Origin of the sequence: Shewanella sp. SM55, assembly GCF_025654025.1 — a bacterium.
Classification (GTDB): domain Bacteria; phylum Pseudomonadota; class Gammaproteobacteria; order Enterobacterales; family Shewanellaceae; genus Shewanella; species Shewanella oncorhynchi.
Genome location: NZ_JAKKRS010000005.1, coordinates 1 through 57,671 on the forward strand (window position 1 = coordinate 1; position 57,671 = coordinate 57,671).

Sequence of the window (57,671 nt, forward strand, 5' to 3'; positions counted from 1 at the left end):
CAAGCGGCCGTTGCTTGTGGAATTACAAGCAAAGGGCCGTGGCGAAGCTCGAAAACACCAGGGATACAGCAAGCGCTGAGTAATGAGTATCTCAAGAAAGCAGGTTTATGTTCACTGAGAGATGGATGGATTGCAGTTCATTATCCTAACCAGAAAGTGAGTTAGGCGTTCTAAATGAACCGCCCTGTGCGGAGCCGCATGCAGGGTGGTGTGGGGGCTGGAGGCTAGATACCTCCGGCTACCCGATTGTGTGGCAAATTTCATTTTTCATTCAAAGATTCACCCGGTTTGGTATTATGAATTTCAGGACATAAATGATCCGCTATTCCATGCAGTAGTACTCTAATTCTCGCTTGGTCGACACGTGCCATTGCCATGTTTATATCTCCATGACCATAGCCGGAACGATATTTATCTGCTTCTTCACGTAGATCAGAGGCGGTTCTTGAACGAATATCAAAAGTAGGGGCATCTTCCTTAGAAATATATGCATCAATATCAGTGAATAGTTTCTCATCTTGCAACTCAAGGATGAGATTTAAGCATGCCAAGCCGCAACAAGCTGTTTGTAAGGATGCCCAACCAGTCTGATATTTACCGACCTTACGTGTCCAGCTGAGAAGTAAGTCTCTAATTTCAATGGCCTCCCTATCACAACCCCGTTGATGTGCATCTACTGCGGACTCGAATATGTTATCTGCGATTCGGTACGTTTCAATGTATTTTATTGTTACTTCATCGTCAGGTATCCATGAAAACACATAAATCAACCAACGAGCCGATTTTCTTAGATTATCTCTATGATGATCATCGCAAACATCCGAACAAGAAACAGCGAGGAGTAATTTTGTGATATGTACTATCCAATGGACTAAATCGAATGTAAGTTGAGATCTTTTCTCAATAGCCAGCAATAATAATTCCTTTTCTGTTTGATACAACCCATCCGCCCACTCCTCTATATGGCCAACAACTCGCTGTGCTGCTTCATCACCAGAATCCGCATTTGATAAAGCATTTACTAATACCGTCAACCATGCCATTAATGTATCGTTGCTGGTTCCGGAATAGTAAGGCGCTAAGCTTGTGCTATGTACTCTCGTCAGCGGGGAATCAGGTATCTTGAGGTACATTTCTGCAATCAGTTTTATATCATCTCGCACCTCTTTGACCGCATAACGGACTTCCCATGACTTGCTTCGCAGTAATTCGAAAGTGAGAGTTGCAAGCTGTTTAACGGCTACTTGAGATACCGGCTGGTAGTTTTTATTAACAGCGCCAGTGCAAGCAATAAATGCGATTTTCTCCGAGATAGAAGCTATGCACTCAGGTTTGTCATGTGCAACGATAAGTCGAGCAGCATTTCCTAACAGTGATACGCCTTCAATTAACACGTCAGCCATATCATGCGGAATAACACTTTCCACTGCACTTATCAGATAGCTTGATACAAGATGCGCATGCGTCCGTGCAGCATGCTCTTCGCCATATTCAATGGAAAGGTAGAGCTGTGTGAGCTGAAGTAGGCTGTGTAGATTTTGCTCAATGAATTGCTCATCTTTTCGTGAAACGCCTACTTGCACATTCTGCCGCAAATGCTCAAGTGTATTTGTTAGAAATCTATCAGATGCGAGCGGATTTTCTAAAATATAGCTGTTTGAGAAGAACGTTTTTCCCTTTGTTTTAATATACAATGCATTGATTGCAACTATCCCATTAAGTGCAACTCGTGAAACCTCGTGGTCACCTTGTTCTGCGTAGCGCCTTGAAAAGGTTATGCAATAGGAAATTGCTTGCTCGGCTGGTGCTGTCCAATTTGGATGCAACTGAAAATAGGTAACACGATCCATATCGTATTTACCCCTGATTTTCTCATCTTCTTTTTCATCACTTGCATTAGCTCGAAATATCGGAGTCGTCCGCTTTACGGCTCTGTCCCATATATTAAAATTCCTTTTCGTATCAGCGACCACCAATTCCAATTGCGTCGTAGGACTAATCAAAGCAAGCGCTCTGCGATACGCAAGCACAAATAGCAATTGTATTTATCCGGCTTACTACGCTTAGAAGGTCAAGTGTTTTTTTGATTAGTAAGGGGGCCTTGCGAGACGCAGCAAACTCTAACTCTGATGACGAAAAAATCATGCTCAGCGACGAAAATCGCTAAGTATTAAGGCATGCACATAGAAGAAAACTTCCTCGACAAAAAAGCCAGACATACGGCCTTGGCTGCTACGACCACTGCACTTACAAATGAGAGCGATTGGAAGTGTTATTACTGCTGGCAGATTTAGCCTACTGGTTGCATTCATGTTAGGGCTGACAGCAGAAATGGCCTGATTGCAGTTCCAAGCAAACAGCATTAAACACTGGCGAGTTTTACCGTTCGACTAGTTGGGTATGAGGAATGTAAGCTCGCAAACTTAGAGCTTAGAACTAAGCAGATACAGGCTGAAATAAGGAAATGATGTTCTGGCCTTAAGTGTCAGACTGAGCAGTAATCAAAATAAAGAAGAGCTGATACTATGATTAAATTCGTGGTGATTACTCAGGTGTTTGATCAGGGCTAGCGCATGAGTGCCATTGCCTTAATTGCATTAGATTTACTTCTGTCTGTGAGCGTTCAGTGTACTGTTCAATCCATATTAGACAATTTTCATTGAGAATTTTTGAACTCTACAGTTAACAGTTCACCATTAGCAAAATGACGTCGCTCCAAGTTCTAATATTTCATTTAAGCAGTCACATCTAGCTTCAAAAACTCTCTTGTTGATTGAGCAATATTAAAAATCCAATCGTGTTTTAAGCTACCAAAGAAACGCTCAACGAAGGCATTATCCCAACACGCACCTACATCCCCCATACTGACTCGGATATCATAGCTCGATAGCAACCTACCGAATTACTTGCTGGTATACAGTTAGCATCGGTCACCCAGCCCTCACCTGTCTTTAAATAGGCCATGTCACCTGCCCAAATCTAATTAGCGAATTTTGGGTTAAAGTTAATATTTAACAAGTTATTAGCCACAGCATCAGCGTGTTTTCGCTATGTCGTCACCTTGTAATCTCGTCGCTAGGTTGCTTTGAGTCGAAGGTGGTACATAATTTTACGAACGAGATAGTAACCAACCTAGTAGCCTTCTTTACGCAATTTCTTCACCATTTCACGATTTCCTATGCCGCCACGACTTTGCTTTAATAGTTGTCGAACAAGGCGATATTGCTTCAGTGTTTCAAGACTTATCACGCTTGCTGGGCATTTATGCCCATAGTAATAGCCTGACCTACTCACACTCATTACTCGGCATAACACAGCTATAGGTAATAGGTTAGATTGCTGTTTGATGATGCGTAATTTTTTGTTTTATCTACACAATAACTTCAACTCATCACGCTCAGACTCTGCTAAGGTGATACCTTGTTGCAAGGCTTAATATGTTTCCTTCCAGTTGTAAAGCAGACTAGTGCTAACCCTTAGAGACATTGCCGCATCAATAACGTTATAACCTTGCTCTAGCACTATCTAAACGGCTTCACCTGCGGATAACTCTTATGTGATTTATTCAGTCTCATATAGACCTATTAATTTATTGACCATACTGTCTCAAAATTAAGTGCTGAAATAAAATTAGACCGGAGCAGGTGCAGTGGTATACAGAGTCTGACCATTATATTGGCGGTGATATTACATTTTTGGAAACAAATTCAATTACTCTGTCCTTAAATTATTTCCATTTATAACTCGTTTTGGTCGGATAAACAGCACCTCTGTTACTTAGGTGCTGCTCTCCTAAGAACCGTACATGCAACTTTCACTGCACACAGCTCAAGCCTCCACTAAGGTGCACTGTCAATTGGCGGTATTTTGCGACTTGCTGCTTCTATCTACACTGCAACAGGTTGACTCAGGTTTGGCCGGATATCCAATTTCCTCCAGAGCGTCGAGTATTTCGTCTTGCGATTGGCTGCTTTGTACATTGATACTACGGCTGGAGAGATCTGCTGTTACGACTGCATCGGCGTCCAGTTCCTTTATTGCACGATTGATCAAGCCAAAGCAGTGGTTGCAGGTCATATCGGTAATTTTTAACGTTAACATCGTAAATCTCCTTTGCTAAAGTGGGCAGCTAAAATTCTGCACCTTGCTACAGGGAGAAGGTCAAGGCTTATTTTCTGTGATGTTACCCATTACCTGTTGTGCCAAAATGGCATAATGTGAGCAGGGGTCGCCAGTGCTGCAATCTGATAGCAGCTGCAGTACTTGCTGCATTTGCTGTAGCTCACTGCTCTTCCCTTTAATGCTGCTCTACCAGCTGTTTGACTTTACGGCTTTCCCGCTCTAGATCGCACCAGAGCTGCTGTAAGGATAAATGTCATTTCATGAAAACCCTTATCTTCTAGCGCGAGCTATAAACTCCAACAGTTATAATTGCTGACAGTTATACAGTAGCTGGCTTCAGTTCGTGGAGCCTTATTTAACCTAAACTCGGGATAAGAAACTTTGAACTAATAGCCCTCCAAGTGATCGGAACTTTCGACCAAGAAAAACCTATCATACCGGAGGGTCTATAGTTATTTTGATCATGCTTTTTTACCTCAAAAGATTGTCTTCGTTTTAATTCCATACTTACACTTCTGATAAAAATAGAGTGATAAATTACTTAAAAACTATATTATTAAATATAAATAAAGTCATATTTCGGCAATCTTCAATCAAATGCAGATTGATTTATTAGCGCTTAAAATAATAAATTATGACAATTTGAAGCCTCCCAAAGAAAATCTTATTTTCTAACTCGTTGTTTCTACGTATTTCCCCAACTCATTTTGTATGAAAGCTACAGTTTTGTGTTCGTGGCCACTCAGAATGAGGTTTCGCGGCAGACTGAGATTTGCTTTTTTTCGCCGATATCTTCTGGCCATCTTACCTGCTCTTATTTGGGTATTGGTACGATTAACTAAGTTTGGTGCTTAGGGACTAGATGATGGTTTGTTGCTATTTGCTGGTAAATGGAAAATGCAGTTTTTGTGACGCCTCGCTACGTGAATTCTTTAGAGTGTTGGCTGGCCATAGCCCTCTATTATTCACGTAGCAACGCGTTCTTTTTGACTGGTATCAATACTGCCAATCTTCATAGGCCACAATGGCTGACTGTTGAGTAAATTACGATGCTCTCGCCAATTTCAGAGTACCTGTGCCTAATTGAACACGTTTAATATGTTTGGCAGCAAGTTCAGCTAAAAAAAATCAAATTAATACATAGGGAACTCATAGTGCACCTCAATTCGTTATTTTTTAATATTATACGCAGAGGTGCGACAGCTTATGTCGTAACTAAAAGGAAGTTTGTACTGCGGACTCTTATATTATCGCTAGGCAATGAACCTTCAATAACTTGCGGTACAGAAAGTGGTTTAAGTGGCTTGTTGGATGACGTAATTAATTTATCGCTCATCTACTACTAACATGTGAAGTGGTTCAATGCCACCGTCAAATACGACAAGCTGGTGATTGACATAGGGCGGAGGAATGAGAATAATACGCGGCAGGTTGCAGAGAAGCCTGTCCGCAAAAGATGATATCACTCTGATAAATTAACAGCGTTGCGAATCGATTTCATATCGAACCCACAGCAATCAAATAAGTTTGGCTAAGCGGAATGCCAATAAACTTAGGAGAATTGTTTGTGAAACATGCAACCGCTAACACTTTCAAACCCGCCGGTATCAATGTTGAACCTTCTGACATTGTACCCTTGGCAGCCACCGAAACGCCCTCCCACGGGAAATATCACTCAGGATCTCAGTCAACTGAGTCCTTAGGTACGTTAGCTATCCCTACTTTGTATTTGCGCTTTGCGTTACCCATGGCATTGGCCATGATGCTCAGCGGCAGCTACAACTTAGTCGACTCTTATTTTATTTTGAAATACATCGGTGCCGATGCATTGGCTGGGGTGACGATTGCCTTCCCGTTACAAATGATGATTTTTGCTTTGGCCTGCATGATAGGAAATGGTACTGCGACCTTAGTAAGCCGATTTTTAGGGGCAAACGAGTTTGATAAGGCGAGTCAAATCGCGAACACTGGTTTTGCGTTAGCCCTAGCTTACGGCCTGATAGTGACTATCGTGTCACTCGCCCAGCTTGATCATTTATTGGCGTTTATTGGGGTAAGCTCAACACTTGCCTTAGCTGCTACAAAGTATCTACAACCCATTCTCTGTTTTAGTCTATTCACTTTTTTGTTATCTCTTAGCGGCGATTTACTCAGAGCTCAAGGAAAAGTCGTGGTGATGCTGCTGGTTATCTTGTTGTCGGCGGTCATGAACATCTTGTTCGATACACTCTTTATTGCTGTTTTGGAGATGGGCGTGAGTGGTGCGGCGTGGGCAACGGTGGCGGGTCAATGTGTGAGTCTATTTATTGCAGCCGTCTATTTTGTCCCCAATAACCGTTTTGGCAGTAAACAGGCGCTTCATAAGCAAGCTGCCCAGCCTATTTGTTTTAGAATGGAGCAGATAAAGCTCAATCTCACTGAGATAAAAGCGATTCTTGGCCTGGGTAGCCCAATATTATTATCATATCTTGGGATTGCCTGTGTGATCTCATCAGTAAATCATATTTTAGTCAGTCATTTAGCCAATGTAGCGCCCAATACGCCAGCCGCGAATGAGGTCGCATACATGATCAGCGCTTATGGTTTGATCGGACGCTTTAATATCTTTATCGCCCTGCCGCTCATGGCTCTCACCAGTGCAGCGCAAACGATCAGTGCGTATAACTATGGGGCGATGGCATCTTCTCGGGTGTTAGCGTGTGCTAAATGGGGGATCGTCTTGACCTGCTGTTATCTGAGTATAGTGACAATCGTATTTATGGGTTTTCCTAACTCGGTATTTCGCGTGTTCACCGATGACCCCGCACTCATTGACGCTTGTATTAAGATTTCGAGTGTGACGTTTATCGCTTTACCTTTGGCGGGGATCACAGGTATTGCGATTGCTGTGTATCAAGGCACAAATCGCCCTAAGCTTGCTTTGCTATTATCTGGGATAAAAATCTATGGTTTGTTACTGCCCCTGCTGATCCTGTTGCCTCAACTATCCTTCGCAGATATTTCATTTATCACAGGTGCATTAAACATTTATATCATGCCAAACGCTTTGGCTGAGTTGTGGATGGCCTTTCCAATCGCGGACATCTTAGCTTGTCTCTTGAGTTTATTGATCATCAGTATTTGGCCTTTCATTCACGTGCCGCGAGCAAATCGAGTCAGTCATGGAGGTAATGCAAAATGAAGTTAGCCAAGATGAAAGACTCAAGCGCCATCGCATTAAATGAAACCAAAGTTCGCGCTAAAAAACTGCTCAAAGCTTGTCAGCAGGATGAGCCGTTAGCCAAGCAAAGAGTCGCGACCTTAATGGCGAAATTGGACATATCACACTCAGATCTACAGCTTAAGCATTGCCAACAAGTGATTGCTCGTGAGCTAGGCTTTATCGATTTTCATCATTGCCAGCGAGTCCTGTCGGGTCAAGCCACACTCGGGGATGATTGGGGAGGCTTATTCCATACTAAACAATGCGACACATTACTCAATCATTGGTTTACTGGCTATTTAGCCGCGCGTGATTTTAATGCGCAAGTTGAGGACACATTGCTACTCCCCTACAAGAAGCAGTTTTTTGTGGTGGAGCGGCGGGATTACTGCAATGCGCTGAATTTGCTGATAATTTTTCAACCAGTGGATAATGCTGGCGAACCGACTATCCTGCGAGATCTGGTGAGCAGCTATGCTAATGCAGATTGGCATTCCTTTGCTCTTGCCATGGTCCAACACAAACTCCCCAAAGTGTAATGATGGCTGAGATTGTCTGGCATCATGTTGAATGAGGAAATCTAGAGTTAAATAATACAAGCAAAGTCATCATTGCTGATGGCTTTGCTTGTGAAATATGGCTGAAACACTGCGTTTCGGATCAGAAACGCAAGGCTAAAATAGCTAAAATGCAAAAAGCCGCTAATTGCTTAGCGGCTTTTTGACTAAATATGGCGGAGGAGCAGGGATTTGAACCCTGGGTGGGCTATAAACCCACGCCGGTTTTCAAGACCGGTGCATTAAACCACTCTGCCACCCCTCCGAACGAGGCGCATAATATAAGTAAGTCTGTTGACTGTAAAGCACTAACTCTCAATTATGTGCCAATTGTTGCTATTACACTCAATCCGCTGGATTTTGCTTCACATCGGACATTATGCCTACCCGTGCGGGATCTGGCTTAGTGAAATGTTTGGCAAAGTCGCCCCACTCTTGTTGACTCTTAAGTATATAGCCGACCACAACTAAAATAGCGCAACATAGGATACCCCAACCAATCGCCACTTCACCAAGACTTGCCCACATAGCGACTAAGCTTGATGCACCAAAGGCAATGCTGATCTGTAAGAAGTTCTGTAATCCTGCGGCCTTAGCGGCATTCTGACTAAACTGCTGTAGCGCGCTGTTCACGACTATTGGATAAATTGCACCATTGGCCGCCGCTAAAATCGAGAACGAAATAAGCAGTGGGAAAATCGTGCTCGCGGGATAAATCAGCGTGAACATGATGATCGAAATAACGCAGGCTGCGAAAACTGACAACAAGATATTGAGTGTTTGATGTCCGCCAATGCGTTTTATCAGTAACTTACTCGCATAACCACCGACAATAAACATGATGGTTTGCGGGATAAAACTTAACCCAATTTCAGTCGCTTGATAACCGTGCATTTCCATCACAATCGGCCACACAGTTAAGTAGGCAAAGAAAGCACCGGAACAGGCACCGAAGATCACGACGTTGCCTAAATAGCGGGTGTTTTTCAAAATTTGCCCATAAGATACAGCAACATGTTCACTGTGTTTATGTTGACTCTTGCCTGGAACAAAGTACAAGGTCATCAATACCAGCAGAAAAGCGATAACACACAAGGAGATAAAGATTGCACGCCAGCCTAATTCGTTCAGAATATAAGCGCCAAGGATCGGTGCTAATGCAGGCGATAATGCGACCAATGGCATAATGTTGCTGAAAATACCTTGTGCTTTATCGGCATCATATTGTTCAACCACAATAGCTTGCCAAATAACCCCTGCACTACAGGCGCCAATGGCTTGGAAGAAGCGCGCGGTATTGAGCATTAATATAGAATCACTGTTGGCAATAAACACGCTAGCAATGGCAAATAAAACAAGGCCAAAGATCAGTGCCCAACGTTTGCCGATTTTATTGACTAACGGGCCGTAAAGCAGCTGACCTAAGGCAAGACCCGCAAGGAAACAGGTCAATGACATCGCCACCTGTGATGGTGTGCTGTCAAATGAGCCTTCAATTGCTTTGAAAGCAGGCAAATACATGTCAGTGGCAATAAAGCCAAGCATGCTCAACATGGCTAAATAGAATAGAAACATAAAGAACTTTATGTTTACAAAGGTGTTACTAGACGTTTTCATAAAATAATCGTGTCAGATTGACTAAAGTGTGCAGTCTAAAGACTTGTTAAATTTATTGGAAACGTTTATTTTTGACTTGTGCTATCAATTATTTTCATTGGAACGGACGTCAGCTATGCTCTCAGAACAAGCGCTAGAACTCATTGATATTGTGGCTCGTGTAGGTAGTTTCACCGCGGCGGCGAATCGGCTACATAAAGTGCCCTCTGCCGTGAGCTACGCGGTCAAGCAAATAGAAGAAGAACTCGGCGTCATTCTTTTTGAACGGCATCATCGCAGCGTAACGTTAACACCAGCGGGTGAACATTTTGTGAAGCAAGCCAGAACCTTGCTCACGCAGATGGACGAGATGAAACGTGGCACTCAGCGCGTGGCAAATGGTTGGCAACCCACCTTGTCCATAGCCCTTGATAATATCGTCCGTGCCGACAGGATCAGCGTATTAATTGCTGACTTTTATCGACACTTCCATGATATTGAATTAATTATTCGCATTGAGGTCTTTAACGGGGTTTGGGAAGCGCTCGCCACGGGTCGCAGTGATATTGCTATTGGTGCGACAACCGCAATTCCAGTCGGTGGTGTTTACCAATATAAAGACATGGGGGATATTGAGTGGGCGTTTCTTGTTAGTAAAAATCATCCCTTGGCCAGTATTGACCGCCCATTAAGTGACGATGAGCTGCGCCCTTTTCCCTCGATTTGTTTAGAAGATACTTCTCGGGAAATTCCAAAACGTATGACTTGGTTGCTAGAGAATCAACGCAGGTTAGTCGTACCTGATTGGATCCGTGCCATTAACTGTTTCCGCGAAGGTTTAGGCGTCGGTTATATGCCAGTGCATTTAGCGAGCGTGTTTATTAAGGCGGGTGCGCTTGTTGAAAAACAACTGGAAAATCCAAAGCAGACAAGCCCTTGTTGCTTGGCGTGGAATGCTGACAAGATGTCGCCTGCACTCGCTTGGGTGCTGGAATATCTTGGCGATACAGAAAAATTGCACAAAGAGTGGCTGGCTTAAGCTTGGTTTAAACTCAATATGCTGATCTAGTCATTGTTGAGATCAGTATTGATTGTGTACCGTTTATGTACAGACTAAGTCTTTACCTTCATAGTGGATGAAGACGCAGATACAAGAATCTTATTTTTTATGCTTTGCAATTAAAGTTGAAATAAATAATTGAGTAAAATTTTGAAGATTAACAATTTGTTATTCATGGTTCTATGACTTTTACCCGTATCTCATGTACGGTATCATTACACTAGTTAAGTTCATTTTAGGATTTTACGGGAACTTAGTGTGCTGTAAAAAATCAAAATGATCAGTTTGGAAATGTGTCAACGGAGATCAACATGACCCAAGAAACCTTATATTCGACGAGTGCGTCAACACTGGAAGTGAACAAACTTCTTAAAAACACTTATATGCTGTTATCGATGACATTAGCCTTCTCTGCCCTGTGTGCGGGTTTGGCAATGGCATTAAATATCAGTCCGTTAGTCTCCATTGGTTTATCGATTGGTGGCTTAGTACTGTTGTTTGTCACTTTACGTAAAGCCGAGTCTGCAGCGGGTATCTTCTGGGTGTTTGCCTTTACAGGTATGGAAGGTGCTTCACTGGGCTACATGCTCAATCACTACGCGGGTATGGCAAACGGTCCACAGCTGATCATGCAAGCACTGGGGTTAACATCAGTGATTTTCGTTGCGTTATCAGCCTATGCCGTGACCACTAAGAAAGATTTCTCTTTCCTACGTGGATTCTTATTTGCCGGCTTGATTGTGGTGATCGCCGCCGCTGTGATTAATATTTTTATGGGTAACACTGTTGCCTTTATGGCAATTAACGCAGGCTTGGCGTTACTGATGACAGGTTTTATCCTGTTTGATACTAGCCGTATCGTCAATGGCGGCGAAACTAACTACATTCGCGCGACTATCTCGTTATACTTAGACTTCTTAAACCTCTTCATCGCACTGTTGCACCTGATGGGCATAGGCAACGATGACTAATCCTAGTTAGCGATTTTTAGCTTAACTTGCGTTAGAATGGCCCTACTTTTAGGGCCATTTTTATTTTAAATGAGCAAATTTATTATCCAAGTGAACGGGCCCGCTTATGGCACGTCGGCGAGTGTTAATGCCTTACGCTTCTCCCAAGCTGCACTTTTAGCTGGGCATCAGATTATCTGTGTGTTTTTTTATCAAGATGGCGTGTATAACTCCACAGATTTAAGCTTACCCGCCTCCGATGAAAACGATGTGATCAGTGACTGGAAACAGCTGGCGCAATCCCATCAGGTCCCGTTAGTCAATTGCGTGTCTGCAGCGCTACGTCGCGGCATTGTGAGTCAGCAAGATGCCCGCGAGAATGGCCTTAGCCACTGGAATGTGGGCGAATCATTTATCATGGGCGGTTTAGGTGAGCTAATCACAGGTATTGAATCGGCCGATCGTTTGATCAGTTTTTAACTCTCAGGGCTACTATGAAAAAATTGTGTATTCTATTTCGCTGCTCGCCACATGGTACTGTTCGTGGCCGCGAAGGTTTAGATCTTGCCCTGCTTAGCGCTAGCTTCGAACAAGAAGTGAGTTTAGTGTTTGTGGATGAAGGTGTGTTGCATTTGATTAAAGATCAACAGCCTGAGCTTATCGGTGCTAAAGATTACATCTCCACCTTTAAAGCACTGCCGCTGTATGATATTGGCTCTGTGTTTGTCTGTAAGCAATCCTTAGCCGATTACGGCTTAAGCCATGGCTTACTGTCGATCCCAGTGACAGTGGTCAACGATGAAGCCATCGCAGCCCATTTAAACCAAGTGGATGAGGTCTTAGTATTCTAATGATTTTACATCATATTCAAACATCTCCCAGTCGAGATAGCGCGCTGAAACTTTGTTTACGTTACGCCTGTAAGGAAGATGCGATTTTATTATCGAGCGATGGCGTTAACGCGTTACTGCTGCGCCAGTGGGCAATGGCATTATCGCCCTTCAAGTTGATGGTCTTAAAAGATGATGTTATCGCACGCGGCCTATCCGAACGTTTAAAGAACGTCATGCTTATCGATTACAATGAGTTTGTGGCTCAATCATTACTCCATGACAAGGTGATAACGTGGTAAATCCATTGCAATTTAATGGCGCAGAAATCGCTCGTGACCATCAAGGTTATTTAAAAAATCTTAACGATTGGCAACCCGATATGGCCCTGTTGTTAGCGGCAGAAGAGCAAATTTCACTTACGCCTGCCCATTGGGAAGTGATTAACTTTGTTCGAGATTTCTATCTCGAATATAAAACGAGCCCTGCTATCCGAGTATTAGTTAAAGCCATTGGCCAAGCCTTAGGACCAGACAAAGGCAATTCTAAATACTTATATACCCTATTCCCGATTGGACCTGCGAAACAAGCAACGAAAATCGCGGGCCTGCCCAAACCAGCTAAGTGTATTTAATGGCAAAGGGTTAAGTCATCACGTAAACATGACACAAACAAAAAGGCATGTTCCCTTGGGAAACATGCCTTTCTTTTTACTTGAACAAAGTTGATAGGGTTATTTGACGTTTTCTAACACAACCCAGATGGCTTTGCCTACGGTGGCAAGCATTACAGCAAAAAATACTGCAATCACAGCGGTATAGGAAAGCCAACGGAGATAGCGCTGGCCTTTATCCATAGTATTATTTTGTGTTCCATTAGCCTATTTGAGTCAAACCGCCCATGTAAGGACGCAGAACTTCAGGGACTGTGATACTGCCATCAGCATTTTGATAGTTTTCTAAAATAGCCACTAAAGTACGACCTACAGCTAAACCTGAGCCGTTTAACGTATGCAATAGCGCAGGCTTATTATCTGCTTTCACGCGGTAACGTGCTTGCATACGACGGGCTTGGAAATCCTTCATGTTTGAGCAAGAAGAAATCTCACGATAGGTATTTTGTGCTGGTAACCAGACTTCGATATCGTAGGTTTTGCTTGAGCCAAAGCCCATATCGCCAGTACATAAAATCACAGTTCGATACGGTAAACCTAAACGCTGCAACACTGTTTCAGCATGACCAGTCAGCGCTTCAAGTGCCGCCATTGAATCTTCAGGCTTAACAATTTGCACCATTTCAACTTTATCGAATTGGTGCTGACGGATCAGACCACGGGTATCTTTGCCGTATGAGCCCGCTTCGCTGCGGAAACATGCAGTATGCGCAGTTAACTTTATTGGCAGCTCGTCTTCATCAACAATGCTATCGCGAACTAAGTTCGTTAATGGCACTTCTGCGGTTGGGATAAGGCTCAAGCCTTGGCCTTCTTCAGTCGCAGGTTTAGTGTGGAATAAGTCTTCACCAAACTTAGGTAGCTGGCCTGTGCCGAGTAAGCTTGCCTCGTTAACCAGTAATGGCACATAGGCTTCGGTATAACCGTGCTCTGTGGTATGTAAGTCCAACATGAACTGACCAATGGCGCGGTTTAAGCGGGCGACCTGGCCTTTCATCACGATAAAACGTGAGCCAGTAATTTTAACTGCATTTTTAAAATCTAAGCCGTTTAGGCCTTCGCCTAAATCGATATGATCTTTAATCGGAAAATCAAAAGTGCGTGGCGTACCCCAACGTCTCACTTCAACGTTCTCTGTTTCATCGGCACCCATTGGTACTGATTCATCAGGCAGGTTAGGCATAGACATGGCAATGGCATTGACTTCTTCAAGTACGGCGGCCAGTTCAATCTTTTTGGCATCCAACTGTGAACCTAAATCGCCCACTTGCGCCATAATCGCGTCAACATCTTCACCACGGGCTTTAGCTTGGCCAATGGATTTGGAAATGGCATTACGCGACGCTTGTAATTCTTCGGTAGCCACTTGCAGTGACTTACGCTTTTCTTCTAATTGAATGAGATGAGCTATGTCTAAAATAAAGCCACGGGTAGCCAGTCGCTCAGCGGTAACTTCTAATTCGTTGCGCAAAAATTTAGGATCTAACATGTGATATATTCTTAATAGTTAAATGCGAGAAAAAACCAGTTGTTGACCTAAGTACACCATGAATAAACATAGACTTAGATTCAACACCACATTCAAAATCGCCTTCAGCCAATCCCCTTCTTGCATCAGCAACAAGGTTTCATTAGAGAAAGTCGAAAACGTTGTCAAAGCACCTAATAGACCGATACCTATAAGCGCTTTGAGTTCAGGGCAGATATGACTCATTTGCCCCAGAGCGTAAATTACGCCCATAAAAAATGAACCTATAACATTAACCAACAGTGTACCAAAAGGAAAACTGCTGCCAAATACTTGGATCATGAATATTGAAATAAGATAGCGTAAAACTGCTCCAATTGACCCGCCGAAAGCCACTAATAAGATGTTAGTCATATCTTTTGTTCTCACTGGCTTGATCTAACTGGACTAATTGCGCCAATTTATCTTTGATCCGCTTCTCAAACCCTCGCTCAGTCGGAAAATAAAACTGTGCTGTTTGCAGGGATTCGGGGAAATAATTTTCACCACTGGCATAGGCATTGGCTTCATCGTGGGCATATCGATACCCAGCTCCCATGCCGATGTCTTTCATTAACTGAGTCGGTGCATTGCGTAAATGGTGCGGCACTTCGACTTGCCCTGTTTCGCGAGCTAACGCACGCGCCGCCTTAAATGCGGTATACACAGCGTTGCTCTTCGGCGCACTGGCAAGATAAACAATGGCTTGTGCTATTGCTCTCTCACCTTCGGCGGGGCCAACACGGTGAAAACAATCCCAGGCATTCAGTGCGATTGTCATCGCCGCAGGATCGGCATTGCCCACATCTTCAGAGGCAATCGCCAGTAAGCGCCTTGCCACGTAAAGCGGATCGCCGCCGCCCTCTAATATTCGACAAAACCAATACAACGCCGCATCGGGTGCTGAGCCGCGAATGGATTTATGCACTGCTGAAATAAGATCGTAAAACTGATCGCCGTTCTTATCAAAACCAGCAACTTGGTGCCCCGCCACTTGAATTAACATTTCAGTGGTAAAGGTGCCACCGTCGATGAGCATATCACTCATCAACTCAATAAGATTTAACGCTTTACGGGCATCACCATCACAAAGTTGTGCCAATGTTGTGAGCACATCGGTCGGCATTACAAATTGTCGTAGGCCTAAACCGCGCTCGTTATCGTTTAAGGCTTGAGTCACTATATGGGCGATTTCATCATGGCTTAAGCGCTTGATAAGATAGACCCTTGCCCGTGAGAGTAAGGCATTGTTGATTTCAAAAGACGGATTTTCTGTGGTCGCGCCGATAAAGATCACTGTGCCATCTTCAATAAATGGCAGAAAGGCATCTTGCTGACTCTTATTGAATCGGTGGACTTCATCGACAAACAATAGAGTACGTTGGCCACGGGATTCTGCAACGGCTTTTGCTTGCTCAATCGCGGCGCGAATGTCCTTAACGCCAGAAGTGACCGCGGAAATGCGTTCAACGTGAGCATTTGAGTAATGTGCGATTAATTCGGCTAAGGTTGTTTTACCTGTGCCCGGCGGTCCCCACAACATCATAGAATGGGCGCGCCCTGCTTCCAATGCTTTACGTAGTGGTTGGCCCTCACCCAGTAAATGGGCTTGACCTATGTACTCGCCAATCGTTCTTGGCCGCATGCGCGCGGCCAAGGGACGAAAATCGGGCGCAAAATTAAACGATAAACTGCTCACGCGATAGCCTAATGCGCTGCTTTACGACGTTGATCATCAACATCGACGCTGTCTGGGATCACAAAGGTGAACAAGGCTTTGTCTTTATTTGTGATGGCTTGCTGATTGCTTAAATCAAACAGGCTTAAATTACCTTTATCATCGGCAACATTAAAGTTGACTAACAGGGCATTTTTGAAACACACATTGACGGACAATATGCCCGAATCAATCGCCTTAGGTTTGATCTCATAGCAATCTTGTTTCTTGGACACTGAATACTGTGACCAAGTCGCATCGTCGCGGTGGACGAGCAATGCGATGGGAGATGCATTGATTGCTTCAGCAAAATCCATGATGACCACCTCTTCGGCGAAAGGATTGTAGATCCACAAATCTTTACCATCAGCGACAATCTGCGATTCATCTGGCTGGGTTAAATGCCAATAAAATTGATTCGGATACGCTAAGGCAAAAATGCCAGACCCCGTTTGAATAACCTTTTTATTGACATCTGTTACGGTTTGTTTGAAATCGGCTTTTAGTGACGCGGTACCAATCAATTTTTCCCTGAGCTGCTGCGCATCATCGGCAAACACAGCCGCGCTAAATAGCAAAGGTGAAGCTAACAACACAGCGCATAATCGTTTTTTCATTTTATTCCTTACCCTGTAAACCCTTGGGTGTATCAAAGCTACGCCTTAGCGCGGCTTAATAATGTTTTGGTGCTGGCGGCGCTAAGACTTCACGGTTACCGTTGTGGCCTTGAGCAGAAACAATACCTTGTGCTTCCATCTGTTCTATAATGCGTGCTGCACGGTTATAACCAATCTTAAATTTACGCTGTACGCTTGAAATCGAGCCGCGACGAGTTTCAGTCACAAAGGCAACGGCTTCATCGTATAACGGATCGTATTCTTCGTCTGATTCAGCGGTTTCACCAGGCAATAATACTTGTTCACCATCACTGGCACCGTTGAGGATTTCTTCGATATATTGCGGTTTGCCACGGGCGCACCAGTCGGCAACAACACGGTGAACTTCATGATCATCAACGAACGCACCATGAACACGATTAGGTACCGCAGTACCCGGTGGCAAAAATAACATGTCACCCATACCAAGCAAGGTTTCGGCACCCTGTTGATCTAAAATGGTGCGCGAATCGATACGAGATGACACTTGGAACGCCATACGTGTGGGAATGTTGGCCTTAATTAAACCTGTGATCACATCCACTGACGGTCTTTGGGTTGCAAGAATTAAATGTATGCCTGCGGCACGCGCTTTTTGGGCAATACGGGCAATCAACTCTTCAACTTTTTTACCAACAATCATCATCATGTCAGCAAATTCATCGACCACGACAACAATCGATGGCAGCTTATCTAACGCAGGCGCTTCTGACTCCATGCTGTCAGAAGACTTCCACATAGGATCTAAAATCACTTCGCCATTGGCCTTCGCCTCGGCAATTTTAGCGTTATAGCCCTTGATGTTACGTACGCCCATCATAGACATCAGCTTATAGCGGCGTTCCATCTCGCCGACACACCAACGCAGCGCATTGGCAGCTTCTTTCATGTCGGTCACGACTTCACATAGCAAATGCGGAATACCTTCATAGACAGACAATTCCAACATTTTGGGGTCGATCATGATAAAGCGTACATCTTCTGGGCCAGACTTATACAGTAAGCTGGTGATCATCACGTTTACACCCACAGACTTACCAGAGCCTGTAGTACCAGCTACCAATAAATGTGGCATTTTACCAAGATCAACAACAACGGGGTCACCAGCAATATCTTGGCCTAACACCATAGTTAAGTTGGATTTACTCTCAGTAAAGGCGGCACAATCTAACACATCGCGCATAAACACGGTTTCGCGGAATTTATTGGGCAATTCGAGTCCGACATAAGCCTTGCCCGGAATAACTTCAACCACGCGCACACTTTCAGCCAGTAATGAACGAGCTAAATCCTTTGATAGATTAGAGATTTTTGACGCTTTAACGCCCGGCGCTAATTCTAATTCAAAGCGTGTGATCACAGGACCTGGATACACACCCACTACATTGGCGATGATGTTGAAATCGGCCAATTTAAGCTCAACAAGGCGAGCGACTTGATCCAATTCCTCTGGGCTGATGGGATTCTTCTTACGGTCAGGTATGTCGAGCAAGTTAATACTCGGCAGAGGATCCATCGGTTTTTTCGGTGCGGGTTTGTCTTCTTGTCCTGGCAATACCACAATGCCATCGACAATTTTAGCTTTTTGATCTTGCTTATTACGCTGCGCTTGATTCACTGCACCTGTTGACACTTTAGTATCAAAATCAATGACATCATCGCTAAAACCTAGACTTTCATCGTCTTCATCTTCTGTAAATGCTTGACTGCTAAACACAGGCTCATTGTCATCATGATCGAATGAATGCGAATTTAAATCGGCATTGTCTTGCTCATCGGCATTTGAATGTTGAGGTTCAGCTAACCAAGGTGGCGCTTCAAAATTGCCATGGGCGGCCAAATCATCATTATCGATTTGTGGCTCAACCCGTTGTACACTCTTACTTTTACTGCTATTCAAGCTCAGAATTTTTGCAAGCGTCGATAGTTTGTTTTTTGGCGACGAATTATTCTCAGTTTCAGTAATAATACCTTCTGGTTCAATGACCATATCATCAGTGGCAGCATATAGCGTTGGGGTTATCTCAGCTCTACGACCAATATGACGCTCACGCACCTTAGGCTTTTCAACTATGGGGGGCTTTTCTAGCACATATTGGGATTCACGGCGCTGTTTAAACTTATCCACCACGGACATAAAACCACGGGTATCCTCGGTTTCATGCTCACGCTTCATCGCTTGCGGCAATAATTTTAACTTTTTATAAATCCAAATAGAGACTAAGCCGATTTTCTCGACCACAGTCAGCCAGCTAATCCCAGTCAACAGCGTAAAGCCTGAGCCCAAGAAACACAGCAGTAATAAGGTAGTGCCGAGTTTATTAAAATACGGCAACATGGCTTGACCGATCACATCACCCGCCACTCCGCCTGCCGAAAACTCGTAGATGTTGTTGGCATTCATACTCGCCAAAGCAGAAAATCCTAGAATGATCAGTAAAAATCCAATCAATCTCAGGGCCACTGAAAAGTAATCAATTTCAAGTAAATGATGGGCACGTTTGAACAATAACCAACCCGTCGATGCGACAATGATAGGCATGATATAAGCCGTAACGCCGAAGAAATATAACAGAATATCGGCAATCCAAGCCCCTACTGCTCCGGTCCAGTTTTTAATATCGCCTTGAAAATGCGACTGACTCCAACCAGGATCAGACGGACTAAAACTCGTCAATGCGAGCAAAATATAAGTGGCGAGAACACAACAAATGATGAGTCCGCCTTCCAGCAGACGTTGCAGGCCAGTGAGCGTGCGTACACTATTTCCTTGAGACAAACGACGTAATCCATAAAAGTGAAAACAGGTGGGCTAACGATACCAGAATCCCACTAAATGTGGAGCACATTAGCCTGTTTTTCTATACAGAATTGGTCATGATTGGCAAAATTTGGTCTATTGAGGTGTTTTAGTGTGCTTTTGGGGAGGAATGAGTTATTACACAAACACTTCCGTTAACAAATTTGCTTAAAAATGCCACAAAAAGAAGCCCCTAAGTTCGTAAACTTAAGGGCAATACAAGGCTAGTAGCAATAGGCGTAAAATGAGATGAACATATCGACGTTACTGATAAATAAGGGGCCTAAGCCCCTTATTGTAAAACCAAACAATCAGGGTAATTTAGATATCTGAGAGTAGATGATTTATCGCTACACGACTGGTGTGCTTAACTTCTTCCATCACAACATAAGTACGCGTGTCGGAAACAGAAGGTAATTTCAATAAAGTTTCACCTAACAAGCGACGATAAGCCGACATATCTGAAACACGAGTTTTCAGTAAGTAGTCAAAATCGCCTGAAACCAGATGACATTCTTGAATATCATCGAGTAGTTGCACTGCACGGTTAAACTTATCAAACACTTCGGGAGTATCACGGCTTAATGTGATTTCCACGAATACCAGTAGGGATGCACCCAAGAAATGAGGATTCACCAATGCGGTATAGCCATTGATGTAACCTTGCTTTTCGAGACGTTTTACTCTTTCTAAACACGGAGTTGGACTTAGTCCGACTCTTTTTGACAATTCCACATTTGAAATGCGGCCATCAAGTTGTAGTTCATTAAGAATGTTGCGATCGATGCGATCCAAGTCTTTTACAGGACTCTTTTTATTATATGCCATTTATTTAACCTTGCTTTATCACGAAAACAACATTTTATTCTACGTATGCCGAAAGTTCAGCAGCATAAACTGCGTCGCCGATACTATACTAGATATCCCTGAATTAATCACGTTCAGGTCACGATAAAATAACAATTATGCCCATTAAAAGTGGGATTTCAGGCAATTGAGGCTCAAAGATGATTATTGGTGTTCCCAAGGAAATTAAAAACCACGAATATCGTGTCGGTATGGTTCCTTCTAGTGTTCGCGAGTTGGCGATCAAAGGTCACGACGTTTTTGTTGAAACAAATGCAGGCATAGGTATTGGTTTTTCAGATCAAGATTATATTGATGCTGGCGCCACAATTTTAGCGACTGCTGCTGAAGTTTTTGCTAAAGCGCAGATGATTGTAAAAGTAAAAGAGCCTCAAGCAGTTGAACGCGCTATGTTGCGTCACGATCAGATTTTATTTACTTATCTGCATCTTGCTCCAGATTTACCGCAAACTGAAGATTTAATCAAAAGTGGTGCCGTATGTATCGCTTACGAAACTGTGACAGACGATCGTGGTGGCCTGCCTTTGCTTGCTCCTATGTCTGAAGTCGCTGGTCGTATGTCAATCCAAGCTGGTGCTATGGCATTAGAGAAATCTTCTGGTGGCCGCGGTATGTTATTGGGCGGCGTACCGGGGGTTGAGCCTGCTAAAGTCGTCATTATTGGCGGCGGTATGGTTGGTACTAATGCAGCACAAGTGGCAGTTGGTATGGGTGCTGATGTTGTTGTGCTTGATCGCAGTATTGATGCTCTACGTCGTTTAAATGTGCAATTCGGTTCTGCTGTAAAAGCCATTTACTCAACTGCGGATGCAATTGAACGTCATGTTATTGAAGCCGATCTTGTGATCGGTGGTGTACTAATTCCAGGTGCTGCGGCGCCCAAATTGGTTACTCGTAGCATGATTTCACGTATGAAGCCTGGCAGCGCTATCGTTGACGTGGCGATCGATCAAGGCGGTTGTGTTGAAACTTCACATGCCACTACTCACCAAGATCCTACCTATATCGTTGATGATGTTGTGCATTACTGTGTTGCAAATATGCCTGGTGCGGTCGCTCGTACTTCAACATTTGCGCTTAACAATGCAACTTTACCGTACATTCTCAAGTTAGCAAATTTAGGCTATAAAGAAGCGCTGTTGCAAGACAAGCATTTTCTTAATGGCTTAAACGTCATGCACGGTAAAGTGGTGTGTAAGGAAGTGGCTCACGCCTTAAACTTAGCGTTCACATCTCCTGCGACACTATTAGTATAAGTTTTTAATTAACTTAACTTTTTATGTGGATTTAAGCTGGCTTTACTTAGTATGTAATTCAAATCGGTCTCGATACTATTGAGGCCGATTTTTTATTGGGTAGAAATAGGCTTCACTACGATCGTACCATCATATTCATACAAGCTCATCCCGTGCTTCATTTCGTGGTTCACACTTAAGCTATTTATGTTCTCACAGTAAAGTAAAACTGACACTCTCCATACTAAAACGGATGGACTCGATTAGTGCAATCTAAAAGAATCGCCCTCCAACACTTTACCCCCACAGGTAAATTCCCTACAATCCTTGCAATTTGCTAAAGGCACGGAGATAAAAATGAGCCAGGTCAGACATTGTAACTTATTGATTTTGGGTTCAGGCCCAGCAGGATATACCGCAGCCGTTTATGCTGCGCGTGCGAATTTAAAACCTGTGATGATCACAGGTATGCAACAAGGTGGTCAATTAACCACGACGACTGAAGTTGAAAACTGGCCAGGCGATGCGGACGACTTAACAGGTCCGGCCTTGATGGAACGTATGCAGAAGCATGCTGAAAAGTTCGATACTGAAATCTTGTTCGATCATATCAACGAAGTAACCCTTACCGAGCGCCCTTTCCGTCTGAAAGGCGATAACGGCGAGTACACCTGTGATGCGCTGATCATCGCAACTGGCGCTTCTGCCCGTTACTTAGGGTTAGAGTCAGAAGAAGCTTTCAAAGGTCGCGGTGTATCAGCCTGTGCAACCTGTGATGGCTTCTTCTATCGCAATCAAAAAGTCGCAGTGATCGGTGGCGGCAACACCGCCGTTGAAGAAGCACTGTACTTAAGCAATATTGCTGCTGAAGTTCACCTCATCCATCGCCGTGACACCTTCCGTTCAGAAAAAATCTTGATCGACCGTCTGATGGACAAAGTCGCCAATGGCAACATAATCCTTCACTTAGATCAAACCATGGATGAAGTGGTTGGTGATGCCATGGGGGTGACAGGTCTGAAGATGAAGAGCACTAAAGATAGCTCGATCACTGACTTAGCCGTTGCTGGTGTGTTCGTCGCTATTGGTCACAGCCCTAATACCGGTATTTTTGAAGGCCAGTTGGAAATGAACCACGGTTATTTAAAAGTTCAGAGTGGCTTGCAAGGTAACGCCACGCAAACCAGTATCGAGGGTGTTTATGCCTGTGGTGATGTGATGGACCAACATTATCGTCAAGCCATTACTTCTGCCGGTACAGGCTGTATGGCCGCACTCGATGCAGAGCGTTATTTAGACGCTAAAAATAACTAGACTCGATTTTTCAACGAATAGCAGGCTTAGCCTGCTATTTTTTTAGGTCAAAATCGTTAAGCAATAGCAAAATTTTTTGCAGGCTGTGCCAATTAATATTGTTCACGCACGCACATTTCTTTCCTTTGCGATTCTTAATTCCGCACCACTTAGATAGTACTTATATAAGTTCTTAGGTAAGTAAAATCATTTCGTTGAGCCAAAAATGACGCACAAAAAAAGGGACCAAATGGTCCCTTCTCTACAGCAACAAACTAATTTCTTAGTTTAACGCTTCTTTTGCTTTTTCAACTAAAGTTGCAAATACAACTTTATCGAATACAGCGATGTCAGCCAAAATCTTACGATCGATTTCGATAGACGCCTTTTTCAGACCGTTGATGAAACGGCTGTAAGACAGACCATTTTGACGAGCGGCAGCATTAATACGTGCAATCCAAAGTTGACGGAATTGACGTTTTTTCTGACGACGGTCACGGTAAGCATATTGACCAGCTTTAGTTACTGCTTGAACAGCAACACGGTAAGTACGGCTACGAGCGCCATAATAACCTTTAGCTAGTTTTAAAACTTTCTTGTGACGAGCACGAGCGGTTACACCACGCTTAACTCTTGGCATTTTCTAATCTCCTAAATTAAGCGTAAGGTAATTGACGCGCGATTGCTGGAACGTCAGCTTTTGATACTAAACATTTGGCACGTAAGTGACGTTTACGTTTAGTGCTTTTTTTCGTCAAAATGTGACGTAAGTGTGCTTGCTTGCGCTTGAAACCATTAGCGGTTTTCTTAAAACGCTTCGCTACACCCTTGTCTGTTTTCATTTTAGGCATTTCTAAAACTCCGCATTGGGATGTTTAATAAAAAGCAAGGCGAGCAAAGGCCATAGACCTTTGCTACTTTAAGTTTTGCCCTACTTATTTCTTTTTAGGCGCTAGCACCATAATTGCTTGTCGGCCTTCCATTTTCGGGAAAGATTCAACAACCGCATACTCGTCCAAATCAGCCTTGATACGGTTCAATAGATCCATACCCAGGTTTTGGTGTGCCATTTCGCGACCTCGGAAACGAAGCGTAATCTTCGCTTTGTCCCCGTCTTCCAGAAAACGTATCAGGTTGCGTAGTTTTACCTGATAGTCGTTTTCGTCAGTTCCAGGACGGAATTTAATTTCCTTGACCTGAACCTGCTTTTGCTTCTTCTTTTGTTCCTTGGCTGACTTAGCCTTATCAAAAAGGAACTTACCGTAGTCCATAATGCGACATACTGGAGGTTCAGCATTTGGGCTGATTTCTACTAGGTCTACACCTGCTTCATCTGCCAAATTCTGAGCATCTCTGATGCTTACCACACCAATAGCTTCACCATCAATGCCTGTTAAGCGTACTTCTGGTACACCTGTGATTTCTTCATTGATTCTATTAGGGGCCGGCTGACGCCCTGCTGTTTTTTTGATCTTTATGACCTATTCCTCCAACAATTTGAGACTACGGAGCGAAATCTGTTGATGGATTTTAGTGGCGAAATCTTCAAGTCGCATCTTACCTAAATCGATACCATCACGGGTACGCACCGCTACTTCCTTATTTTCCATTTCTTGATCGCCAACGACCAACAAATAAGGGACACGCCTTAAGGTGTGCTCGCGTATTTTAAAGCCTATTTTCTCATTCCTCAAGTCAAAAGACGCTCGAATACCTTGTTCTTTGAAGAATTTTACGACTTCTTCAACATAATCAGCCTGTTTATCGGTGATATTCATCACGACAACTTGCATTGGGGCTAACCAAGTTGGGAAACGTCCTGCATATTCTTCTATCAAGATACCCAAGAATCGTTCCAAAGAGCCTAAAATAGCACGATGGATCATCACTGGGGTCTGACGGCTGTTATCTTCGGCAACGTAAGTTGCACCAAGACGGCTTGGCAACGCATAATCGAGCTGCACAGTACCACATTGCCACGCTCGGTCCAAACAATCGTGTAAAGTAAATTCGATTTTGGGTCCGTAGAACGCACCTTCGCCAGGCAAAATAGTGAATTCAATATTATTGGCACGCAGAGCTTGCTTAAGTGCTTCTTCCGCTCTGTCCCACATCGCATCGTCACCGATACGTTTCTCTGGGCGAGTCGACAGTTTTACTACGATATTTTCAAAGCCGAAGGTAGCGTAAGTATCGTAAACCATCTGGATACAGGCACTCACTTCCTCTTGAACTTGGCTGTCAGTACAGAAAATATGGGCGTCATCTTGCGTAAAGCCACGTACACGCATTAATCCGTGTAACGAGCCTGAAGGTTCATTACGGTGACAGCAACCAAATTCAGCCATACGCAATGGCAGATCGCGGTAAGATTTTAACCCTTGGTTGAAGATCTGCACGTGGCCTGGGCAGTTCATTGGCTTGATGGCGTATTCGCGATTTTCGCTGCTGGTCGTGAACATGGCTTCTGAGTATTTATCCCAGTGACCAGAACGTTCCCACAACACGCGGTCCATCATTAATGGGCCTTTTACTTCTTGGTAAGTGTATTGGTTTAGCTTACGGCGAATGAATCTTTCTAATTCGAGGAAGATGCTCCAACCGTCATTATGCCAAAACACCATACCCGGTGCTTCTTCTTGCATGTGATACAAGTCGAGCTGCTTACCGATTTTACGGTGGTCACGCTTAGCCGCTTCTTCAAGACGGGTTAAGTGTGTGCTCAGGGCTTTTTTGTCGGCCCAAGCGGTACCATAGATACGTTGCAACATCTTGTTTTCTGAGTTGCCACGCCAGTAAGCGCCGGCAATGCTCATTAATTTAAAATGCTGGCAGAAACGCATGTTAGGTACGTGCGGTCCACGACACATGTCAGTGTATTCTTCGTGATGATACAGCGCAGGCGTCGCGTCTTTGCTGATGTTCTCATCCAGAATGGCAATCTTATAATCTTCACCGCGCGCAGCGAATGTATCACGGGCTTCTTGCCAGCTAACGACACGTTTTACTACGTCATAGTTGGTTTTTGCCAGTTGAAGCATGCGCTTTTCTAATGCGTCGATGTCATCTTGAGTCAACTTGTGCTCAAGGTCGATATCATAGTAGAAGCCATTATCGATAACAGGACCAATCGCCATCTTGGTTTCTGGCCACATTTGCTTAATCGCGTGACCTAATAAATGCGCACAAGAATGGCGAAGAATTTCAACACCTTCTTCGTCTTTGGCGGTAATGATTGATAGCTCAGCATCGGTTTCAATGAGATCGCAAGCATCTTTTAATTCGCCATTAACGCGGCCAGCGATACAAGCTTTCGCTAAACCAGGGCCAATATCGGCGGCAACATCGAGGGTCGATACAGCATGAGCAAACTCGCGTTTGCTACCATCGGGAAGTGTAATTACAGGCATGAAATGTCCTTTCCAGTGGTGACCCACACGTAGGGCCACTTGGTTTTAGTTAATGTAAGAGAAATGCTCGCTAGGTTAAGACAGTACAGGAGTCTTAGCCGCCTTGCGTAGCAGGGCGTTTATTCTAAGGGATTGTAGCTAAAAGGCGCAAGCATATTGACCAGAATTGGGATTGGAAACAAAAAGCAAATTCATGATTTTGCAGTGTCTTGGTAACTTCTTGGTCATCTAACTCCCCTATTCTAGCGCCAGTTTATTGGGCATCACTGAAAACATGACAAGGGAGTTGATATGTTGAACTGCATTCTACTGGCTGTAACACTCACGCACACTGCAACCGCTTTACCTGAGCCGCAGGTGAAAATTACAAGCAAATCTTTGATTGATACTCAAGTGTTACTCGTTGATATTAAAAGTGAACTTGAGCAACAGATGCAGCGTTTAACGCTGGATATTACCCAAGATGCCCGCGATGGCGTGTTACACAGCAGTGAAATGGAGGGGTTAGTGACGGTAAAGGACTAGTTTTTAGAAGAGATAATGATCCAACAAGAAAATATTTAACCAGAAGGTCTATCATGCTGCGTTTTGAGACCGACTTCATCTAAGTCAGTGCACTGCACTCTGCTGTATACTCAAATAGGAAGCACATAAAGCGCACTCAGGTTTCGAATATCGACAAAGCGCAGACAATATAAGCGATAAGCGTACGAAGTATGAGATGCGTTGATTGAGCAGAGCGATTCGCTCTATTGGCGATAAGGAGTTGCACCATGAGAGTCATGAACAAAGTTATTGCTTGTCCCCACTGCGGGCACCATCAAGATATCAGTATCGATGCCAGCTGTGGAGACCAAGATTATTACGATGACTGCCGAATTTGTTGTAATCCGATTCACTTACGCTTACACATCGATGAATCGAGACGGACGGTTGAGCTGTATATCGATTCAGACGACGAGCAAATCTATTAAACGAGATTGCACTACACGCTGCGATGTCACAAAACTAACGTGCTTGTTCGTTAAAACGCCTGGCCAGCACGCGCTCGACTGTGTCGACGATAATTTGTGTTTGGCTGTCGATCTCAATATTGAGTTCATCACCCACTTTATACTGACTTAAATTGGTCAGTTTTAGGGTTTCAGGAATTAAGTGCAACTTAAAACCGGAGTCACTCACCTCGCCAACCGTTAAACTACAGCCATTAACACCAACAAAACCTTTATAAAAAATGTAATCCATCCATTTAGGCTCAATGCCCAGTGTCAGATCATAATGCTGTTCTGTATGGCTAATATCGATGACTTTGGCCTTAGTATGGATATGGCCAGAGAGAATGTGCCCACCAATTTCACTACCAAAAGTTAACGAACGCTCAACATTAACGCTTTGACCTATAGACAAATTAGCCAGATTCGTCAGTCGCAAGGTCTCTTCCACTACGTCGAAAAATACCCTATCATCGACTACCTGAGTCACAGTAAGACATACCCCGTTATTTGCCACACTTGCACCAATCGCAAGTCCCTCATGCAAATCAGGTTCGAACGCTACCTCAAGGGTATTTAGGCCATCTTTCTTATGTATTGCAACCACCTCGCAGGTGGCTTGAACTATACCTGTAAACATTTTCTGCTCGCTTAATCGTTAAAGGCTGTATTTATGAATAATTCAGGCTATCAAGCCAAACGTTTAATCCAATTGGCGCTGCCAGTACTGATAGCTCAGGTCACTCAGACCATGATGGGCTTTATTGATACCGTTATGGCGGGCCGTGTTAGCGCGGTTGATATGGCCGCTGTTGCGGTCGGCACTAGCCTTTGGTTACCCGCTATTCTGTTCGTCCAAGGTTTACTGATGGCTTTTACGCCTTTATTTGCCCACTACAATGGAGCGAATAATCAAAAAGCCATCCAACCTTTGGCCTTTCAAGGTGCCTATCTTGCCATCATTGGCGGCATTGGCGTGATGGTTTTCCTCGCATCTGCGCCCTTTGTGCTTAGCCATATGGATTTAGAACCCGAATTATACCGCTTAACCATAGGATATCTCGACGGTATTTTATGGGGCGCACCCGCATTTGTGCTTTATCAAGTGCTACGTGGCTGCAGTGAAGGTATATCCTATACCTTACCGACCATGGTCATTGGTTTTGTCGGTCTAGCCGTAAATATCCCCGCTAACTATATTTTTATTTATGGACACTTTGGCGTACCGGCCATGGGCGGCGCAGGCTGTGGTATCGCCACTGCTCTCGTATTCTGGGCCATGCTAGTTGCCATGACCATTTACATGCAGTTACATAAAAAATTCGCGGCTTTAGCTCCCTTCAGTAAATTTCATCGTCCAGACTTTGAAACTATGAAGAAAATGACCAAACTCGGCATGCCGATAGCAATGGCGCTGTTTTTTGAAGTGAGTTTATTTGCCATCATAGCGCTATTACTCGCGCCACTTGGCGCAACAGTGGTCGCAAGTCACCAGATTGCGCTCAACTTTTCTGCCATCGTATTTATGCTGCCGTTATCTATCGGTATCGCGGTATCGATTCGGATTGGTTATTACTTAGGCCGTGATCGCGCTGATATTTCCGCGGTGGTCACTAAAGTGGGCTTATGGCTGGCACTATCCCTTGCTCTAACGACAGCGGTTTTGACCGTCTTATTTAGATTCCAAATTGCGAAACTTTATAATGGTGATCCTGAAGTGGTTGCCTTAGCCGGCAGCTTGATGTTGATGGCAGCCCTGTATCAATTATCTGATTCAGTTCAAGTGGTCGCAGCGGGTGCTCTTCGCGGTTATAAAGATACACGCAGCGCCTTTTATATCACGCTGTTTTCCTACTGGGGGATTGGTATGTCACTCGGTTATACCTTAGCTTATACGGACCATATCGTTCCCGCGATGGGCGCCCATGGATTCTGGGCAGGATTGATTGCGGGCTTGACCTCAGCAGCGCTGTTATTTTTCATTCGTCTGCGTTACATCCAAAAGCATGGCGTGCATTTAAGCCTTATTGAAGGTGACAGTGTTCACCATTGATTGCATTAATGGCGAGCGACAGTGCTCGCCTTTTGGTTTATCAGTTTGATTTCGATGCATTCTCTGAAGTAAAGCGAATAAGAAATTGCGGTTTTATCAGCGGCGTTGTTGAAACACTGGGCAAGTTGCACAGCAATTCACCATTTGACGACAAATTTGTTTTTTTTGCTTGCCAGCCCTGCGCTATGCCCCTAATATAGCGCTCGTTCCAAGGCGCAACGCTTTTGAATAGCTTGTTAAATTTTGCAATGCACCCGTAGCTCAGTTGGTTAGAGCACTACCTTGACATGGTAGGGGTCGGTGGTTCGAGTCCACTCGGGTGTACCACTCTCTTCAAAGAGTCTAAATTTGAAATTCAAACAGTGCACCCGTAGCTCAGTTGGTTAGAGCACTACCTTGACATGGTAGGGGTCGGTGGTTCGAGTCCACTCGGGTGTACCATTTCTTGCTGTAATCTTATGAAATATCAAGTCTTCCATATTTTACAATCTAAAATACTTTACATTCCTCAGTGACAAACTCCAAAAATCTGTGCCAACTCTCCCTTAAAATATTATTTAAAACCCATTCGTTTTTTAAGAATTAAAGTCCTCTGCCGAATTTTTCAAAGTGCAAAATTACATTCAAAAGCTTAAAAAAGGCAGCTTGTGCCAAATCGGTGCCAAACATGTTGGCACAAGCGATTTTTGACAAGCTGAAACTAGACCACTACCCAAAAAGGCACAAGAGTCCTTATTATATTCACTAAGGATTGTTAACAGCTCGATTAAGCACTTTGATTCATATCGTCATCAAATATTGATAACTCTTTTAAACTGCTACTCCTTGGAACATAAATCCATTAAAATCTCGCTGTAAAATTTTTTCTAGTACGTGATCAGTTGCTTTTGCAAGCTCATAAAAAAACGTAACAACTTTGTGGTAAGCGATGGCATCATCTTGTTTGCACATAACAGGATAACTACCGACCTAAGAAATGTTTGAAGTTTAAGCATCCAGCTGTTGTATTTAAACAATAGCCCCTTAATTTGGCGAATATCATCCTTCGAAGTTGAATTCGGATTTAAAATTTATTCAACAGTTTTGCGCTTAGTTTCTCAAACATTGAAGGTTGCACTCTTTTTAACTCTTCACAACCACATTCAGGGCACTCTGTTCGCACATCATTGGGTAATAATGCATCGCTTTTGGGCGCTCGAACTGAACTCCACAGGCATTGCGGGCAAATAAGTTTGTAAGGTTTAGGTGGAAATGGCATGTTAAAGTTTACTCACTATCCAGTTTTGCTAAGCGTTGCAATTCATTGCAAATTTCAACATTAAGATCGACAAAGACGCTCCAGGAAACTAATGAAGATAGATTCGCTTGATAATAATCTTCTACGCGGCAAACCAATGGACGCTCGTCATAAACAGTACAAAGGTGTGTTTGCTCATCGAAATGACGACAAACACCATCGCTACGATCAAGAAAAGCCGTTTCCACGCTCTCGTTCACTCTGCGGCAGCAAAGTCCACAAGCATTACATGGGAACGGCTTAGGTACTGTCAGAGTCATCATTGCTATATCGTTGTTAGCAAAGTCTGAGCTCTCATTAAAGCAACACTATTTGCCTTTTCTTGCTCGTTAGCACTAGTTTGTGCTGACTCTACTTTTGACAGCATTTGTTGAAGGGCAGGCTCCAGTTCCTGACGCAAAATTTGATTCATCGCGCGCTCAAACTGTTCTCCCAGATCTTTAGCTGTATCTTCAACCTGCTGTTCAAATCGTTCACGTTCCAGCTGAACTTTTGCTGCATGTTCACGCATTTGTTTATCAGAGGGGTCTTCTGAAAATAAATCGTAAATAGAAGAAATAACAGTAATCCCCGTACCTACGTATGGGACCCATTTTCCGATAACTTGGCCAGCCCATTTCTCCATGGTTTTTGGCCCAATTCCTTTCATTAATGAAGGTGCCCAGTCTTTAACCAACTTTAATCCACCAACAATATGCTCTGGCTTCGCCATTTTTACGACAGAGCTCGCCGCATTACCCAAAACCTCTTTATTTATCCCTCTTTGATTATTAGGATCTTTAGATTCTGAAGCCGAGAAATGTGGAACGTCATTAATACTCGGTCCCTCGTGCTGGGCATTTAAGACCGCCGACATTGTTTCCACATCATCGTTGAATTGATTCATCAAGTACTGCAACTCGTCATCCATAACAGCGACAACAGCTTTACCCGAATCTTCAAAGACTTGCTCAAGCACTGCAAGACAGCCTTCGGGGTGTTGATGCATGGCAGCTTTACTTTTAACTGTAATATGCTTTCGATTGCTAGCAATTTCGCGGTAAATATTATCCCGGCACTGACCTTGGTTAGCGATCAACTTGCGACACAATTCTTGATAGTGACTGAGTAGTTCATTACTATCAGCATTTGTTAATTGTTGAATAAATTGGTTCAAAAATACTTGCAGAGAATGAGCCAAACGACTGTTGACATCTTCTGGACTGATAGACGAAAAAAAACTGTTAAGTGAGCTCTCAAGCTCAATGATACCACTATGCTCTACCAAGCCTTGCTGCTTCGCTAACTTCCCTTTTAAGGCACTAGCTGCATTAATACGCAATATCGGGATATCGGTCAAAATCTCACTAAGACCTTGAGCAACAGCAAGAGACTGAAGCCTTGCGCGGGTATCATTTTTTAAACGAATAAAATCCTCTTGAGAAAGCGGGCTTTTTTCATTGAATACCAAAAATACCTTTTTCCTCTTATAAATTAAGTCAATAAGCTGACCAAGAGTTTTCTCTTCTTCCGCGGCTCCAGATGGATTGACAACAAATATTACTGCGTCTGCAAGCATCATTTGTGCTTGTGTCACCTGTTCATGCGCTAATGGCGCATCAACACCAGGGGTGTCTAGGATACTAAAGTTATTCCATTGATAAGCCTTAACATCTGCCGTTAAAGGCACATCCCCTGTAGGAGCAACGTCTGAACCAACCAATGCATTTATCAGGGTGCTTTTACCGGCATTGTAAATGCCGTATACCATGACACTTAGTTCAGGTGAGGCCTTTTTATCTTCAAATAATGTTTCAACATCCCTAAATGCTGCCTGCATATCAGGATATTCAACAATTAACTTTTTCGTTTCAGCATAGGCTCTATAAAGTTCAGCACTCGCCTTCATCTTAAACTCCATTTTTTATGATTTTTTGCAGCGATAGGGCCTTCAGCGCTTCGACCCGCTCATTCACTTCGCGTAGTTCGGTGGCAACCAGTAGTGTCACCGTCCTCATTTCAGCCAATGTATTTGTAAGCACTTTTTTAGATTCATCCTCGATCACAGTCTTTACAACTCTCGCATAGTTATCGCGTATCTCTTTTTTCAGTGACTCTAGGTTATCGCCGACATTTAACTCTATCGTTTTCGTCTTTAATTTGGCATCACTACCAAATGCGCTACCAGCCATACTACCAGCACCACTTGCCAATGACGCCCCCAAAGCTGCGCCCGCTGGACCACCTAGCATAAAGCCCGCGACTCCGCCAGCAACTAAGCCGCCCAATCCACCCCAGCCGCTATTACGCTTTTTTGTGCCAGCCTGATAGCCTGCAGAGATCTGCTCAGTGACTTTTTCTATTGAGAAATTCGGCAATTCCAGTGACGCTGAATACCAAGTTTTATCCGCAGCATGTTTCAACTCGTTGGAGATCTCCGCTAATCCACTTTCTAAAGCGTGGCCTATGATTTGCTGAAGCTTAGCATCCCAACTTCGACGTGCGCTTCTCAACTCTTTATTCATCTGCTCATCATCATCACGATAATTCTCTAATGTGTTAAATGTATCATCGATGATTGCATACATCTCTTTCTGCGCCTCTCGAGTGTATCTCGCCATAACCTTTGGCACAGAGCTCTCCAAATGCGCAATCTGTGCATCTAGTTCATTTGTCAATTTTGTATAGGGCAGTAATTCCTTTCGGCACTTGTCTAAGAAATTACTGAAATTCGTCATTGGAACGGCGCGCTTTATCTGCACGCCTTGGTTTTGAGAAATGCTGTGCAATCGGCTAAATAGTTCAACCATGCCGCTGTTTTGCATCTCCTTAGGATCGGTAAAGTGCTCTTGAGCGTAACGGGCGGAGTTAGAAAGAATATCGTTACTGTCAATGCCGTCTAATCCTTTGGCGATATACTCTCGCTGCAGCTGCCGCGTTTCTTTCGGCTTCATTTGAACTCCGGTAATAACTGGCTTCCCCAGTTCATCGTCCCAATCCTCTTCATTGATATCACTTCCGGTAAGCAGAATAAGCGTTTCCTTTCCCTTGCTTTTGAGCTCTTTGATTTCTTTTAAATCGCTGGCACGACCTGGTGCGGCTGAACTCATGATATAGAGAATTAAATCTGCGTGAGCCACATACTCTTGCGCCAATTTACCGTTACTATCAGTCACGGAATGCAACCCTGGTGAATCCACCCAAGTTAAACCCGGTAGACGAAAACCTTGAATTGAGCTAGTTGCTTCCGTCGCTCCCACGCGAAACTCTTTACGATGCTTCGCTTCATCATCAGCATCACCGTTTGCAACGTTGGTATTGGCAGCAGTAAAATACTCAGGCTGCAATGATTTTTTGACACTAGATTTTAAATTTTCCGAAGGATCTGTATGGCCCCATGCTATATAGTTACCCAGCGAGCTCTTGCCTGATTTGACCTTACCAAATACAAATACCAACAGAGAATCCTGGAAGTTCTGACGAAAACTCAATCCTTTATTATGTGAAGCCAAATTAGCCTGCCACGCTTTGTCTGTATCACTGATCGCAGACAAAATACCATCAATTTGACGACTGAGCGGATTTTCCTCTGGTAAACGTTTCTTTGCTTGTTTGATATGCGATTCCATACGCACCGCAAAAGTTTTTTGAGCCTTTTGAAACTCGCTATCCAGCTTTTTGGCATCGTCTAATGATGCCATAAAATCACTTTTCAACGTCTGAAATGACGTCAATAGCTGTTCACGTAAAATAAGGTCTGACATCCTTTATCTATCCTTTTAATCCATTTAAAGAGACTTAAAGCTTTCGCGCAACGCTTTTAATTGAGCAAGTTTGTGGTCTATTTCTTTTAGTCTGACTGGAACCTTCATTAATTCCTCTTCCGGCTCAAGTTTCACATGATACAAAGACTCCAATTTAACTAAGTAGCCCTGTGTTTCTTGAGGTAAAAACTGAAGGTCATAAACCTCCACGTAGGTTGGACTAACTAGATCGGAAAAGTCTTCATCATTATCCAAAATAGCTTTAAATGGTTTATCGCCAAGCAAGATCACTTTTATTTGACCCTCTAAACTTTGTTGCAGATCATTTGCTCTCTGCATGCCTTCTTGGACAAACGCCTCTTTCATGCTCTCCAGTTTTTCTTTGTGGGCACGCGCCTTGCGTTCCTGCTCTGCCCGTTCTCTACGACGACGCTCTTCGTCACCATTTCCGCCACTCCCAGAGTCACTATCATCACTGAAAGCAGAGACCGCAGCCGCTCCAAGTGCAACTACTGCCGCACCAATCAACCAAGGTAACGCCATATTTTACTCTCCCCGTAATCTTTCATTCAGGTATTCGGTTTTTTTCAAAGTCATGCTGAGATCTAACGAGAGCATGGCGTCGTTAAAGCGGGCAAAATTCCAATACAAATCATCTTCTAATTGCAGTTTTTCATCATTGAGCGCTTCTTCAGCAGCCGAGATATCCAATAACAATGTATTCTGTGCATGACGTATTCTTTCTTCACGAACAGCCCGTACATCAATCCCCAAAGTTTCAATATGCTGCTTCAATTCTTGTAAATGACTTGCTTTCACTAAGCCATCCTTATGCTGTTGAATCCCCTTGTGAAAACGAGTTCCTGAAATGAGAAAACTTTCAGGTGCAAAACCCAAATGAAGATGACATTGCTCAAGCACTTTTTGCTCAATCTGTTCAATCTTATCTAAGCTTTCTGCATCAGCTTTACTGATGACAAGGACGATATTTTTCTCAGCATAAACGCCAAATGATTCTTTCAACTGCTTAAGAAAATCGAGTTCAATTTTCTCGAGTTCTCCTTGAGGCTGGTGCACAAATAACACCACGTCTGCTTTTGCGGCGCCATCCATCGCAACTTGATCATCAGCGTCATGAGCATCCAAACCTGGTGTATCGAGGAAAATATAAGACTCTCCCTCAAACAGCCTTAGTTCGGCGGTCTCTCGGACATCATTAGTTGGAAAATACTCTGCGTTATAGTGGTGAGTGAGCATGTTCAGCAAATAGCTTTTACCTACATTCATCATTCCCCAAACGGCGATAACAGGTTTATCCTTGCCCTGCTTCCTCGCCAATATATCTGATGCCTGTTTCAGCAATACATCTAAATCTGCTGAGGCCATCGAATCCTTAGCCGTCATACGTGTTCCTTGTTAGGTTGTCCGAATATTTACAATCTAGCTTTGGTATGTAGACAATCGTATTTAGACCATTGCTAGAGCCCTTAAAACAGCATTGTGCTAACTGCACAGCGCTTTCAATTTCCAACCGCAGTTCTCACACTGCCAAGCCATATTTCCAAGTGGCATAACCATTATTAATTACTCCCTGTGTTTTGACATGAGATCACTTGCTAACTTTTCAGACAATGCTGAATCACTAAGATAAGGGACTTTTCCGGAAGGAACTAAATTAGCAGCAGCATCAAGGTGCACGTCCTGATCATCGAAGAAGATGTGAGGCCGAAAGGCTTTTAACACTTTAGTCTTCTCTACTCCTCCTAAGAAAAAAGCCTCATCAACATACACGCCCCAATGCCTTAAGGTTTTAATTACTCGCATCTCCGAAGGGCTATTACGAGCAGTGACTAATGCAATGCGGATCGGTGAGTATTCAACGCGAATGGGTAATCTATCCTGCAAGCGAGACAACTTATGCAATAAACTGGCGTAAGGTCCCTCTGCCATTGGGATATTTTGTTTTGCGTCTTCTTGAGCATGAAAGGCTTCCATACCTTGGGTTTTGTAAACCAATTCACTTTCATCGGAAAACAATACGGCATCACCATCGAAGGCGATGCGGACTTGACCCTCGGGTATTTCAGGTGCATCCGTTGGCGGCGCTTTTAATATTGCCGCGGCGCAGTTCTTGGAATCAATCACCTGCTGAGCATCTTTAACATTGGTGGTGAGAAACAGGTCCACATCAAAGGCATCGAGATAATCGGCTACGGTTTCGCCCGCTGTAAAGGCTGAACGGGTAATGTTGAGCTTGTCGTGGCGAATAGTATTAAGCACCCGAAGACCGGTATCTGGGCTGTTTTGTGACATCACCACAACTTCAACAAGAGGGCTATTGCCCTGCTGATATTGATTAAGGCCAAGTAAAGCTTTGATCAGAGGGTAACCGGTCCCAGGTTTTAGCGGCTCATCTTCGTGTGCCAGCATAAACTCGCGGTATTTTTCTATGGCAGTATCAGGATCTGATTCAAAGGTTTTTCTGAAAATTTGGTCAGATTCAGCCATATCGAATAAGGCCGTGGCTGAAATACCAACGACTAATGTATTAGAGAGATCTAGTGGCATAAAAACATCCTTGTTTCAGTGGCTTGTATTCAAGCATGAAGCTTTGCTGAACTCAATTTTTTTTGATAGAAAAGTTAAATAATCATAAAAAATACTGCTGAATACACAGCATATCCATTTAATGGAATTCGGCTTGTTACCTTTGTTTAATACTATTCCTAAGCTAGTCATATTAATCCTTTAACTGTTTTTGCTGGTCAAGCTCGGTATCCTGGCTTGCTATGTTTTTACTAACAGGCACTTCATAGGTGTCGCCTTTGACAAGGTATACTAGTAAGGCGATGGCGCTGATGATCAAAATCACCATTAACAGGGCTAACAGTAACAATAGCTTGGACATTGCTCATACCTTTTCAATAAATGTATGACGACTAATGCCAGAACTGCGCCACAATCACGCCAACAGCTATAAGTTATTTAAACACTTATATTTCAATTTCTTGCGACAGATTTGTTTAATCACACCAATTAAACTAGGTAATCAATCTTAACAATTGGTAATTATTATTACTTTCTGTAATCACTCAATTGCACTATATTGTCACCAGCAAGAGTACTACTTTCAGCCGAACTCTCTGAAGCCGTAATTAGTCGCTGACGCTAAAACAGGCTTTGTTGGTAATGGTTACGGTTCCATCAATATGCCCTGGCAGTAATCCATCACCTTTACTATCGGCATAAACTTCTTCCTTTCATTTTTTGTACGTTTCATTTGGGTATTTAAATGAATCGATAAATCCGTATTTATTTCACTGGGCAGGTCATCAAGCCCTTGCTCTGCGATTGTTTGGGTTATCCAAATACTGGCATCGCTAATATGACCGCTAATGCTGATGTCGGTATTTTTTACCCTGTTAGTTTCAAATGTAACTTCAGACAAATCACTTAAAAACACCGCAGTGTCGCTATTGGGCATAGCACGCAGTTGTTGCAGGGTTTCGGCAAGCGCATATTGCCATTCCATTAATAGGCGCTTTGTGAGTTCTTCAAGTGACAAAATGCCCGTTACAGGAATAAACATCGTAAAACGGCTGTTGGCTTCACAGGCAATAATGGTTTTATAGCCTGATTTATAGGCATTATCGATAATATGCAGTTGCCAGCAAAACACTTGTTCATCTGACACTAACCCATGAACCCCTACTCTTTGGCCCTCTTGTGCAGGTAAGCGCGGTAAATCAGCCTTTAACCATTTATTAAGGGCGTTTGTGGTAGAGAGTAATAATTTCATATGTGGTTAATTCTATTAATCGTCTCTTTTAGGAACATAAATAAAATTACTGGCTCGGTTCGCAAAGGTCGCACTTTTGTCTACATGATTCATCCATTCTTTATCATCTAGTTGCTCAAGCCAGTGTGCAATATATTGAATAGAGGATGCCCTAACCTTTTTAGTAATACCAAAACGAGCACACAAGAAGGAAGACCCTATTTCGGCGATTAATTCTTCAAAAGCATACTTATTGTCGCCAAAACACCCGAACTCACGATTACAACGTGTTGCATGGCCAGTCCAATGTACCATCTCATGTAGTAAGGTTGCGTAATAAGCTTTAGTACTATCTTTAGCTTTAAACAACGCTTTATGAGGCATTTTAATAAGATCCGACTCATAATGATAAGCAGCAGTACCATCTACTTTTGAATATTCGATATTAATGGATAACTCTTCAATACGTCGGGTTAATACGGCTAAGTCTTTTACCTTAGCGTCAGCAAAACTTTTACCGGTATAACCTATAACTTCATCTGCGTTATATACTATGGAAATTTTTCGACCAAAACTACTTTCAGTTAATTGCTTATCCTCACTGTCAAAGCTACCGAGCTCATCTACATTCCCTACTTTAAAGTAATGAAATACAGGTGCTATTTTTGCTTCTTGCTTTAATTCATAACCAAGTTTTTCCCATTGAGACTTTGTAGCCCATAAATTGCTGTTGTAGCCATACACATGGGCCATTATTGAGAGAAAAAACCAGGAGTGCAGCGATTTATATTCACGGTGACTTTTAGCGTTGTAATGAGCACTTGCATTAACCGTAATGAGCCATTCTGGCAAAAAATCTTTGTTCTTTTTTCTGAGACCTCGATTAATATTTTCAAACACATCGGCGTCTAATTCCCAATTAGATGTTGTAATTTGAACAATATCAACTAAGCGTTTTAGTTGTTTAAATAATGGTTGTTCAAGAAAAACCAACAAGTCTTGAGCTGACTCAAAATCGTGTTCGTGTATATCTAAAGTATTTAAAAAATCACACCACCAATCAAACTCTTCTAATAAAGACTTTACATCACCTTTGGTGACATTAGCCCACTCTTCATTATGCGAACCGTTAAATAATTGTTCTAGGCTAGAAGTATTATGTTTATACGCTAGCGCGCTTAATATCTCTGAATAAGGCAATCCGAGCCATATTTCTAAGCTAGAAATCTCTTGTGATGCTTGCCTTAAACCATTGATACTGGAGTTTAAACATTGATTTTCATCTAACCAATTAATTGGATTAGAGGTCGATTGTGTTTTATACAAGAAAGAATTGAACCGAGTATTACCATGTAATTCAGCACTTCGAGTTAAGAGGCTTTGAATTGTACACCCTGTTATTAATGCATACTCTTGTTGTATGAAAAAATTCTGTCTAAATTCTGTAAGATTAACCATACTGTTAAAATTCCGTTTTATTATTCAAACATCATTACTTGTTTACTGATTAGCGAGCCAGTTATATCGTTCTTTAATTTAAAATGGTTTCAACAAATTCATCCCCTGCCCAGCTGTATGATATAAGTGTTATTTCATACAAACTCATATCGCAACAGTTAATCACTTCTAGCTTCATATCATTTAACTGCGTTTCAAAACAACCATCTATAAGCTCATCATTATCAAACTCTTCTGCTTCAAATTTATAGCAGCGTTTCAAATAACCAGAGAAGCCAATTTGATGTTCTGCGGTGATCTTTACATCATTATCAAGCTGTATATCAACATCCCACTGTGAAAATTCCATTTGAACTTCATTTTCAAAATTTTCGTGCATGGTAGGTATATCACCTTCAGCATCAGCTAAATCCTCTGATGTAAATTCATGCGTTATCACCAGCTGAAATTGAGCCATAATTTCAAAAACTGCACTGTCTGACATATTGACATCCTTGTTCTTCATTTTTATACAATAGGGTTATAGCTCGCCAGCGAAGGCTTTTTGGCTTAGTGAGTTGAATAATTGAGATTCTGATGCTTCTTTTAACTTAGCTTTTGATACAGTCACTTGTTTTACTAAAGTAGAAAATTTACTTTGCAATTCCATTGAAGGCATAGGAACTTCAAAGCCTTTTATATGCTTCATATTTAAGAATGGCTGAACACCCGCTGAAGCAATTTCATGCATTTTAGGACGGTAATACTTTAAAAAGAAAAACAAGTAATCTTTATTTATCATCAGCTCATCAATCCTTATTCGGCAACTACCAGTAGTAGAAAGAACAGCTTCTTTATACTTTTCAGGAAAGATACAAACGTTACCTATTGTTCCAACTTTAGTTAAAACAATATCTCCTGGAGTTACATGACTTCGGTGAATAGTTAAGAACTTTTCCCTTGTCATGAATTTTAAATCGTTACAGACAAATTCACCTTCAAGCGATACATTTTTAGTTCTTATAACTGGTATTTCACCATCATCGATATAATCTGTTTTAGTGTTCACACTAGACCCAAATGGTCCATCCACCATATCTCCCTTATTTGGGGCTAACTTCCCTAAATTAACAACATTCCAATTTTTATTATTAGCAATAGGGTCGCCGAACATGTCTAGGAAGACGCTGCGGAGGAAGTCGTCGGCAAGTTGGATGGCTTGCTTACGTTTGCGGCGGATGGCGTCAGCTTTATCTAAAATCGCGGCAATGCGTTTTTGCTCAGCTATTGGTGGGAGTGGGATTTGCAAACCACGAATATTTCCCAAAGAGACAAACTTTTGAGTTCCGCCACGGGAGTTACTCTCAAACTGCCTTGTAGCTAAATCACTATTTAAAAAATGATAAATATATCGATTATAAACTTGGCTGCTTTTAGTAAATTTGAACAACGCGACATTCTTAATCGAAAATTCAAACTGCTTTTCAACAATAACAGGATTTCCGATAGTTCCAATCATAGCGTACAAAATATCGCCATCATCAACAGCTGAACGCTTTGAAATTGCAACATGGTCGTCCTCAGAAATCATATTACATGTTGAAAAGTCGATTTTCCCACCGATAAGATTTTTAGAAGTAACGAGTGGGATGCCATTCTCAACACTTTTAGGTGAGTCATGAGTTCCATCTCTAACGTCCATAACTGAATATGCCTCAACCCACTGCCATCCATTTGGTAAAGACTCATCAGATCCTAGCTTAATCACAGCATTGCCTCCAGCTCATTCAAGTCTTTTAGAATATCGTTTTCTAGGGCTTTAAGCTGGGCTAGGATGGCTTTTGGCTCATCATAGACTGCAGCAGTGTGTACCACTTCTTTATAGCGGTTGATGGATAAATCGTATTTTTTAGTGACAATGTCGGCTTTGCTGACCCAAAAGGCTTTTTGAGTGAGATCGTTGGCTTTTGTTTCAGCGGCTGATTTATCACGGGCTTTATATTCAGCGACTAAGCTGGGTAAGTCGTTAGCTTTGATTGGGGTGCGTTTGTCGTCTAGTGAGAAACCATCGGCTTGGACATCATAAAACCACACATAATCTGTGCTGCCGCCTTTGGTGAAAATCAGGATAGCGGTAGACACGCCTGCGTAGGGTTTAAATACCCCACTTGGTAATGAAATGACCGCTTCAAGCTGGTTACTTTCGACTAATAATTGGCGCAACTGCTGGTGGGCATTGGATGAGCCAAATAACACACCGTCTGGCACGATGGTGGCAGATTGACCGCCAATTTTTAACATGCGCTCGATTAAGGCAACAAACAGCAGTTCGGTTTTTTTAGTTTTGACTTTTCGTAACAGCTCAGGGCAAACATCTTCTTCATCTAAACTGCCTTTAAATGGCGGGTTAGCAAGAATGATATCGAAGCCTTCTTTTGAATCCAGTGGAAAGTTTTCACTAAAACGTTGGCTTAGGGTGTCTTGATAATGCACGTCAGGTTGTTTAATGCCGTGCATCACTAGGTTCATTGCAGCAACCCGAAGCATGGTGGCATCAAAATCAAAGCCGTGAAACATGTCTGTGTCTATGTGTTGGCGTGCTTGTCGGTCAATTAAATCACCAGAAAATAGTACATTTTCAAGCTGCTGGCCTTGATTGTCTAGAAGCGGTTTACCGTCTTCATCAAATAATGGTTCACGTTCTATACAGTCTTTTGAGGTGTATTTTTCGAGCAGGTATTCGTAAGAAATGGATAAAAAGCCACCGGTACCACTCGCTGGGTCACAAATACGGCTGGTTGTGCTTGGGTCTAGCATTTCTACCATGGCGCGAATAATATGGCGCGGCGTTCTAAACTGGCCGTTAATGCCGGCGGTGGTGAGTTTGCTGAGCAAATACTCGTACAAATCACCTTTGGTATCGCTGTTATCAAGTGGCAAGTCATTAACCATTTCAACCGCTTTTACCAATAAGCTTTGTTTTTGGATCATTAACTGGGCATCTTTCATAAACTCAGAAAATAACGAACCTTCGTTACCCTCTTTTACTGATGCCGCAGAGCTTGAACCAAAATACGGGAAGAGTTCATCTTTAACTGTTTTGTATAGCTGCTCTGCACCTAAATGACGGATATTTTGCCAACGTAGGTGTTGCTGCGCATCATTGAAACGACGGTTAAACGCTTGGCCAGTTCGTGCACTTCGTTTTTCGTCAACTTGTTCGTTCATGTCGAGCATGCGGGCATACATTAAAAAGGTAATTTGCTCGATAACCGTTAGCGGATTGGTAATGCCTCCGGTCCAAAATTCTTCCCATAGCTTGTCGATTTTGCTTTTTAGTTGACCTGTGATCATGGTGTACTCTTTGTGTATAAAACAGATTAGGACGCTAAAACGTCATAAGTTTTAATGAAAAAATAAAGTTAAAATGAAATTCGAATTTATTGTGTGATGACTTGTTCTATTGTTTGTGTCTTTTGACCTAATTGAACATCAAATTGAGCAATAAAATCTTGAATCACATCGGCTTGCTGCTCGCTAAATACCCCATCTAATCCCATATCATGAACTTGGGTAAAAGGTGCATCATAAAGCTGTGATATTTGTATCGACCCATAACGAATTATATGGTTTTGTAACATGCCAATAAAGCGTTGCTGCTTGGAATTCATATAAGTGTGGGTTTGTTGAACAAACACGGTGAACTTTGCTTCTATGTCTTGTTTATCCATACCCACTATGGTGCGTAATATTTTGTCTAATGTGGCAGTAGATTCCGGGAAAAACTCTTTAAGGGTATTTAAGTCTACGCTTGGATTTTGGGTATGCACAAGGGAGTTTAGTTTGGCTAAATCATCTGCTGTTACCGGTTCGCCTTTACGTATTTTCTGCAGTACTTGGTCCGTTGCAAACAATGGCGAAAGTGTTTTTTCCACCTCTTGACGAAATATTTGATAATCAATAGAGACAATTTTTGTTGGTCGTGTTGATTCGCGTATTTCACTAACCTCTTCTTTTACGTCAATGACATAATCAACTGTTGGAGGTTGAGCAGATTTGTCGCGTAAATGAATGATACTGCGCAATGCTAAACGGCTTTGTTCTAATGCATCAAAGGTTAACAAGTCCCAGAATGCACTGGTTTGAATGTTGGCAATATCTTTCGCTTTTGCACGCACTTCATTTAGGTGCATTTGTAATGACTCGACCTTGCCCATTAAACCTTGCTTAACAAGATCTATTTGATTGGGATCGGTAAACATTAGCGTTTGAATGGTGGCAATTTCATTATCCAATTTATAGGCTTCAGATTGCCCCATAATGTTACGCCATTGCATTAGTGGTGCAATATGCTCAAACAAATTGGCTTTTGTTTGTGGGGCAAATTGGTTAAGCGTTTTTTCATCTTTACAGGATTCAACCACTAGCCAGTTATCGCGCACCGCAATAGTGTTCATATCAAGTGCTTTAATATCTTGATGGATAAGCTTTATCACGGTATCAAAGGTCGTTATGTCTGCCTTTTTAAGCGCGGTTTCAGCCAGTAACAGACGGCTTTCAAACAGTTTTTGAGTAAGAGATTTAGCCTGTTTTACGTCTTCTTCGCTTGGGTCCATATCGAAGTAGTTGAAGTTTTCCCAGTGGTCAAAAATTAAGAAGTGGGTTTTATCTTTGCCTTTTCCATAGAGATCTTTGCATAGGCGTGTGCCACGACCAATCATCTGCCAAAATTTGACTTTTGACTTAATGGGTTTGGCAAATACAAGATTGACGCATTCTGGAACGTCAATTCCGGTGTCGAGCATATCTACTGAGATAGCAATGCGGGCACTGTTTACTTCATTTGATTTAAAGTCATCAATTAACTCTTCTGCCCGTTCATATTTTGAATGGATAACGCGACAAAAGTTACTGCCTAATTGAGGATACATTTCGCCAAACAGCTGCGACAGGAGTTCAGCATGAGCAATGTTGCGGGCAAATACTATGGTTTTACCAGGTAGTTGACCGTCACTATCACGCAGGCCCTTTTCCATTAGATTACGTAAAATAACGCGATTGGTGTCTTTATTTTTTACCGCTTCATCGACTTGTTTGGCGTCAAAGTTTAACTCGTTAGGGTCAATGCCTTGATCTTCTAATTGTGCAATTTGTTCATCTGTGAGGTTATCTTTTTTGATACCTTCGCGTAAAAACTTAGTGGTTAAACTAACAATTTTATAAGGTACTAAGTTACCTTCTTCAATCGCCTTTTCTAATGGGTAATTAGCCGTAGGCAATTTGAAATCACAACCGAATAACTGGCACGTTGAGCGCGATACCATTTCAACAGGTGTGGCGGTTAAGCCGACCTCTAGTGCATCAAAGTATTTAAAAATATCACCATAAATATTATAGATAGAACGGTGTGATTCATCAGCGACAATTAAATCAAAATAACCCACATCATATTTTTGATAAATACTCATCATGCCAGGGTAAGTAGCAATGAATACCCTTGAATTTGTCGCTAACTCTTTTTTGGTTTTACCTACGATGTATAGTGGCTCATTGGTAAACTCATTAAAGGCATTACCCGCCTGTTTACGTAACTCTTTACGGTCACATAAAAACAGTACGCGTTTGGCCCAGCCTGCATCGAGTAGCCGTTTAGCCAGCGCAATAGATACACGCGTTTTTCCTGTGCCAGTTGCTTGTACGATAAGAGATTTGCGATGTTTATCGGCGAAACGTTCACATACACGAGTGATTGTTTCCATTTGATACAAACGGCCTGCGACATTGGTATCGATTGGTGTTTGATTTAAATCTTTTTTAAGGCCTCTCTGTTTAATTAGATATTGCAGCGAGTCTTTAGAGTAATAGCCGTAAAGTTTACGACTGTTATAGCCTTGGACATCGTCTAATATACGGATGTAGTAACCGTTAGAGTAAAATATAACCGGTCGTTGATTGTACTGTTTGTGGAGAGCATCGGCATAAAGCTTAGCTTGTTGCCTGCCTTTTTCGACAGATTCACGAGTCCGCTTCGCTTCTATTACTGCGAGTGGTTTTCCGTCATCGTCCCAAAGCACATAATCTACATAACCTATGCCTGTACTGGTAGGCTGATCAGTTACCTGTACTTCTTTACCTACTTCATCTGTGCTCGTTTCATCAAGAGACACCTGCCAACCAGCAGCCCGTAGATCCATGTCAATGATCCGCGCACGAGTTTCTGCTTCGCTAAAGTTAAAACTTGCAGTGATAAGTTTGTTAAGCGCCTTAATTTCACCGACTTTTGCTTCATTTATCGTTTGCTTGAGTCTTTCGGCTTCTTGTTGGGCTTGTTTTTGTGCTTGTTGAGACGCCTCTAATTCTTCTAACGCTTTTTTGAGCCGAGCTTCATTTTGGCTCAGCTGTAGTGCTAGTTGTTTATTTTTTTTAGTAAATTCAGCATCACCTTGATTTAAGGGCTGCTTTTGTTCTGGCGCAGTAAATTCTGGGCAATCAGCTTGTTTCCCATTTCCGTAAGCCATAAATAGATAACAGGCAACATAATAGCTTTCTTTTAAAATCCAAATAGCTTGTTGTTGATCGACTCGACCTTCGTGTGCCGCTTGATTACCGCTTTTGCGTATTGCGTGAAGTTTATCGGTAATTAAATTGGGGACTACGCTAGTGAAATCATCCGATGTGAGCTTGTCATAGATATTTGAATTGGGAAAAGCAGGTAATTGAAGTTCTTTATAAAAATAGCCGACAACCTGTTCAGCAAAACAGCGAAGTTTAACCAATGCACTTTGTGGATCTGATATCGCATACTCTTCAGCAAATGCTGCTAATTGATGGAGCTGTGGCCATTTTGTTTGAATATGCTCAAAATTCATTGATTGCTTCATTCCGTGTTGCTTCCTTATGTCCCTACTGCATTCGCAATAACAATGCCAATCTGCCGCGATGGTTATTTTTCTATGTCAATCTGCAAACGCTTCATCCAATTGGTTAGCGTTTGATGATCTTTTAAGCCCAACATTTGCGTGGCTTGCTTTTTTACATTGCCACTGGCCTTTAACGCGGCTTTGATATAGTTTTTTTGAATATCATCAGTGAGTTGAACTATATCAACTTTATCGTGAAGAGACATAGATATATCAGTGGCTTGTTGTGGTTTATGTGATGCAAGCAAGGCATCTGCAAGATCGTTAGCTGTGATAATGCTTGAGTCGGACCATAAGCAGGCCCGATTTAATGTGCTCCATAACTCACGAATATTACCTGGCCAAGCTTGATTGGAAATAAACTCTATTGCTTTTTCGCAAATATTCTTACTTTGATACTGAGGATGTTTGGACCCAACGTGATTAATTTGGCTAATGAGCTGATTGACTAATTTTGGGATATCTTGCTTTCTCTCTCTTAGTGCTGGCATTTGGATAATGCCGACCGCGAGTCGATAAAACAGATCTTCTCTAAACTGGCCAGCGGCGATCTGTTGTTGTAGGTCTTGATGTGTGGCCGCAATGATTCTCACATCCACATAAATGGGTTTATTGTCTCCAAGGCGATTAATCTCACCTTGCTGTAAGGCTCGTAGCAATTTAACTTGAATATCAAGAGGCAGCTCCCCTACTTCATCGAGAAAAAGCGTGCCGCCATCGGCTTGCTCAAATAGACCTGCATAGTCTTTGTCCGCCCCCGTAAAGGCCCCTTTTTTATGGCCAAATAATGTAGAATCTGCCAAGTTTTGCGCAAAAGCGCCACAATTGACGATTCTGATGGGTTTATTAGCCCTTAAACTTCCTTTATGGATGGCATGAGCCATTAATTCTTTTCCGGTACCCGTTTCACCTAAAATCAATGCAGGGACTTCAGCGGCGGCAATTTTTTGAGCTTTAACAATAAGGGCTTTCATGGCGGGTGATTGGGCAGTTAAAGCTGTAAACGCTGTGCTGTGCATGGATAAAGCACTGGCACTCGAGGCAATGTTCTTAGCGGCAGATTTGACATAGGTATGAATAAAATCGAGGGGGATATCCACCTCAATTAATTGATTATCTGGAGTGGTTTGTAAAAAGTGGGTATTGGGCTTTCCTTTACCTATAAGCACTGACAAAGTGGTCATGGTTGGCGTGCCGGATGTGAGGTTTATTGAAAGCGTTTGCGCTTCATCACTGAGTTTTGCTATCCAATGTTCGCTAGTTTTTGCAATAGACTGATAATCAATCGGGCTATTTATATGGGCTTTAAAGACTTGAATATCGTGAAAAGGACGATGATTAATGGCCAGTTGTTTTTTTAAATAGCGTTCAAATTGTGGCCACAGCTGTTCATCTTTATTGGATAAAATGACTATTTTATCGAAGGGAATTTTGGATTTTATTGCCAAGGTTACAATTGCGGCGCCCTTGTCAGACTGCATGTTTTCAAGGTCTTTATTACCAAGCCAGGTAAGTAGTATGTTCAATGTGGTCACTCATCCATTAGTTTGTAAATAATATTACATCAAATAATTTTATTTACTACTAAGAAACGCAGCTATTAATCTTCTACGTACTCAATCACATCCTCTACTTTGCAACCAAAATAGTGACACAAAGAGTCGATGGCTTTGGTCGTCGTCGAGTATTCGTAGCTTGGGTTCATCATCTTAGATAAGGCCGTTCGATTAACACAAGCTGAATCTGCGACTTCCTGAAGTGTGATTTTTCTTCGCTCTCTGAATTCTTTTTCAGCAATTAACTCTTTGATTTTAAATCTAATCACTCAATTCCATCCTTAAAATACGTAAAAACATTGAAATGTTCCTTGTAAGAACATCGTTGTCACGCTTAAATGTTCCCAAGAAGAACATTTAATCAACTTAAAGAACATTTCGAGGTGTTTATGCCACAAACATTACTCAATGCAAAAGAACTTTCTCAAAGAATAAAGTTTAGCGCGCCTTATATCAACCATACATTGAAAGATAATGTTTTCATCGAAGGGGTTCATTACATAAAGCCATTCGGTGGTCGAAAAATTTTCTACATCTGGGAAGTAATTGAAAAGGAATTATTTAAACCAAGCTCCCCTGCTAAATTCATCATTCCAATGGCTAGAGGAGGTGTATGTCATGGCTAATATTCGTGCACGAAATGGTAAATTGTTATTTGATTTTACCTATCAGGGCGTTAGGTGTCGCGAACAGACCACATTGCTCGATAACCGGCTGAACCGTTCTCGTCTAATGGGAATGCTTAACACAATGGAAGCCGAGATAAGATTAAATAGATTTGTATTTAGGAATTATTTTCCATCAAGTCCACGATGCTCACATTTTGTCGATTCTGATGTGCTTATCGAGAACAATCTAGTCGAAGTACAAAAATACAGTGGAGCAACATTACTCAGCAATATCCCCACATTCAGTTTATTTACCGCTGAATGGCTGGCTGAGAACCGGATACAGTGGAAAATCAGTCACTACAAGAATGTCGCTATGATATTTGAGCGTTACTTGATGCCTGAATTCGGTCATTTTCGTTTAGACGAAATCACCCGCCCACAGTTGATTAAATATCGGGCTAGTATCAGTGAACCCAAACGGAAAGGAAGGCAAGGTAAACTCAGTAATGACTGGATTAATCATGTTATGACTCCGCTGCGAGGGATCTTAAACGAAGCGGCCCTTCGTTTTGAGTTTCCAACGCCATTTACCAATATTAAGCCGTTAAAAATTGATAAAACACCTATAGAGCCTTTCTCATTAGTAGATGTACAGCTGTTTTTATCTAACGTTAGAGAAGATTTTCGTGACTACTATACGGTGCGTTTTTTTACCGCGATGAGAACTGCTGAGATCGATGGTCTTAAATGGCAATACGTCAATTTAGAGCGTGGTGAGATATTAATTCAAGAGACTCTGGTTGATGGCAATGTCGAAACACCCAAGACATCGGCATCTTATCGCAGTATTCAATTGTCTCAACCTGTAACTGAGGCGCTTAAGCGTCAATTCAGCCTGACAGGGAGATTGACGTACGTTTTTTGTAACTCTAAAGGTAAGCCACTCGATCATCGAAATGTCACCAAGCGGATCTGGTATCCGGCGTTAACCGCTTTGAACCTCAAACGTCGTCGCCCTTATCAGACGAGACATACCTGCGCAACCTTATGGTTAGCCGCTGGCGAGAGCCCAGAATGGATTGCCAAACAAATGGGGCATAGCACGACCAAAATGTTGTTCGAGGTGTATAGCCGTTATGTACCTAATATCACAAGACAGGACGGCAGTGCTTTCGACCGCTTAGTAAAACAAATTCAGCTAGCTACATCAGGAGATCCCCATTATGAATAACGTTATATTTGCATGGGTTAAAGACATTAAAATCAGTGGTCATCTACCTACTGCTAACTGTGAATTTATTTCAAACCAAAAGACAATACATGCCATCACATCTGCAGATATTGCCAGGACATGTCAATTCAACTATGGGCTAGCTCAAATGAACATTACTCATGATAGCCGAGGTAATGTCGTTATCTGTGCGATGAAACCCATACTCACTCGTTACAGTGAAAATGAATATATTCAGTTAACTCAGCTACTGGGTTCGACAAAAGAGAAGTTGTTGGGTCGTTTTTTGAAGTTATTAAGCCTAGTGACTTGTCCTGAACTACAGCCCTTCGTCAATTTTATCTTTGAGAGAACAGACATTCTTAAGATATTTATCAAGGCCCAAGCCAGTTATCAGCATCACCATTCCTATGCCAATGGACTATTTGAACATAGCATAGAGGTCGCTGAGATGACCTATCACAATGCCAAACATCTACAGCATTCAGAAATCGAGTGTCAGACAGGACTGGTAGCGGGGTTATTTCATGATATTGGTAAAATTTATGCCATGTTAAACCAGCACATTGAACATTATGTGCCTGGCCCACATGAGAGCTACAACTTCGCGATTCTAGCTAAGCCTCTGGGTGAACTGGGCACCATCAACAGTAAGGTATTTGCTCTACTGAGCGACTTACTTGCTGCAAAACCCTATGGCCATAAAGTCCGCTATGCAATGGAATACGTACTTCAGCAAGCAGACCGCAGCTCTGCACAATCGGGGTATGTACGTGATCAGTTTAAGTCATTACCCGCCCACTATGATTTTAGAAAAGTCGGTGATTCTGTCATCCGAAGATTAAATTAAGTTGAGCAATCTTAATGATAAATGACGATAAAAAATGCTAATGTGACAACTGTTCCATCAGAGTTTCGTTGGCATAAACCTCAAAAAAGATCTACATCAATAGCTCAAAATAAGCAGCAAATGTAAAAAACTGAATATGCTTTGATGTCTTTGTATTCGCTTATATGAATTGTTAACTACGGCTATCTCTAGAAACCCATTACCATCATGCTTGCCTAAATAAAGCCCTTCAGTCTCACTAGCAACGACAAATTTAGTGTCACTGAAACCATGTTCGATAAGCGTCTTCTTCCATCTAGCCTGGATAATATTAGACTTTTCAGGGGTTAGGTTTGCATTATGATAGCGAAAATTTAAATGCCTGGCTTTTAAATCCAACAATTGACATAGGCGGATAAACATTCTTGAAATATTTGCGTCTGGACAGCGTAAGGCGTAATTTTTACCGGGAACCGCATACCGCAAAATTTCTATCCCTAGGCGAATATTTTCTAAGGTCAATGAACCTTCACTAATGTTGTTATCCAATTTATTACATAAAAAGATAAACACACGTGTTGAATTAGCTAAATGTTTATTTTGTTGGATGTTAACAACTGAAACGTCTATACGCGGAAACTTAGGGATTAAGGGTAAGTGCCTACCTCTGCGAGGATAATTCTTATGAATAGTCTCGGCATTACTGAGTAACTTTTGTAATTGCTCTAATGGAACCACATAGTGCGCGGCAACTTCGATGGTGGATGATGTATGTAACGCATTTAATGCTTTGGCCCAAGTTAAACTACTGATAGTTAAGTATGTTTTTATATTGGCAGAGAAGTTCGCTAAACTTGGCATCACTAGGCTGACTGTTTGTTGAGCTGGTTTAATGGCAAGTTTGTGCATTACGTCCTGAGTGTAGTACGTTATGCGTTCAGCTAGACTCAATCCTGGTTCAAGGGGTTGCAGTGTCACACGACCCACGCACTCTGATGTAAAGTATTTTGTCAGTTCAAAGCGCGAATTGTGCTGCAGGTAATACAGTAGGTCTTTTAAATGAAGATAACTATTTAGCGTCGATTGCACGTCTTTATGGCCCATCATATGAGACAGGATAAACATTTTCTTGCGGGTGTTATCACTATAGCAAAGACGAGTTTGCAACCTTTTTAGATACTTTTCATCAAAAAACTCATCATTGAACAAGGTCAAATGTCGCCTGCCCGTATCTATGATGCTGGCATTCAAACGACACCAGGTCCAATTAGCAAAACTGTGTCGTAAATGATGTACACGTAAACTTTGATCTTGGGTGTAATGACGCATTAAGTCTGTTATTAAGTCATAAGCCTGATTCACTCTTCTCTGATTATCAAATAGTAAGGTGCTATTCTTAGCCCCTGCTCCATGGATGATTCGATAAGTGTATCGCAACTTACTCAATGCCGTTTTCGGCCACAAAGCGTCTAAAGGTAACTCTCTTCTGGCGGAGGTCGTTTTTAATGTCCTATGTTTATTCGGTCTCACTGAAAGCTGAACATAATCAAAGTCGTTATGGGTTGGTTCAGTCAGCGAGAATGTAAAATCCCCCCAGGTTAACTTGGCGGCTTCATTTCGACGTAATCCACTGTAGAAACAGAAACACAAAAGAAAATAGGCATCGCGATGCACTAGACAATGTATCGATTGATGGTCTAAATAGGATAATATGGCTTGCACATGTTCATAGGAAATCAGGTTGCTATCTACCTCGCTGGAGCTCCCAAACACCTCAATATCAGATAAACATAAATCTCGAACAAAGCCTGAATCAATCAGAAACTGCGCAAAATAGTAGATATATTTTTTTCGCTGTGCCGAAGAAAAATGGTCAGCAGCATCATTTAATTTCTCAGCCCAATCCTCACCCGACAATAAGTAAATATCGCTTGTGCAAAAAATGATTAGAAATGGCCGGCTTAAACTTTTGACATAATCAATAGTTGTCGATACTTTTAGCCGCCGCTTGTGCGTACCACCTGTCTTTAGTAACGAATACAGCCATGCACATAAAATCCAAAAGTATGGATTACTCTTAGATGATTGTTGATCCAGAATGATTGCTATAGCCCCAAGACAATCGGCTCGAGGTTTGTTGCTATCTACAAGTTTACAGAGCTCGGTATATACCTTATCTAATTGTTCGAGGGTCTTTTCCATCGACACAAAAGAAGTTTTCTCGTTCGTGACAACGGACCAATCACGAAAAGCCTTGGTTTTATCAGAAATGGCTTCTGAAAGGTACGGTTCGGCGTTTGCATAAACTTTTCCTGTCAGGATACGTACAAACGCATGTGTGGGCAATGGCTGGCAAACGCCAGGTAACATGTACATACGATATTGAACCGGGCCATAACGGAGGACGTTATCAATTCGTCGCAGCACCCTTAGCTTCAATAGTGATATATCTGACCAATCGAAATACGATCCGTAATTAAGATAATGCACTAAAGCAGCTTTGAACTGACTGGGCTTTATTGAGAAAGACGCGCTATGGTGTACATTATGCCATTGCTGTAAAGCCATGACAGCCATATCACTTAGCACATAACGTGGCGAATTTATTTTGATATTTTGGCATTGCCAATAACAAATTCCTCTCACGTAGAATATGTCCTGTGGGTATTCAACCATAAGCTGTAAATGTTCAGTTTTCTCTATGTTCACTGTGTAATATAAGACGAGTAATAGTCTCCCCAACTTAGCCTTGTCATCTAAATCTCTATGAGGCGCTATCAACTCCCTGCTTAATTGAGTGTTAATGAGCTCGACTATGGGTAATTTTGTCAAATCTACCGGGGTCAACATCGGTTTATCACGTTTTAACGTGATGATTGAAGGAATGTTTGGCGAGTCTATGTCTAAGAACTTTTTGGCATAGTTGAGTATAGATTGCAGTATGAGAAGTTGTGCTTGTTTGCTTAGCACTTCAGGCTTCAATGCGGCAAGCACGTTTTCTAACTCTTCTGGTAAAAAAGCGTTATCAGAAAGTTTAATCTCCTTTTTTAGATGCCCGAGCAGATTGTGATAGGATGCAAAAAATTCGTTTTCAATTTTTTTTGACTTTTTATTTTTTACAGCAATAGATGGCGATATGCTGTTTAAAAATGCGGTGCGGCATTCTATGTATAATGGATGTAGCTTCCCCTCTTTTGATAGCTGGATTATGAAAGCACTGACTTTAGTGGTTGCCATCCTACCTCCCTGAATAACTTATCTAAGATAGGCACTAATTCATTAATGGCTTCGATATGGCTTAACGCTGAGTAATTTCCTATTGGTACTTCACCAGCTTGCCAATGACCCATTTGAAAGTTGATTAACTCAGGATCGACTCCTTGATCTAATAAACTACTTTTTAACCAGTGACGACCTGCATTGGCTGGTATAGAGTTTTTTTCCTTTAGTACGCTAATTAATTGTGAAGGAGACAAGCTGCGGGTAACAATTCCTGACTTTTGCTTTTGAAAGAAAAAAAATGGACCATGTTGACTGCGGGAGTTTCTTATCTTTGTATACCAAGCTGAGGCTTGTAAATTGTCATAGCTCAATACTTGCCGATCAACATCGATTATATTGTCTAGTTCGCTGCATAATTGTGGCATTAATAGCCGCAACAATCCGCGCAAACAGCCAAGATGCCGTCGATATTCGACTAATTGAGCCGTTAACACTGATGGGATTGCGACAATACGTGAATGAGTAAAGTCGCTATCGTCTTTGTCGCTTATTCCCATCAAATTAAAAGAAGGTAGAAACAAAGCCAAGGTAGGTAATGGATTCCAAGCCGCACGGTAGCCAGTACCAAATAGCAACATCCATGCTGTGTAAGCTACAAATACATTATGATAGGCTAAAATATCCTCTAACCTGTGTTGAGGTGTTGGAGATAACGCCTTTGTTTGCTGAGACAAATGGATTATCAATTGTTGGATAGTCGCTTGGGTTGGAGTAAACGTTGAGCCTAAATATTGATCTTCTTGCTGCCAGTATCTCAACTCAAATAGGCTGACTGTTAATGGTTTTCCGCTGTAAACTGAAATCCCCTTTGCAACATCGTTCCAAAATTTCAATAACTGATCACAGCGCTTTTGATCGCTAACACTGGAATAACTGCGGGCGACTCGAGTGGTATACATATTAACTGCATAACTGAAATCAATATAAATGGGGTCTATCACATTTGTAGAGTTGATGTAATTGCATACGAAGTTGGTTAATCTTTTAAGACTTAAACGTCCACAACCAGAGTTGTCAGAAATTTTCGCCAGCTTTTGGGCCAATTTAGACTCAATTTTTTCAACGTCAACGTCCTCAATAAGATTGCCGACTAAACGTGCTCCCATGTGAATGGTGATTAATTTAACCAAAAAGTTTGGACACGCAGTAAAGACATCTTCAACCGTTTTTCTTAGCCCTATTTGGTTCAGACGAGGTCCTGTTGAGTGCGATAGAGGAAAACACCACCATCCATTTCCGCTAGGATCGATATAAAGACCTTGTTTTTTAGATGACAAATCACGAAACACACACAGATTTTTGACCTCTGAAACCGATTTACTGAGAATCAGCATAGTCCATAGAATTATTGCGGTTTCTCGAGTTGATCCGCGACGGCCATAAACCAATAATTTTTTAGCGAGCAGGTAGAGTTCGGCAGGCATCAATAACTGAGTATTTTGTATGCCGATGTTATGAGATCGTCTTACTCGGCTAGTAACATCAATTTCAGTCCGGTGCTTAACCATTGGATTAAAATTAATTGCAACGTCAAGCAACGCCGTTCTGTCTCGCTTTTCCGACATATCAGCATTAGCCATCACAAATGATTGCGACGGGTAGAAATCATCTTCGTCCAGACCTTCGCTATCTGGAATCATATTATCTTGTGGCAATATCGCAGATAAACCATCATCAGTCCCCACTATGGGGTCGGTAACCGGATCTCCATATCTCTTGGGTCCTCTATCTTTATCGCCATGTCCACGAGTACGGCTAATGGCGGGACACCAACTATTGCGAAAAAAATGGCGCAGAACTCTAACATGGGACGTCGGATAAATATTAAGTTTGCTATATTTTCCAGCAAAAATGCTATCGAGATTAGCTGCTATTGATTCTGGGCTATCAAGATGAGAATTCAATATGTGTACTCGACTAGCGTCGAACGTCTTATTTCCTAATTCCATCATTAATCGAAAATTACTGCATGCTTCCTCTTCTCTTGATGTCGTTTTAGTGGCAAATTCAGGATCAGTCAGCGAGTCAAGGGTATCAAAATACTGCTTGATGAAGGCGGCAAGTAACGCACAGGAATGGTAATCAACCTTATATTTCCAAGAACAGATCAAAAGCACATAAAATGGGCGTTCATGACACCATCCCTTACGATACGTGTTTCGATAAAACTCTTTGTTTATTGATAAATCGTTCACTACCATTTGGTGTGCATGGAAGGCATTATAAATGTAAGGCGCAAGACACAGCATTTTTTGAATAAAATTCGCTACTTCAGTAGAAACATTATTCACACGAGTAATTAACACGATTAATTGGAAAAAAGCGCTCAGATCATCAGGCGCATTGACTCGTTCTAAAAACTCATGGAGATCAGCTAAAATGGTCTCGGCATCGATCTCTATAGCGTTTATCTTACAATAGCCTTCTATGTGTTTTAGGACTTTTTGTTCAAGTATTGTCATTTTAACTTCACCGATTTAGTACTGATATGTAGCCATCGACATAGTTCAGTCTTTGTTTTAATCGATGGGAATAACGACTGCCATTCGGGGGAAAGAAATACTGATGGCTGATCTACACTCGTAAACAAATGGGGCAATGTATAGTTAATGGTATCGGCGCTAATATCCACAAATTCTTTTAACAGCGGCCTCACTACATCGTTCATTAAAATTAATCGTCTCAGTTGCGCCTTGGGTCTTCGAGACAGGATTAAACAAGGGACGCTTGAATCCACATTTTTAGCATATTTGGCCTTGCATAACTTCTGAAAAGTTAATAAACCTGATAACACCCGATAATGTCCTGCTTCGGTTTTATAAACCAAAAAGGGGGACTGGTAGGCATCGAGTAAAATTGTCGCTGGCGATTCGAATGAATCATCTGAGCATGGTTTCAATGAGCTAATTAAATTAAAGCTCTTAGCAAATTCCTCCACATCTTTATCAAGAGTGGTCAACTTCAAGTCGACTCTCTCTAATTGAACACCTTCAAGAAGCTTTTCCAATTCGCGCCGTATGGTTTCAACTTGATGATTCATCTGCAAACCTACCCTTTGATGGAATAGTGGTCAAAAATGACATTTACAGATTGTGCCTAAAGTGTGCCGAAATCAAGTAAATAAATGCTTGAAAATACGCCAAAACACCTAGCAAAGTGAGTTTTAATTTAAACTTTCGCCATATAAAACATATATTTATGGAAATAATGCTAAAGTGGCTTTTATCTAATTAATGAATATTAACGTCTTGACATGGTAGGGGTCGGTGGTTCGAGTCCACTCGGGTGTACCACTCTCTTCACAGAGTATAAAAAGTGAAATTCAAACAGTGCACCCGTAGCTCAGTTGGTTAGAGCACTACCTTGACATGGTAGGGGTCGGTGGTTCGAGTCCACTCGGGTGTACCATTTCTTATTATGTATTTCATTAATCCCCCTCTGCTTATCAAGCTAAATACAATTAATCT

The 57,671-nt window shown here is 42.2% G+C and carries 49 protein-coding genes, 4 tRNA genes and 3 pseudogenes; 21 read left to right on the forward strand and 35 right to left on the reverse strand.

Features of this window, described 5'->3' with window-relative positions; genetic code table 11:
* Positions 1 to 165: pseudogene (locus L5L91_RS08330) on the forward strand (group II intron reverse transcriptase/maturase); the annotation flags it as partial.
* Between the two features lie 95 nt (positions 166 to 260).
* Here the strand turns inward: L5L91_RS08330 and L5L91_RS08335 are convergent.
* The 3 genes and pseudogenes from L5L91_RS08335 to L5L91_RS08345 form a co-directional block, all read right to left on the reverse strand.
* Positions 261 to 1,850 (reverse strand): hypothetical protein, encoded by a 1,590-nt coding sequence (locus tag L5L91_RS08335; RefSeq protein WP_263236093.1) that lies wholly within the window; start codon positions 1,848 to 1,850, stop codon positions 261 to 263.
* Positions 1,851 to 2,656: 806 nt separating this feature from the next.
* Positions 2,657 to 3,575, reverse strand: a pseudogene (locus L5L91_RS08340) (integrase core domain-containing protein).
* A gap of 277 nt (positions 3,576 to 3,852) precedes the next feature.
* Positions 3,853 to 4,101 (reverse strand): heavy-metal-associated domain-containing protein, encoded by a 249-nt coding sequence (locus L5L91_RS08345; RefSeq protein WP_173247046.1) that lies wholly within the window; start codon positions 4,099 to 4,101, stop codon positions 3,853 to 3,855.
* Positions 4,102 to 5,689: 1,588 nt separating this feature from the next.
* On the opposite strand from L5L91_RS08345, the gene L5L91_RS08350 reads away from it, so the two are divergent.
* Entirely contained in the window at positions 5,690 to 7,303 is a 1,614-nt protein-coding gene (locus tag L5L91_RS08350) for an MATE family efflux transporter (protein WP_263236094.1), read from the forward strand.
* Positions 7,300 to 7,863 carry a hypothetical protein gene (locus L5L91_RS08355; protein ID WP_263236095.1) on the forward strand — a complete coding sequence of 188 codons (564 nt, stop codon included), beginning with the start codon at positions 7,300 to 7,302 and terminating at the stop codon, positions 7,861 to 7,863. Before L5L91_RS08350 ends, L5L91_RS08355 begins: the two co-directional genes overlap by 4 nt.
* A gap of 192 nt (positions 7,864 to 8,055) precedes the next feature.
* On the opposite strand, the gene L5L91_RS08360 is transcribed toward L5L91_RS08355, so the two are convergent.
* Both L5L91_RS08360 and punC read right to left on the reverse strand, forming a co-directional pair.
* A tRNA-Ser gene (locus L5L91_RS08360) sits at positions 8,056 to 8,146 on the reverse strand.
* Between the two features lie 80 nt (positions 8,147 to 8,226).
* Entirely contained in the window at positions 8,227 to 9,498 is a 1,272-nt protein-coding gene (gene punC, locus L5L91_RS08365) for a purine nucleoside transporter PunC (protein ID WP_219250788.1), read from the reverse strand.
* A 115-nt stretch (positions 9,499 to 9,613) separates the two neighbouring features.
* Between punC and punR the strand changes: the two genes are divergently transcribed.
* The 6 genes from punR to L5L91_RS08395 all read left to right on the forward strand — a co-directional run bounded on the left by punR (position 9,614) and on the right by L5L91_RS08395 (position 12,951).
* On the forward strand, positions 9,614 to 10,516 hold the full coding sequence (gene punR / locus L5L91_RS08370) for a DNA-binding transcriptional activator PunR (protein WP_028759950.1): 903 nt from the start codon (positions 9,614 to 9,616) through the stop codon (positions 10,514 to 10,516).
* Between the two features lie 332 nt (positions 10,517 to 10,848).
* Positions 10,849 to 11,508 (forward strand): Bax inhibitor-1/YccA family protein, encoded by a 660-nt coding sequence (locus L5L91_RS08375; RefSeq protein ID WP_263236096.1) that lies wholly within the window; start codon positions 10,849 to 10,851, stop codon positions 11,506 to 11,508.
* 69 nt (positions 11,509 to 11,577) lie between these two features.
* Positions 11,578 to 11,967 carry a sulfurtransferase complex subunit TusD gene (gene tusD, locus L5L91_RS08380; RefSeq protein WP_263166181.1) on the forward strand — a complete coding sequence of 130 codons (390 nt, stop codon included), beginning with the start codon at positions 11,578 to 11,580 and terminating at the stop codon, positions 11,965 to 11,967.
* 14 nt (positions 11,968 to 11,981) lie between these two features.
* Complete coding sequence (gene tusC, locus L5L91_RS08385; RefSeq protein ID WP_028759947.1) at positions 11,982 to 12,338, forward strand: sulfurtransferase complex subunit TusC; 357 nt, start codon at positions 11,982 to 11,984, stop codon at positions 12,336 to 12,338.
* Positions 12,338 to 12,619: a sulfurtransferase complex subunit TusB gene (tusB, locus tag L5L91_RS08390; RefSeq protein ID WP_168827719.1), complete on the forward strand. Its 282-nt coding sequence runs from the start codon at positions 12,338 to 12,340 to the stop codon at positions 12,617 to 12,619. The genes tusC and tusB overlap by 1 nt, the downstream gene beginning before the upstream one ends.
* Positions 12,613 to 12,951, forward strand: coding sequence for a TusE/DsrC/DsvC family sulfur relay protein (locus L5L91_RS08395; RefSeq protein WP_263236097.1), 339 nt, complete (start codon positions 12,613 to 12,615; stop codon positions 12,949 to 12,951). Before tusB ends, L5L91_RS08395 begins: the two co-directional genes overlap by 7 nt.
* Before the next feature lie 99 nt (positions 12,952 to 13,050).
* Here L5L91_RS08395 and L5L91_RS08400 read toward each other — a convergent pair whose 3' ends face one another.
* The 7 genes from L5L91_RS08400 to lrp all read right to left on the reverse strand — a co-directional run bounded on the left by L5L91_RS08400 (position 13,051) and on the right by lrp (position 20,498).
* Complete coding sequence (locus tag L5L91_RS08400; protein ID WP_028759944.1) at positions 13,051 to 13,173, reverse strand: hypothetical protein; 123 nt, start codon at positions 13,171 to 13,173, stop codon at positions 13,051 to 13,053.
* A gap of 19 nt (positions 13,174 to 13,192) precedes the next feature.
* Entirely contained in the window at positions 13,193 to 14,479 is a 1,287-nt protein-coding gene (gene serS, locus L5L91_RS08405) for a serine--tRNA ligase (RefSeq protein WP_028759943.1), read from the reverse strand.
* A gap of 18 nt (positions 14,480 to 14,497) precedes the next feature.
* Complete coding sequence (gene crcB, locus L5L91_RS08410; RefSeq protein ID WP_263236098.1) at positions 14,498 to 14,872, reverse strand: fluoride efflux transporter CrcB; 375 nt, start codon at positions 14,870 to 14,872, stop codon at positions 14,498 to 14,500.
* Positions 14,865 to 16,196: a replication-associated recombination protein A gene (locus tag L5L91_RS08415; RefSeq protein ID WP_263236099.1), complete on the reverse strand. Its 1,332-nt coding sequence runs from the start codon at positions 16,194 to 16,196 to the stop codon at positions 14,865 to 14,867. The genes crcB and L5L91_RS08415 overlap by 8 nt, the downstream gene beginning before the upstream one ends.
* 8 nt (positions 16,197 to 16,204) lie before the next feature.
* Complete coding sequence (lolA, locus tag L5L91_RS08420) at positions 16,205 to 16,831, reverse strand: outer membrane lipoprotein chaperone LolA (RefSeq protein WP_198573992.1); 627 nt, start codon at positions 16,829 to 16,831, stop codon at positions 16,205 to 16,207.
* 55 nt (positions 16,832 to 16,886) lie between these two features.
* Positions 16,887 to 19,649 (reverse strand): DNA translocase FtsK, encoded by a 2,763-nt coding sequence (locus L5L91_RS08425; protein WP_263236100.1) that lies wholly within the window; start codon positions 19,647 to 19,649, stop codon positions 16,887 to 16,889.
* Positions 19,650 to 19,991: 342 nt separating this feature from the next.
* A complete protein-coding gene (gene lrp, locus L5L91_RS08430; protein ID WP_006081649.1) occupies positions 19,992 to 20,498 on the reverse strand; it encodes a leucine-responsive transcriptional regulator Lrp in 507 nt (168 codons plus the stop codon).
* A 179-nt stretch (positions 20,499 to 20,677) separates the two neighbouring features.
* Here lrp and ald point away from each other — a divergent pair, with 179 nt between their 5' ends.
* Together ald and trxB are read left to right on the forward strand one after the other, a co-directional pair.
* Positions 20,678 to 21,793, forward strand: coding sequence for an alanine dehydrogenase (ald, locus tag L5L91_RS08435; protein WP_028759938.1), 1,116 nt, complete (start codon positions 20,678 to 20,680; stop codon positions 21,791 to 21,793).
* Positions 21,794 to 22,129: 336 nt separating this feature from the next.
* Positions 22,130 to 23,086: a thioredoxin-disulfide reductase gene (trxB, locus tag L5L91_RS08440; protein ID WP_263236101.1), complete on the forward strand. Its 957-nt coding sequence runs from the start codon at positions 22,130 to 22,132 to the stop codon at positions 23,084 to 23,086.
* A gap of 262 nt (positions 23,087 to 23,348) precedes the next feature.
* Here the strand turns inward: trxB and rplT are convergent, their stop codons facing one another.
* From rplT to thrS, 4 genes are all read right to left on the reverse strand, one after another.
* Positions 23,349 to 23,705 (reverse strand): 50S ribosomal protein L20, encoded by a 357-nt coding sequence (gene rplT, locus L5L91_RS08445; protein WP_006081652.1) that lies wholly within the window; start codon positions 23,703 to 23,705, stop codon positions 23,349 to 23,351.
* A gap of 16 nt (positions 23,706 to 23,721) precedes the next feature.
* Positions 23,722 to 23,916, reverse strand: a complete 195-nt coding sequence (gene rpmI, locus L5L91_RS08450; protein WP_006081653.1) for a 50S ribosomal protein L35 — start codon at positions 23,914 to 23,916, stop codon at positions 23,722 to 23,724.
* 84 nt (positions 23,917 to 24,000) lie between these two features.
* Positions 24,001 to 24,543, reverse strand: a complete 543-nt coding sequence (infC, locus tag L5L91_RS08455) for a translation initiation factor IF-3 (RefSeq protein ID WP_012089240.1) — start codon at positions 24,541 to 24,543, stop codon at positions 24,001 to 24,003.
* A gap of 3 nt (positions 24,544 to 24,546) precedes the next feature.
* A complete protein-coding gene (thrS, locus tag L5L91_RS08460) occupies positions 24,547 to 26,475 on the reverse strand; it encodes a threonine--tRNA ligase (protein ID WP_028759936.1) in 1,929 nt (642 codons plus the stop codon).
* A 291-nt stretch (positions 26,476 to 26,766) separates the two neighbouring features.
* Between thrS and L5L91_RS08465 the strand changes: the two genes are divergently transcribed.
* Both L5L91_RS08465 and L5L91_RS08470 read left to right on the forward strand, forming a co-directional pair.
* Complete coding sequence (locus tag L5L91_RS08465; RefSeq protein WP_028759935.1) at positions 26,767 to 27,000, forward strand: hypothetical protein; 234 nt, start codon at positions 26,767 to 26,769, stop codon at positions 26,998 to 27,000.
* 248 nt (positions 27,001 to 27,248) lie between these two features.
* The gene (locus tag L5L91_RS08470) at positions 27,249 to 27,449 is read left to right on the forward strand and encodes a CPXCG motif-containing cysteine-rich protein (RefSeq protein ID WP_028759934.1); all 201 of its coding nucleotides are present in this window, start codon (positions 27,249 to 27,251) and stop codon (positions 27,447 to 27,449) included.
* Positions 27,450 to 27,483: 34 nt separating this feature from the next.
* Here L5L91_RS08470 and L5L91_RS08475 read toward each other — a convergent pair whose 3' ends face one another.
* Positions 27,484 to 28,107, reverse strand: a complete 624-nt coding sequence (locus L5L91_RS08475) for a riboflavin synthase (protein ID WP_028759933.1) — start codon at positions 28,105 to 28,107, stop codon at positions 27,484 to 27,486.
* Positions 28,108 to 28,140: 33 nt separating this feature from the next.
* On the opposite strand from L5L91_RS08475, the gene L5L91_RS08480 reads away from it, so the two are divergent.
* From L5L91_RS08480 to L5L91_RS08495, 4 genes and pseudogenes are all read left to right on the forward strand, one after another.
* Positions 28,141 to 29,520: an MATE family efflux transporter gene (locus tag L5L91_RS08480; protein ID WP_263166161.1), complete on the forward strand. Its 1,380-nt coding sequence runs from the start codon at positions 28,141 to 28,143 to the stop codon at positions 29,518 to 29,520.
* Between the two features lie 250 nt (positions 29,521 to 29,770).
* Positions 29,771 to 29,847, forward strand: a tRNA-Val gene (locus L5L91_RS08485).
* A 37-nt stretch (positions 29,848 to 29,884) separates the two neighbouring features.
* A tRNA-Val gene (locus L5L91_RS08490) sits at positions 29,885 to 29,961 on the forward strand.
* A gap of 480 nt (positions 29,962 to 30,441) precedes the next feature.
* Positions 30,442 to 30,539 (forward strand): annotated as a pseudogene (locus L5L91_RS08495) (IS30 family transposase); the annotation flags it as partial.
* Between the two features lie 247 nt (positions 30,540 to 30,786).
* On the opposite strand, the gene L5L91_RS08500 reads toward L5L91_RS08495, so the two are convergent.
* The 15 genes from L5L91_RS08500 to L5L91_RS08570 form a co-directional block, all read right to left on the reverse strand.
* Positions 30,787 to 31,080, reverse strand: a complete 294-nt coding sequence (locus tag L5L91_RS08500; RefSeq protein ID WP_263236102.1) for a YkgJ family cysteine cluster protein — start codon at positions 31,078 to 31,080, stop codon at positions 30,787 to 30,789.
* Positions 31,081 to 31,082: 2 nt separating this feature from the next.
* Positions 31,083 to 32,705, reverse strand: a complete 1,623-nt coding sequence (locus tag L5L91_RS08505; protein ID WP_263236103.1) for a GTPase — start codon at positions 32,703 to 32,705, stop codon at positions 31,083 to 31,085.
* 1 nt (position 32,706) lies between these two features.
* Entirely contained in the window at positions 32,707 to 34,560 is a 1,854-nt protein-coding gene (locus tag L5L91_RS08510) for a dynamin family protein (protein ID WP_263236104.1), read from the reverse strand.
* Positions 34,561 to 34,584: 24 nt separating this feature from the next.
* Complete coding sequence (locus tag L5L91_RS08515; RefSeq protein WP_263236105.1) at positions 34,585 to 35,103, reverse strand: hypothetical protein; 519 nt, start codon at positions 35,101 to 35,103, stop codon at positions 34,585 to 34,587.
* A gap of 3 nt (positions 35,104 to 35,106) precedes the next feature.
* Entirely contained in the window at positions 35,107 to 35,964 is an 858-nt protein-coding gene (locus L5L91_RS08520) for a GTPase (protein ID WP_263236106.1), read from the reverse strand.
* Positions 35,965 to 36,144: 180 nt separating this feature from the next.
* Positions 36,145 to 37,128, reverse strand: coding sequence for a 5'-nucleotidase (locus L5L91_RS08525; RefSeq protein ID WP_263166151.1), 984 nt, complete (start codon positions 37,126 to 37,128; stop codon positions 36,145 to 36,147).
* A 172-nt stretch (positions 37,129 to 37,300) separates the two neighbouring features.
* Positions 37,301 to 37,468, reverse strand: a complete 168-nt coding sequence (locus tag L5L91_RS08530) for a hypothetical protein (protein ID WP_263236107.1) — start codon at positions 37,466 to 37,468, stop codon at positions 37,301 to 37,303.
* Positions 37,469 to 37,753: 285 nt separating this feature from the next.
* The gene (locus L5L91_RS08535) at positions 37,754 to 38,359 is read right to left on the reverse strand and encodes an amino acid adenylation (protein WP_263204178.1); all 606 of its coding nucleotides are present in this window, start codon (positions 38,357 to 38,359) and stop codon (positions 37,754 to 37,756) included.
* 15 nt (positions 38,360 to 38,374) lie between these two features.
* Positions 38,375 to 39,796 (reverse strand): zincin-like metallopeptidase domain-containing protein, encoded by a 1,422-nt coding sequence (locus tag L5L91_RS08540; protein ID WP_263236108.1) that lies wholly within the window; start codon positions 39,794 to 39,796, stop codon positions 38,375 to 38,377.
* Positions 39,797 to 39,869: 73 nt separating this feature from the next.
* The gene (locus L5L91_RS08545) at positions 39,870 to 40,280 is read right to left on the reverse strand and encodes a hypothetical protein (RefSeq protein ID WP_263236109.1); all 411 of its coding nucleotides are present in this window, start codon (positions 40,278 to 40,280) and stop codon (positions 39,870 to 39,872) included.
* A 36-nt stretch (positions 40,281 to 40,316) separates the two neighbouring features.
* Positions 40,317 to 41,543 carry a restriction endonuclease subunit S gene (locus L5L91_RS08550; RefSeq protein ID WP_263236110.1) on the reverse strand — a complete coding sequence of 409 codons (1,227 nt, stop codon included), beginning with the start codon at positions 41,541 to 41,543 and terminating at the stop codon, positions 40,317 to 40,319.
* Entirely contained in the window at positions 41,540 to 43,129 is a 1,590-nt protein-coding gene (locus L5L91_RS08555; protein WP_263236112.1) for a class I SAM-dependent DNA methyltransferase, read from the reverse strand. The genes L5L91_RS08550 and L5L91_RS08555 overlap by 4 nt, the downstream gene beginning before the upstream one ends.
* Before the next feature lie 86 nt (positions 43,130 to 43,215).
* Positions 43,216 to 46,656, reverse strand: coding sequence for a DEAD/DEAH box helicase family protein (locus L5L91_RS08560; RefSeq protein WP_263236113.1), 3,441 nt, complete (start codon positions 46,654 to 46,656; stop codon positions 43,216 to 43,218).
* A 62-nt stretch (positions 46,657 to 46,718) separates the two neighbouring features.
* On the reverse strand, positions 46,719 to 47,864 hold the full coding sequence (locus L5L91_RS08565) for a sigma-54 dependent transcriptional regulator (protein WP_317630167.1): 1,146 nt from the start codon (positions 47,862 to 47,864) through the stop codon (positions 46,719 to 46,721).
* 431 nt (positions 47,865 to 48,295) lie between these two features.
* Positions 48,296 to 48,520, reverse strand: a complete 225-nt coding sequence (locus L5L91_RS08570) for a helix-turn-helix domain-containing protein (RefSeq protein WP_259528191.1) — start codon at positions 48,518 to 48,520, stop codon at positions 48,296 to 48,298.
* 120 nt (positions 48,521 to 48,640) lie between these two features.
* Between L5L91_RS08570 and L5L91_RS08575 the strand changes: the two genes are divergently transcribed.
* The 3 genes from L5L91_RS08575 to L5L91_RS08585 all read left to right on the forward strand — a co-directional run bounded on the left by L5L91_RS08575 (position 48,641) and on the right by L5L91_RS08585 (position 50,943).
* Positions 48,641 to 48,877, forward strand: a complete 237-nt coding sequence (locus L5L91_RS08575; RefSeq protein ID WP_076501618.1) for a hypothetical protein — start codon at positions 48,641 to 48,643, stop codon at positions 48,875 to 48,877.
* Positions 48,870 to 50,093, forward strand: a complete 1,224-nt coding sequence (locus L5L91_RS08580) for a site-specific integrase (RefSeq protein ID WP_263236116.1) — start codon at positions 48,870 to 48,872, stop codon at positions 50,091 to 50,093. The genes L5L91_RS08575 and L5L91_RS08580 overlap by 8 nt, the downstream gene beginning before the upstream one ends.
* Before the next feature lie 148 nt (positions 50,094 to 50,241).
* On the forward strand, positions 50,242 to 50,943 hold the full coding sequence (locus L5L91_RS08585) for an HDIG domain-containing metalloprotein (RefSeq protein WP_159436990.1): 702 nt from the start codon (positions 50,242 to 50,244) through the stop codon (positions 50,941 to 50,943).
* 96 nt (positions 50,944 to 51,039) lie between these two features.
* On the opposite strand, the gene L5L91_RS08590 is transcribed toward L5L91_RS08585, so the two are convergent.
* Genes L5L91_RS08590 through L5L91_RS08600 form a run of 3 tightly spaced genes read right to left on the reverse strand, consistent with a single transcriptional unit; the run spans position 51,040 to position 57,244 of the window.
* Positions 51,040 to 54,159: a tyrosine-type recombinase/integrase gene (locus tag L5L91_RS08590; RefSeq protein ID WP_263236117.1), complete on the reverse strand. Its 3,120-nt coding sequence runs from the start codon at positions 54,157 to 54,159 to the stop codon at positions 51,040 to 51,042.
* Positions 54,129 to 56,666 carry a hypothetical protein gene (locus L5L91_RS08595; RefSeq protein ID WP_263236118.1) on the reverse strand — a complete coding sequence of 846 codons (2,538 nt, stop codon included), beginning with the start codon at positions 56,664 to 56,666 and terminating at the stop codon, positions 54,129 to 54,131. The genes L5L91_RS08590 and L5L91_RS08595 overlap by 31 nt, the downstream gene beginning before the upstream one ends.
* Entirely contained in the window at positions 56,663 to 57,244 is a 582-nt protein-coding gene (locus L5L91_RS08600; RefSeq protein ID WP_263236120.1) for a hypothetical protein, read from the reverse strand. The genes L5L91_RS08595 and L5L91_RS08600 overlap by 4 nt, the downstream gene beginning before the upstream one ends.
* Before the next feature lie 291 nt (positions 57,245 to 57,535).
* Between L5L91_RS08600 and L5L91_RS08605 the strand changes: the two genes are divergently transcribed.
* Positions 57,536 to 57,612 (forward strand) — tRNA-Val (locus L5L91_RS08605).
* Positions 57,613 to 57,671: the final 59 nt, after the last annotated feature.

Bases quoted from the DNA above. Each gene is read 5' to 3' on its own strand.
- L5L91_RS08335 (WP_263236093.1), bottom strand. From the start codon at position 1,850: ATGGATCGTGTTACCTATTTTCAGTTGCATCCAAATTGGACAGCACCA.
- L5L91_RS08345 (WP_173247046.1), bottom strand. From the start codon at position 4,101: ATGTTAACGTTAAAAATTACCGATATGACCTGCAACCACTGCTTTGGC.
- L5L91_RS08355 (WP_263236095.1), top strand. From the start codon at position 7,300: ATGAAGTTAGCCAAGATGAAAGACTCAAGCGCCATCGCATTAAATGAA.
- punC (WP_219250788.1), bottom strand. From the start codon at position 9,498: ATGAAAACGTCTAGTAACACCTTTGTAAACATAAAGTTCTTTATGTTT.
- punR (WP_028759950.1), top strand. From the start codon at position 9,614: ATGCTCTCAGAACAAGCGCTAGAACTCATTGATATTGTGGCTCGTGTA.
- L5L91_RS08375 (WP_263236096.1), top strand. From the start codon at position 10,849: ATGACCCAAGAAACCTTATATTCGACGAGTGCGTCAACACTGGAAGTG.
- tusD (WP_263166181.1), top strand. From the start codon at position 11,578: ATGAGCAAATTTATTATCCAAGTGAACGGGCCCGCTTATGGCACGTCG.
- tusC (WP_028759947.1), top strand. From the start codon at position 11,982: ATGAAAAAATTGTGTATTCTATTTCGCTGCTCGCCACATGGTACTGTT.
- tusB (WP_168827719.1), top strand. From the start codon at position 12,338: ATGATTTTACATCATATTCAAACATCTCCCAGTCGAGATAGCGCGCTG.
- L5L91_RS08400 (WP_028759944.1), bottom strand. From the start codon at position 13,173: ATGGATAAAGGCCAGCGCTATCTCCGTTGGCTTTCCTATACCGCTGTG.
- serS (WP_028759943.1), bottom strand. From the start codon at position 14,479: ATGTTAGATCCTAAATTTTTGCGCAACGAATTAGAAGTTACCGCTGAG.
- crcB (WP_263236098.1), bottom strand. From the start codon at position 14,872: ATGACTAACATCTTATTAGTGGCTTTCGGCGGGTCAATTGGAGCAGTT.
- lolA (WP_198573992.1), bottom strand. From the start codon at position 16,831: ATGAAAAAACGATTATGCGCTGTGTTGTTAGCTTCACCTTTGCTATTT.
- lrp (WP_006081649.1), bottom strand. From the start codon at position 20,498: ATGGCATATAATAAAAAGAGTCCTGTAAAAGACTTGGATCGCATCGAT.
- ald (WP_028759938.1), top strand. From the start codon at position 20,678: ATGATTATTGGTGTTCCCAAGGAAATTAAAAACCACGAATATCGTGTC.
- trxB (WP_263236101.1), top strand. From the start codon at position 22,130: ATGAGCCAGGTCAGACATTGTAACTTATTGATTTTGGGTTCAGGCCCA.
- rplT (WP_006081652.1), bottom strand. From the start codon at position 23,705: ATGCCAAGAGTTAAGCGTGGTGTAACCGCTCGTGCTCGTCACAAGAAA.
- rpmI (WP_006081653.1), bottom strand. From the start codon at position 23,916: ATGCCTAAAATGAAAACAGACAAGGGTGTAGCGAAGCGTTTTAAGAAA.
- thrS (WP_028759936.1), bottom strand. From the start codon at position 26,475: ATGCCTGTAATTACACTTCCCGATGGTAGCAAACGCGAGTTTGCTCAT.
- L5L91_RS08465 (WP_028759935.1), top strand. From the start codon at position 26,767: ATGTTGAACTGCATTCTACTGGCTGTAACACTCACGCACACTGCAACC.
- L5L91_RS08470 (WP_028759934.1), top strand. From the start codon at position 27,249: ATGAGAGTCATGAACAAAGTTATTGCTTGTCCCCACTGCGGGCACCAT.
- L5L91_RS08475 (WP_028759933.1), bottom strand. From the start codon at position 28,107: ATGTTTACAGGTATAGTTCAAGCCACCTGCGAGGTGGTTGCAATACAT.
- L5L91_RS08480 (WP_263166161.1), top strand. From the start codon at position 28,141: ATGAATAATTCAGGCTATCAAGCCAAACGTTTAATCCAATTGGCGCTG.
- L5L91_RS08500 (WP_263236102.1), bottom strand. From the start codon at position 31,080: ATGATGACTCTGACAGTACCTAAGCCGTTCCCATGTAATGCTTGTGGA.
- L5L91_RS08505 (WP_263236103.1), bottom strand. From the start codon at position 32,705: ATGAAGGCGAGTGCTGAACTTTATAGAGCCTATGCTGAAACGAAAAAG.
- L5L91_RS08510 (WP_263236104.1), bottom strand. From the start codon at position 34,560: ATGTCAGACCTTATTTTACGTGAACAGCTATTGACGTCATTTCAGACG.
- L5L91_RS08515 (WP_263236105.1), bottom strand. From the start codon at position 35,103: ATGGCGTTACCTTGGTTGATTGGTGCGGCAGTAGTTGCACTTGGAGCG.
- L5L91_RS08520 (WP_263236106.1), bottom strand. From the start codon at position 35,964: ATGACGGCTAAGGATTCGATGGCCTCAGCAGATTTAGATGTATTGCTG.
- L5L91_RS08525 (WP_263166151.1), bottom strand. From the start codon at position 37,128: ATGCCACTAGATCTCTCTAATACATTAGTCGTTGGTATTTCAGCCACG.
- L5L91_RS08530 (WP_263236107.1), bottom strand. From the start codon at position 37,468: ATGTCCAAGCTATTGTTACTGTTAGCCCTGTTAATGGTGATTTTGATC.
- L5L91_RS08535 (WP_263204178.1), bottom strand. From the start codon at position 38,359: ATGAAATTATTACTCTCTACCACAAACGCCCTTAATAAATGGTTAAAG.
- L5L91_RS08540 (WP_263236108.1), bottom strand. From the start codon at position 39,796: ATGGTTAATCTTACAGAATTTAGACAGAATTTTTTCATACAACAAGAG.
- L5L91_RS08545 (WP_263236109.1), bottom strand. From the start codon at position 40,280: ATGTCAGACAGTGCAGTTTTTGAAATTATGGCTCAATTTCAGCTGGTG.
- L5L91_RS08555 (WP_263236112.1), bottom strand. From the start codon at position 43,129: ATGATCACAGGTCAACTAAAAAGCAAAATCGACAAGCTATGGGAAGAA.
- L5L91_RS08560 (WP_263236113.1), bottom strand. From the start codon at position 46,656: ATGAAGCAATCAATGAATTTTGAGCATATTCAAACAAAATGGCCACAG.
- L5L91_RS08575 (WP_076501618.1), top strand. From the start codon at position 48,641: ATGCCACAAACATTACTCAATGCAAAAGAACTTTCTCAAAGAATAAAG.
- L5L91_RS08580 (WP_263236116.1), top strand. From the start codon at position 48,870: ATGGCTAATATTCGTGCACGAAATGGTAAATTGTTATTTGATTTTACC.
- L5L91_RS08585 (WP_159436990.1), top strand. From the start codon at position 50,242: ATGAACATTACTCATGATAGCCGAGGTAATGTCGTTATCTGTGCGATG.
- L5L91_RS08590 (WP_263236117.1), bottom strand. From the start codon at position 54,159: ATGGCAACCACTAAAGTCAGTGCTTTCATAATCCAGCTATCAAAAGAG.
- L5L91_RS08595 (WP_263236118.1), bottom strand. From the start codon at position 56,666: ATGACAATACTTGAACAAAAAGTCCTAAAACACATAGAAGGCTATTGT.
- L5L91_RS08600 (WP_263236120.1), bottom strand. From the start codon at position 57,244: ATGAATCATCAAGTTGAAACCATACGGCGCGAATTGGAAAAGCTTCTT.